Raw genomic sequence first — 57392 nt, forward strand, 5'->3', positions numbered from 1 at the left:
GATTCCATACATCACGTTAAAGTATTTACTCATTCCAGAGTAAGATCGCAGTCGTTCCTTAGGATATGTAATGTGACCAGCCATAGATGCAGGCGATATCAATTTATAGGATCTCATCGCCATTCCAATCCCAGTCAATTTGGGAAATATCACGGGAGACTTTGTATAAATACCATCCGAGCAAAGCGATAATACAAAGGATTATAAAGGTAAAAAGCATATCATCCCCTTAGAGCTTTCATGTGACGTAACTACAGGGCTTACCATGGCAATTGAGTGCCATCGTAGACAAAAAATGAACCTGAATGTTTAAGTTTTAAATTGTCGATGACATTAAGCATGCCTTTAACACTCTCTTCTACTGTTACCTTGCCTTCCTTGCCACCCATATCGGTTTTTACCCAACCTGGATGAATTGCCATGGTCTTCACTCCCGCTTCGGATAATTCACAGGCTAGAGATTTAATTATTTGGTTGAGGGCCGCTTTTGATGCTCGATAGCTGTATCGTCCCCCTGAGCGGTTATCATCAATACTGGCCAGTATTGAGGTCATCCCGATTATGGTTTTATCTTGGCCGGCTAGAATATTATTGAGCAAGGCCTGCGTGATTAACATGGGTGCGATGGTATTGACCTTTAACACCTCTAGCCATCTTTGCTGATCCATATTGCCTAAGTTGTCACATCCTTCACCACTCACCCCAGCATTATGAATAAGTACATCAATAGGTTGCTCTTTAAACACCTCAGTTAAAGCGAGAATATCTGTTTCATGACTAACATCTAGAGCATAAGGGCGAATGGTTGAATACTGTTGTGCTAACAGGGTTAACTCATGCGCTGAATCAATATCGCGACAGCAAGCGATGACCTTGTAATGTCGCTGTGCATATTGCTTTGCAAGCTCTAATCCTAAGCCACGATTAGCTCCAGTAATAAAAACGGTTTTCATTGAGTGCCTCTTATCAGTTTCAATCTTGTCTAATACCAATCAATATAAGTTGCGAAAAGCTGGCCAATGCTGCTGCATTGACCAGCTCTAAGGGTAAGAGTCGTGTTTATTTCATTAATACATTTTTACCATTAACTTTCTGCACGCTTATCAAGACGGCCACTAAAGCGGGTCAAAGCAAGCGCTATCAGTACCACTACTGCACCTACCCAAGGTGTATGCATTAAGCCTGCTTCAGCGACAACCATCCCGCCGCCCCATGAACCAAGTGCAATACCAACGTTAAAGGCGGCAATGTTTAAACCGGAAGCAACATCCACTGCATCTGGTGTATATTTTTCAGCAAGTTTCACTACATATACTTGTAAACCTGGAACATTACCGAATGCAAATGCCCCCCAAACTAAAATCGTGGCTACCGCGGCAATAGGGTTAACGGCGGTAAAATTGAACACGATAAGCACAGCTGCAAGACCAGTAAAAATAATGCTAAGGGCTTTTATTGGGCCCATTTTATCGGCCATTTTTCCGCCCCAAATATTACCAATCGCAACTGAGACTCCATAAACCAACATAATTAAACTAATTGCATTAGCACTAAAGCCAGTTTCTTGCTGCAAAATAGGAGCAAGGAAAGTGAATGCTGTAAAAGTGCCGCCATAACCCAGAGCAGTAATCGCATAAACCAGTAATAATCTAGGTTGAGTTAATACCTTAAGCTGCGATGAAAGCTTAGCTGCAGCAGGTTGTTTTAAGTTATTTGGTACTAAGAAAGCACTACCAATTAATGCGATTAAACCTAATAGCGCAACAACTAAGAAGGTTGATTGCCAGCCAAAGGTTTGACCTATGTATGTCCCAAGCGGCACGCCTGTGACTAACGCCACGGTTAAACCAGTGAACATAATCGCAATGGCGCTGGCGGCTTTTTCTTTTGGTACCAGACCGGTAGCAATGGTTGAACCAATGGAGAAAAATACACCATGGGCTAAACCTGTCAAAATACGAGCGATAATCAGGGTGTTATATCCAGGTGCTTGCCATGCAACTAAGTTACCGACAACAAACAGTGACATGACGGTAATCAATACGTGTTTACGATTCCACTTTCCTGTTAAAGCCGTTAAAACCGGGGCGCCAATGGCAACACCAAGTGCATAAAGGCTAACCAGCAAGCCTGCTGAAGGCAGTGATATATTTAGGTCGGAAGCCATGGTCGGGAGTAGCCCCACGATCACAAACTCCGTTGTTCCAATAGCAAAGGCGCTGAGCGTCAATGCAAGAAGTGCTAAAGGCATAATATTTACCCTCTGTTGTTTGAAAATGACCAGCAATAGCCGATGTATTGGTCGCTATGCCGTCGCGTTGTTAATTGATGGGGGGCATTTTGCATTAAAGATGTTTTGTGAAAAACAGAGGTTTTTACAAATGATATTTGTTATAAATGCAATAAAGCTGATGAGCGATTGGATAAAGTTGAGGGAAATAGCATGCGAACAAAATCTGATGATTTAGCCATTTTACTAGCTGTAGTCGATACCGGAGGTTTTTCAGCGGCAGCAGAGAGCCTAGATATCCAAGTCGCGCGAGTATCCAGAGCGGTCAGTAAAGTGGAGAGTCAACTTGGGGTCACTATTCTAAACCGAACCACTAGACGTATTGAATTAACCGATGAAGGACGCCAGTTCATTGACTCTGTGCGGGTGGGATTAATGCAATTACAGCAGGCGGAAGAAGATATTATTTCCCGTGGGGAATTGCCCAAAGGCCGTTTACGTGTCGACGCGGCTAGTCCGTTTGTGTTTCATCAACTGGTGCCATTGGTGCAGTCATTTAATCAAGCCTATCCCGATATTGAGCTAGAAATAACCTCCAATGAAGGCATTGTGGATTTACTAGAAAAGAAAACCGATTTAGCAATTCGGATTGGTACGTTGAGCGATTCTACGCTACATGCTCGGTCGCTGGGTCGAAGCCCCTTGTATATTGTGGCTTCACCAGAATATATCTCAAAACGCGGGCTCCCCACTAAAAGCAGCGATCTTGCTCAGCATAATCTCATTGGATTTGTCGCCCCCAAAATTTTGAATGACTGGCCTTTAAAAGGTTTTACCCAACTAGACGCTTTGATGTCATCAAGTAATGGCGAAACCATTCGACAAATTGTGTTGGCAGGAAATGGCATTGCATGTCTATCAGGGTTTATGGTGAATAAAGATATTGTCGAAGGACGTTTAATTTCGCTGTTGGAGAGCGAAAAAATCAGTCATCCAAGAAGAGAACAAGTCAACGCTGTGTATTATAAGACTTCTTCTGTGGCCAAGCGGATCTCCGCTTTTATTGATTTTATTAAGCCAAAGCTAACCCTGTAACCCGCTTAAACAAGCTGATTATTACAATTTCTACAAATATCATTTGCCTTTATTGCTATAAATGATTGGTGACTCATTTGCTAGTATGCCCCTATCAAATGAAGAGGGCTCAACTATGTCACTATCACTATTTAAACCATTCACATTGGGTGGACTCACACTCAAAAACCGCATTGTCATGCCACCGATGACGCGTTCAAGAGCCAGTCAGCCTGGTGATGTCGCAAATGACATGATGGCAACCTATTACGCTCAGCGTGCCAGTGCAGGATTGATTGTGTCTGAAGGTACGCAAATTTCAGCGACGGCAAAAGGCTATGCATGGACCCCAGGTATTTACACACCTGAGCAGATTGCTGGTTGGCGTAAAGTGACAGACGCTGTGCATGCCAAACAAGGTGCTATTTTCGCGCAGCTTTGGCATGTGGGAAGAGTCACTCACCCAGATAACATCGGTGGTGAGCAACCGATTTCTTCCTCCGCATTAAAAGCGGAAAACGTCAAAGTATTCGTTGATAATGGCAGTGATGAACCTGGTTTTGTTGACGTCGTTCAGCCTAGAGCGATGACAAAAGCCGATATTCAGCAAGTGATTGAAGATTACCGTCAAGCCGCATTGAATGCCATTGAGGCAGGCTTTGATGGCATTGAACTGCATGCCGCTAATGGTTATTTAATTAACCAATTTATTGATTCAGAGGCGAATGATCGCACTGATGAGTACGGTGGATGTCTTGAAAACCGTCTTCGTTTTCTTGATGAAGTTGTTACTGCAATGGTCGATGCCATTGGCGCTGATCGCGTTGGTGTGCGCTTGGCACCTTTAACAACCCTCAATGGTACTGTTGATGCTAACCCTATTGAGACTTATACCGCTGCCGCAGCGTTACTCAATAAACATCATATCGTGTACCTACATATTGCTGAAGTCGATTGGGATGATGCACCAGATACACCCGTCTCATTCAAACGTGCAATGCGCAATGCTTTTCAAGGCGTGCTGATCTACGCAGGTCGTTATAATGCGGAAAAAGCAAAGCAAGCTATTGATGACGGACTGGCTGATATGATCGGCTTTGGTCGACCTTTTGTGGCGAATCCCGATCTTCCTGAACGTCTACTTCACGGCTACCCATTGGCAGAGCACGATCCAAACACCTTGTTTGGTGGTGGTGAGAAAGGTCTGATTGATTATCCAACGTATAAAGCTTAAGGGGGTAAGTATGTTTAAGGTATTTAAAGGTCACGGACTTGAGACTAGAAACCGTATCGCGATGGCGCCGATGACTCGTTCACGCACGTCTCAACCTGGTGATGTACCAAACGAGATGATGGCAACCTACTACCGTCAGCGTGCCAGTGCTGGACTCATTGTATCAGAGGGCACCCCGATCTCAGCGGCTGCACGAGGTTATTCGATGACTCCGGGCATTTATACCCCAGAGCACATCGAAGGCTGGAAAAAAACCACCCAAGCTGTGCATCAAGAAGGCGGGAAAATATTTACTCAACTTTGGCATGTGGGGCGACGCAGTCATTCTGATATTTCAGGTACTAAGCCGTTAGCCCCATCAGCGATTAAAATCCCAGATCAAGTATTTGGCCCACTAGCTGAAGGTGGCTTTGGGATGATTGAAACTGAAACGCCACGGGAGATGACGCTGCAAGACATTAAGAGCACGATTGCGGATTTTGTACAAGCGGGCAAAAACGCCATTGAAGCTGGTTTTGATGGCGTGGAAATTCATGCTGCGCATGGTTACTTGTTTGATACCTTTTTACGCTTAGAAAGCAACCAAAGAAGTGATCAATATGGTGGCAGCCAAGAGAATCGTATGCGCTTTCTGTTTGATACCTTACAAGCACTTACTGACGAAATTGGTGGGGAAAGAGTTGCGGTTCGTCTGTCTCCTCATATCGGAGAGGGTTTTGCTGGGGATGATGTTGAAATTGTTCCGCTAACGTTAGCATTGCTGGAAAAACTACAACCGATGAACCTTGCGTATGTGCATTTTTCAGAAAACATATCACGCTATGTAGAGGTACCTGAAGAGTTTCGCCAACAAGTTCGTCGAATATACTCAAACCCAATTATGATAGCGGGTAAGTTGACTAAGGAGTCAGCGCAACAGTTACTCGACAAGCAGTATGCTGATTTCGTTGCCTTTGGTACCCCTTTTGTAACGAACCCTGATTTAGTCGCCCGTTTGGCCAATGATAACCCACTGGCCGAGTTTGATGCTGACGCAAGACTCACCTTGTATGGTGGTGGCGAAGAAGGCTATATCGACTATCCAACCTATCAGGCCTAATACACCAGGCACCAAGGACAATTCTTTGGTGCCTTACCTTTTCATTAAGCGAGCGAAATAGAAATGGAACCTTATCGAATTTGGCAATATCAAACAGAGACACACAGTATCATTTTAGGTAACGCTAAAATACCAGCTTTAGATGACAATGAAATCTTAGTACAAAACAAAGCGATTGGTATAAACCCTGTCGATTGGAAATTTATTAAAGCCAATCCTCTAAATTGGCCGAATGGTCATGTTCCCGGTGTTGATGGTGCAGGCGTCATCGTACACGTAGGCTCTAAAGTTGACACCAGTCTCATTGGGCGTCGAGTGGCGTATCATGGCTCACTAAATCACCATGGCAGCTATGCTGAATATACCGTTTTGAATGCTGAGCGGGTGATGACGCTGCCTGAGAGTCTATCGTTTGAACTTGCTGCTGCACTGCCTTGTCCGATGCTTACTGCGTGGCAAGCATTTGAAAAAATTCCATTCACCCGACAAAGAGAAGTGCTTGTCGTTGGTTTTGGCGCGGTGAATAATTTGTTATCCCAGATCCTTCTCAGTGCGGGTTATATCGTTGATGTTGTCTCAGCGAGTCTGAGCGAAGAGCGAGCCAAAAGGTTAGGTATTCGCCAAGTTTATCGAGAACAATCTCAAATCGACATGCAATACTTCGCCATTTTTGATGCGGTGAGTGGCGAAAATGCCGCCCATTTAGTGCCACTGTTAAGAGCGAATGGACATATTGTCTGCATTCAAAATCGTATTGCTAAACCCATTGACCCGCCATTTACTCGCACTATTTCTTACCACGAAATAGCCCTTGGTGCGTTACATGATTTTGGTGATAAACAAGATTGGCATGCATTAATGCAAAATGGTGAAGCGTTACTTGAGCGTATTGAAAATGGGAGTGTTGAAGTTAGTATTCCTGTCACTTTTAAATTCGAGCAGATGCTTGATGCGTTGAAACACAGTGAAACCACAAAACGAAAAACCGTGATTACATTGAGTTAGACTGCGCAATTTATCCTTTTGCTGGGAGTCACATAGCGCTTACTTCCTACACTTTGCTTGGATAGTTGTTCTAATTGCTGATATTGAGTAAGACTCATCTTTGCAACGTCGTTTAAAATTGTGGTCTAAATAATTTTGACCACACTCTTACTAGCAGATGCGATACTAATAGCAATCCAACCAACGAAGAATTCGTGATTGCTCAACAGTCGGTAGAACTACTGTAATTTACTTTAAAAACAGATGGTTAAAAGCGAGCTTAGTGCTCGCTTTTTTTGTGCTCATATGTTGGATAGACCATCGCTAAGTGGCCTTATAGCGAGATAGTCAAAACTCATTCTATTGATTTCGGCAAATCATTTTGTAGCTTCAAACTAGTGATGTTAGGGCTGGCTTGTGATGCCCCAAAAACGCCTAGAATTGAACTTGCAAGGTTTCAGATACAAAAAGTAATAGATGCGACGATCTAGCCCCATCGCCCTCAATGAAATTAAGACTATTGCTTGAATGTAGTGCGCCACTGAATCGGCGATACATGAAAAGCCGATTTAAAGTGCTTTCTGAATACACTGTCAGAGCCAAAACCCGCTTGCTCTGCAACTTGAGGTATCGATAGTTTCGTGGTTTCTAATAGACGTTGGCTAAGCACCAAACGTCGGTTTTGCAGCCATTCACCAAATGTACAGCCATAGGTGGATTTAAACTGGCGTGTGAAGGTACGTTTACTCATCGCACAGCGCTCAGCGACTTCATCTAGTGAGTGACACTGATTAAGGCTCTGCTCCACCAGCTCAATCACAAGGCTAATACTTGTCTCTGTAAGAGGTTTTATGTTGACTGGTGCTGGTATGTATTGCTGCTGTCCACCAGTACGAGATGGCGCAGTCACCATCTTACGTGCGAGATCATTCGCAAGCTCACTACCACACAAACGGCGCACTATATGTAGACAACAATCGAGTGAAGCAGCTACTCCAGCAGAGGTAATGATAGTCTCATGTTCAACAAATAGAGGGTTTGGGTCAAAATCCACCTTAGGAAATTGCTGCTGAAATTGTTCGGAAAACGCCCAATGGCTTGTGGCACGTTTTCCATCGAGAACGCCAGCACATGCAAGTACATAAGACCCGAGGCAGAGTCCTACTAGTAGCTTACCTTTCCCATGATGCTCTATTAGCGCCTCTATAAGTCGCTCACTTGGCTCTGGCAGGTCATTTGGCCAGCTTGGAACAATCACAATATCCGCCTCTTTAATAGCGCTCAAATCTCTATCGATCACCACACCAAATCCAGAGCTTGTTTCAAACTGCAAGCTGTTTTCGCAACAGATCCTCAAGTCAAACCGAACCGGCTGACCGAAAAAGATATCTTGAAACACCAGACAAGGCACAGAGAGATGAAAAGCACTGATGCCTTCAAAGGCTACCATCGTAATTTTAATTAGCTCGGTTGATTTGTTCACAAGTGTCTCGATTTGCGCGAATGTTGACTTTCAAGACAGTATCACAAGAAACTAGAAAGAAGCATACTAAATCTCATAGAGAACATGGCTTGTTAGTGAGTTTAGAGAGGCATTATGAAGATCCACCACCTACGTAGCGCAACATTTATTATTGAATCTGGCGAAAAATTTATCCTTATTGATCCTATGTTGGGGAAAAAAGGCTCTATGCCTCCGTTTTCAGTCATTAAGGCTAAGGCCGCGAAAAATCCAACCGTTGAGATGCCAAGTAATGCCGATGAGCTACTAAACAAGGTTACTCATACCTTCATTACTCACAGTCAAACACTTGGTATCAAGGCATTACAACATGGAGATCACCTAGATCCGGCAGGTGAGACGTTTTTAACAAGTCGTAATATCCCAGTTGCGACACCAGCCAAAGATAAGGCTTACCTAGAAAAATATGACTTAACGGTAAATTGGGGAATTGAAGACTGGCAAACTATCGACTTTCTAGACGGAAAGCTCACCGCGGTTCCGGCTTTGCACGGCCATGGATGGATTCACAAGGTAATGGCTAATGGTGTTGGATTTTTCTTGGAGCTCCCCAATGAGCCTTCTATTTACATTAGCGGTGATACAGTTCTAACCGATGATGTAAAACGAGCGTTGACTGAGTTGAAACCTGATATCACAGTAGTCGCGGCAGGTCGTGCTCGTATGGATGTTGGTCAACCGTTATTGATGTCTATTGATGAGGTCATGGAGTTTATTCGCCTTTCCCCTAATAAGGTGGTTGCGAACCATATGGAGGCACTCAATCACTGTGCAGTGACTCGACCAATTCTTAAAGAAGCAATTGATAAAAACGGTTTGTCAGATAAAGTCCTTATTCCTGCTGATGGTGAGACCTTGGAGTTTTAGATACCTGAACTAATCCGGTGACTCCTGATTTAAGTAAATAGTCTAAATGATTTCTGTCCAAAAGCTTTTCGGATTGAATTTTTACCCGTGGCACTTTCTAACTCGAAAGTGCCCCGTTATCTTTTAGTTAAATCTATCAACAGAATAAACCAAGCCACGTGATAACCTAGTTTTTCTAATCTGAATTATGTCAGCAGCCACCGTCCAATATTTGAATCGTTTTACTTAGAACTCAAAATCTTCCCACAATTTTCGAACTGAGCTATTAGGGTCATTGACCTGTTTCGATTTAACATCAAATTGCATTGTTGGTCGTTCCGCTAAGTTGTATGGAGACCAATCAGCTTTGCTTGTCTTGATGAATGTAAGCCATTGGCTATGCATGGTGTTAATAAGTTCAATCGGAGGTTGTGAGCCGACAAATCTTTTTGCTTGTTCATTGTCAGTGGTATTAAATACAAAAGGCACGTCAACAAAGTGTGCGGCTCCTAAATGACCATCAAATGCAGGTGACATCCAAGAAAAGTTATAATGCCAAACTTTGTTGTCGTTTTTAGTTAACTGTTGAGCAATGTGAAGTGCTGGCATTTTAAACGTAAAATCAGATTGGATGTCGGCAAAAGTGTCTCCAATAGTTTTTCCATTGTCTTTTGTTGAATACACATCAGCAGGGTGGCCTTCCAGTGACAAGTCAGACAATAGTAGCGACTTCGTTTTTTCGGTCGTATTGTTTACGGCATCACTTGGTACAAGGTACAGTCGTGACTCTTGATCGGTGCTACCAACGATGACCGGAATAGAAGGAGAAGCTTTAGTGAGATCTTTCATTGGAGACTCGACAATGATATCGCCATCAACAACGGGCAAAAATGCGGTGCCTCCCCATGATATCATTCCCCATTTGTTGCGATCTTGTATCGTATAACCCATATCAATAACGTTCTTGACTAATTCAGGAAATGGAATGGTCGATAAGCCTTTAACGGTGGCTGGAATATTCAGTTTTTTGGTATAGCTTTGTGTGATTTGCTGAGCTTCTTTCTGAGTTAAAAATGCCATTGGAGGACTTTGCATAATAGCTTTCTGGAATAGGCCTTCTGCTTTTTCGGTACCCAATAAAATGGCAACACTTTCTGCCCCAGCAGATTGACCTGCAACAGTAACTTGGCTAGGGTCTCCACCAAAATCTTCGATGTTATTTTGTACCCACTCAAGAGCCATGATCTGATCAAGAATGCCGCGATTATCCGGTGCGCCCTCAAGGTGCATAAAACCATCAACGCCTACACGATAATTGATCGTTACAACAATCACGTCATTCTGAGCAAAGCTTGTTCCGTCGTAGGCTAACTCTGCCGCATCTTCTCGGATGAATGCGCCGCCAGGGATCCACACCATGACTGGCAGTTTTTTATTTGATGCCTTGTTGTTGGTAGCTACGGCGTTCATAGGTGTCCAAATGTTCAGAGTTAGATCATCGGGAGCCCCCACCAAGGTGGTGTTTTTATCTCGGCTAGGCTGTGGGACAGGTTGACCTGCTTTTGTTGCATCTAATACTCCGCTCCAAGTTTCGTATGCTTGCGGTGCTCGAAATCGGCGATCTGCCGTAAAAGGGTTTTTCGCATATGGGACGTCATAAAATGTGGCTACGCCATCATGGTTGTTTCCCATAAGTTTACCAGACTTAATGATTGCTACCGTTGAGTTTTCAGCATTTTGAGTGTGGGCAAATAGTGTATTACTTTGAATTAAACCTGCACTGAGGCATGCGACTAGTAGCATTGTTTTTTTCATTTCATTCGGCTCGGTATTGGAATAGAAGGTCAGTATAAAACCTAGTTTGAAGTTGATATATATGCTATACGTCAATAGATTGTTGCATAAATCGAACTATTGAGGGTGTATGGATAGAATTGTTTCAATGGAAGTTTTCGTTTCTACTGTCGATCTAGGAAGCCTGACGGCAGCATCTGAGGCTTTAGGAATGTCACGATCCATGGCGACTAGGCATATAACCGCGTTGGAAAAGTCTTTAGGTGTATGTTTACTATATCGCTCAACAAGAAGCTTAGGTATCACTAACGCCGGTCGTGATTTATTGCCTTTCTGCCAGAATATTTTAGAGCAGAATACCCAACTATATAGCTTAGCCCAAGAGCAGCACTCTCAACCTAAAGGAAGAATTTCACTGGTTACTAGCATTTCGTTTGGTCAGGGTTATCTTGCCCAAGCTATTGAACAATTCATGCTTAAGTACCCTGACATAGAAGTCGATCTCACGCTGTCGAATCAGTCACTGGATTTGATAAAACATGGGGTTGATATGGCAATCGAGTTGAGTAATGACCTGCCCGAATCTTTAATTGGAAAGAAATTGGCTGATTGTCCATCGGTGGTTTGCGCTTCCCCTCAGTATCTAGCAGAACATGGGGCTCCTTTATCTCCCGAAGATTTACTCGATCACAATTGCTTGATCCACAAACGAATAGGCAATGATTGGCTGTTTGTTTCTAAAGCCGGTTCTAAATCTGCTCAGCCTATTAATGTAACGGTCACAAGTAACTACTCTGTAAATGATAGTTCCATACTTCTTAATGCAGCGATTAATGGCAAAGGTATAGCGTGTTTACCTCTGCCTTTTATTGCAATCGACATACAAGCAGGGACTTTGACTATCTTGTTGAAAGACTTTGAAGTCAATCCAATTGGCATATGGGCTCTGTATCCTTCAAGGCAATATCAACCCAAACTACATCGACACTTGTTGGACTTTTTGCAAGAAGATTTATCAATTAAGCATGATCATATGCGAAATATTGATTCATGAAGCTATGTTGGTAATGAAACCAAGCAATAATGTATCCTACCTAATCGGTTAGTTACTTCTAAAGTTTTCGTAATATCAACATGTAATGAATGAGTTAATTTGGACTGCTGCATAATTGCTGCCCGTAGAGTTGCGATACTAGAAGTTATGTGAAAGTTCAGCGTGTCTGATGGTTCGTAACTCAGAATTGTCCAAATCCCATTTAGACGCCCAATAATTAAAAAAGGGATTGGTATTTCTACCAATCCCCTCCAAACTCTCTTTCTACTTACAAGCTCTCAATTGCCTTTTGAACCGCAGGGCCAATCTGGCGCTTACGTGAAGTGACACCTTCCAAAGTCAGCATGTCACTTGTTGGTTCAGCGTTGAAAGCCGATTTGATGACTTGATAGTCGCTTTCATCCACCCACAATAAGTTCGCTTCTTTGTTCTTGGTATCTGTGATTGAAAAGAACAGATGGTCTAGCCCGTTCTCTTTTTTGTAAGTCTTCATTGCTGCTAGAAGATCGTCTTTACGGTCAATCAGTTGTTGAGCCATTAGTGTTTCAGCAACACCGATACCCACCTGTTTGCCACCGTACTTAAAGTTTTTGTAATCCAGCGTCAGAATGGTTTCAGATGAAAGGTGGCTAAGATCTGACTTAGCAACCAACATCTGTTGACCGAAGTCTTCGATATCTGAAATGCCTGCAACCTTCGCCAGCTTCTCTGCGTATTCACGATCATGATCTGTTGTAGTTGTTGATTGGAATACCACTGTGTCAGAAAGAATCGCACCCAAGCCAACACAAGCGAGGTGTTTAGGTAATGTCACATCGAGCTTTTCAGCATTGTCAGCCAGTATAGTTGCAGCTGAACCCCAACCTCGGATATCCATCTCGACAATCTGCGGGGTGTTAATTGGAGAGCCACCAATCGCATGATGATCGACCACTGCCACAATGGATGCTTGATCAATAGTTGGTGCTAATTGAGTCACTTGGTTGAAGTCAACCAGCCCCACTCGGTATGAAGAGTAATCTGTCTCTACACGTGGAGATTCTGCATTACAGTAGTTCAAGATAAACGTCGATTCAGGATTAATCGGCTCAGGCACTGTCGCCGTACCACCATAAATATGAGCCGCGAGCATCGCAGACATTACCGTGTCGCTGTCTGGGCTTAGGTGCCCTGTCCATACGAGATCTTCACTGTTTTCATTGGCAGATTGTTGCAAGCTAAAGCAAAACTTGCTGAACTGAAAGACATAATTACGGCTGCAACGACAGGGGTTAGCTTCACGGGTATTTCCTTATTTAAATGCGATATAGAAGCCCATAAGCTAAACACCAAAAATTTCAGAACCGTGTAACTAATATTTCAGTTTTACTTCAGTAAGTAACTAAATGTAATTGCCCTTAGGCTTTCACTGTTAATCACACCAAAGCTCAACTTGGATTAGTTCAGCTTTTCATTATTTCACAATGAATTTCAATGAACCCTAATAATAAGAAAGCTAAGACACTGATTTATTGACCACATAACATCATCAACCCACATATTAGAAATAAGATAATCTTATTAAAAATGGATTATCGAAAGGCACGAAAAAGGCTACAAAGCAGCCTTATTGAGTAAGCATAAATGAGCTATTGATTCACCGATATCGAGGTTCTGTTCCTCCCCTTTCCCACTACTGGTAAGGGATCGGAGATGTAAACCAAGGGGAGGTTAGGAGGGGATTCTAGTGTTTGTATCGAAAGGTATTACTATCATCAACAATCTCGATTTTAACAGGCACGGTGCCTTGTTTAACGTTACCGATTTTTGCAAATGCCTTGTGCGACAGGTCGATCACTCGGCCTTTTACATAAGGGCCTCGATCATTAATTTTCACATCAACAGACTTGTTATTGTCTGTATTGGTCACTCTCACGATAGTGCCGAATGGCAAGGTTTTATGAGCCGCAGTATTCGCATTCATATTATACGTCTCACCGCTTGCTGTGAGCCTTCCATGGAACTTATCGCCATACCAAGAAGCCACTCCCACAAGCGCATGTGAATTGGCATAGCCCTTTGTTTTTGAAGTATCGACGGCCGCATGTGACGAGCATCCGGCAAGCAAAGTAATAAGAAAAGCGGCAAAGATAAGGTTTAGTTTTTTCATGCTATTTCAGTAGATCTTCTTCATGTAATGTTTATCTATTTTCATTGTAGTGCGGTTCAGCAGTATTGAACTGAGTATTGTGAGTTCTCAGCGAGGGCTATCACCAGTGTGATTGCGCAATGTTTTCATGAAGCACGCTCGCTTCAGTCATATTCATGAAAGGTTTTATCTTCAAAACGTCAACTTTAACAATGTCTTAAAGCTGTTGCTTTATTAACCGCACCATATGATGGAGCACTTAAAAAGCACACAAACAAAAAAAGGATTGGTATCTCTACCAATCCTCTTTAGGGGATGTTTCGGTTTTTCTACCTTATGACAAGTAGATAACGCGATTACTCGTAGTCAGTCGCGTACGTGTCTTCGTATGTGTGCGAGTAGAATTCGAACAGGTTGCCAAACGGGTCTTCTAGGTAAACCATTTGTGCTTGTTTTAGTTCGTCTTCTGGGTGGTAACGCATGATGTCCATACGAACCTTACCGCCAAACTCTTCAACACGCTTAATCGCTGAATGAAACTGCTCTTTTGGAAGTTGCAGACAGAAGTGGAAGATACCTAAGCGAGAGAAATCAACTTCGTGACGCTCTTGACGCTCTTTCATTTCGAACAGCTCAACACCGATGCCATCAGATGTTACTAGGTGAGCAATGTTGAAACCTTTAAAGCCTTCACCAAATACTGCAATACACATGCGGCCGATTGCTGATTCGCGCTCTTCCATCACTTTAGTGTTGTTCATTACGATTCTTAGACCTAGCGCTTTTGTGTAAAACTCGACTGCTTTGTCCATGTCGCCAACCATGATGCCTACGTGATTCATTTTCATAACTTTCTCCAAATTCTCTTTAATTCTGTATTTTTCGAAGACTCGCTTCGGTGTTTCGTTTCGATGGAGAGAGTATATGGAGATACGACGATTAACTGAAATTATCATAATTTATATTAATGATAATTTTATGTTATCTACCAAGTTAAGTGAGATGCCAACACGTCACACAATAAGTTAAAGTTGAGAGCCACATATGTCATGTGGCTCTAGTTAAACATCCTTAGTTCAGCACGAAGAAGCCCGTTACGCTTTACTGGTCTGTACGACGTTCGAAATCTGCTTGGCTTTTGTTTCAGGCACCAAAGACATCAACCCGGTAATAACAAGAGCAGCAACACCCGACATCGTGACTGGCGAGCCAAATATGCTTTGCACTAGCGTGGGGGCTTCTTTCAATAAATCCGGTACCAGCATTACCCCCAGCCCTAAACCTAATGAGATGGCAATCGTCATAATTCTGCGGCGATCCAGTTTTTCATTGGCGATGATTTTGATGCCCGCCGCAGCAACCGTACCGAACATCACTAATGTCGCCCCGCCCAATACTGGCTTTGGAATCGTCATTAAAACCGCACCTAAGATGGGAAATAACCCTAACAGAAAAAGAATCGCGGCAATGAAGTAGCCGATGTAGCGACTCGCGATCCCCGTAAAATGGATCACACCGTTGTTCTGGCTGAAAGTCGTGTTCGGAAAAGTATTGAATACCGCGGCGATAAGTGAGTTCACGCCGTCACCCAGCACGCCAGCCTTGAGTCGATTGAGGTATTTAGGCCCTTTAACCGGCTGCCCTGAAAACATGCTGTTGGCGGTAAGGTCGCCCGTCGTTTCAATAACGGTAATCAAGTAAATAAAAGCGATAGGCAGGAAGGCTTGCCAATCAAAAGCGAAGCCATATTTAAATGGGACAGGAATACTCAATAGCGGTTGAGAAGCAAAAGAAACCATAGACGCTTTACCCATCAAAATGGCAACGCCCCAGCCAACTACCAACCCAACTAAAATCGACGACAGCCTAACCATATTATTGTTACTCAGGTTAAGCACGACTATGGTTCCGAGGACGATGGCACCCAACATCAGATTGCTTCCAGAGCCAAAATCTTCGGCACCAACGCCACCAGCAATATCTGTGACGCCAACTTTAATCAAAGAGATGCCAATTGTGGTGATAACGATTCCGGTTACAACTGGGGTGATCACCACTTTCAACTTTTCGATAAAACGCGATAGGACAATTTCTACAAACGCACCGAAGAAACAAACGCCAAAAATGGTGGCGAGCATTTCATCCGGCCCACCGCCATTCGCTTTAACAAGGAAGCCCGCACCTAATACAGATCCCAAGAACGCAAAGCTGGTTCCTTGGACACAGATCATCCCTGCGCCAACTGGCCCTATTTTTCTCGCTTGAATAAAGGTACCGACCCCAGACACCATGAGTGCCATGCTGATCAGATAAGGAATGTGCTCACCCAACCCAAGCACACCGCCAATAATGAGTGTGGGCGTGATAATACCAACGAAACTGGCTAATACATGCTGCAACGCTGCGTAACTGGCAGCTCTGACTGATGGTCGATCGTCTAATCCGTAGATCAATTCACTGTTCTGTTCCATGTGACTTCCTTTATGTATTTTTTATTGTATACAATTTACATAAAGACAATAGAGCAACATATATGCCAATGGTTTAACATCATACTTATCAATCAGTTAAGTTTCATCTTTAGCCAGTGCTGCACTATAGAGCAACACTGTCGGCTTGTTTTAGTGCAACGAAGAGCACAAAGCACTCCTTTGACCAGGTTTATCCGTAACCTTCCACTCAATATCGCAGACACAAAAAAAGGATTGGTATCTCTACCAATCCTCTTTAGGGGGTGTTTCGGTTTTCTACCTTATGACAGGTAGATAACACTATTACTCGTAGTCAGTCACGTAAGTGTCTTCGTATGTGTGCGAGTAGAATTCGAACAGGTTGCCAAACGGGTCTTCTAGGTAAACCATTTGTGCTTGTTTTAGTTCGTCTTCTGGGTGGTAACGCATGATGTCCATACGGACCTTACCGCCAAACTCTTCAACGCGCTTGATAGCTGAATGAAACTGCTCTTTTGGAAGCTGTAGACAGAAGTGGAAAATGCCTAGGCGAGAGAAGTCTACTTCGTGGCGCTCTTGGCGATCTTTCATTTCGAACAGCTCAACACCGATACCATCAGATGTTACTAAGTGTGCAATGTTGAAGCCTTTAAAGCCTTCGCCAAATACTGCGATACACATACGGCCGATTGCTGATTCGCGCTCTTCCATAACCTTAGTGTTGTTCATTACGATTCTTAGACCCAGAGCCTTAGTGTAAAACTCTACTGCTTGGTCCATGTCGCCTACCATGATGCCTACGTGATTCATTTTCATAACTTGCTCCAAATTCGTTTTTAATTCTGTGCTTTCCGAAGATTAGCTTCGGTGTTTCGTTTCGATGGAGAGAGTATATGGAGATACGACGATTAACTGAAATTATCATAAATTATATTAATGATAATTTTTTGTTATTTACAATTTGGTATAACAACTCAACTCGCGTAAAGAAACCGTACTTCCCCTTACCTAAATAGAGAGCAACCTAAAAAGCATAGCTACTCAAATTGGGGGGGCTGATGTTTGATGGCTTTTGTTAATAGTTTTTGTTGATAGCTTTTACCGATAGTCCTTTCCTTTCAAAGATAGGATTCGCCTATTGAATCTATAGAAATGTCCGATTTCACTAATTTTCGGTGGCAATGCAATATATCTACATCGACGCGGGATAGCGTTAAACACTACAAATTAGAAAGAGAGTCAAATCATGATCAACACAGAAATCAAACCATTCAACGCAACAGCATTCAAAAACGGCGAATTCGTAGAAATCACTGAGCAAGACGTTAAAGGCAAGTGGGCTGTATTCTTCTTCTACCCAGCAGACTTCACATTTGTATGTCCAACTGAGCTAGTTGACCTACAAGACAAATACGCAGAGCTACAATCTCGCGGCGTAGAAGTTTACTCAGTATCAACTGACACTCACTTCTCTCACAAAGCATGGCACGATACTTCTGACAAAATCGGCACTATCGAATACTTCATGGTAGGTGACCAAACAGGCAACATCACAAATAACTTCAACGTTATGCGTGAAGGTCAAGGCCTAGCAGACCGTGCTACGTTCCTAATCGACCCAGAAGGCGTTATCCAAGCAATGGAAATTACTGCTGAAGGTATCGGCCGTGACGCAGAAGACCTACTACGCAAGGTTAAAGCAGCACAATACGTAGCCGCTAACCCAGGTGAAGTTTGCCCAGCTAAATGGAAAGAAGGCGAAGAGACTCTAGCACCATCTCTAGACCTAGTAGGTAAGATTTAATCTAAGCTTAGCTAACAAGAATAGCTAAAAAGAACAAATAAAATGGTTCTACAGGCGCGCTTCGGCCCCCCTCCTAAAGGGCAGTCGCGCGCCACCCTTTCAAAACATCAACACCACAATATTTTCCGACTTGCGCCCCCTTTTTATTTTCCTTTTTCAGCAAGAAGGTATTGGTCAATACCAAGACACAGAATTTAAGAGCAGGCACGATTATGTTAGATCAAGCAATGAAGCAGCAGCTAAAAGCATACCTAGAAAACCTAAAAACCAATGTTCAGTTAGTGCTGAGCCTTGATGACAGCGATACCGCAAACAAACTTCAAGACCTAGCGAATGATATCGCCTCTCTCACAGATAAAATTGAAGTAACTCGCGATGATAGCGCAAACACTCGCAGCCCTATCATGCAGGTCGTGAACCAAGAGAAAGGCACTGCGATCGGTTTCGCGGGTTTACCAATGGGTCACGAGTTTACATCCCTTGTACTGGCACTGCTTCACAGTGGTGGTCACCCAATCAAGCTTGAAGCTGACGTAATCGAACAAATTAAAGAATTAGATCAAGAGCTGAATGTAGAAATCTTCATCTCACTATCGTGCCAAAACTGTCCAGAAGTAGTTCAGGCATTCAACATGATGTCGGCGATTAACCCTCTGGTTAAGACAACGATGATCGATGGCGCGGCATTCCAAGAAGAAGTGAAGTCTCGCGACATCATGGCGGTACCAAGCGTGTTTATTAACGGTGAGCTATTTGGTCAAGGCCGTATGTCATTGGCAGAAATCCTTAACAAAGTTGACTCAGGCGCAGCAGAAAAGAAAGCGGCAAACCTAAATCAACAAGCACCATTTGATGTATTAGTTGTCGGTGGTGGCCCTGCTGGTTCTTCAGCAGCAATTTATGCAGCACGTAAAGGTATACGTACTGGCGTGGTTGCAGACCGATTCGGTGGCCAAGTCATGGATACAATGGCGATTGAGAACTTTATCTCAGTGAAAGCAACCACCGGCCCTAAGCTAGTGGCTAGCCTAGAAGAGCACGTAAAAGAGTACGGTGTTGAAGTAATGACTGAGCAGCGCGCTGCCAACATCATTGCTGCAGAAGACACGGAAGATGGCTACATCCACGTTGAGCTAGAGAGCGGCGCAACACTGCGAGCTCGCACTGTCATCACAAGTACGGGTGCACGCTGGCGTGAAATGAACGTTCCAGGCGAGCAAGAGTACCGCAACAAAGGCGTTGCTTACTGCCCACACTGTGACGGCCCACTGTTCAAAGGTAAGAAAACAGCGGTTATCGGTGGCGGTAACTCAGGTATTGAAGCCGCTATTGACCTAGCAGGTATCGTGGAACACGTAACCGTACTTGAATTTGCAGACACGCTACGCGCTGACCAAGTACTTATCGACAAAGCGAACGCAACGCCAAACATCGAAATCATTAAGATGGCTCAAACGACACAAGTGTTGGGTGATGGCAACCGCGTAACCGGTCTGGAATACAAAGACCGCAACACCGATGAGCTGAAACAGATTGAACTCGCGGGTATCTTTGTTCAAATCGGCCTAATGCCAAACAGCGAATGGTTGAAGGGAACGAAGGTAGAACTATCACCACGCGGTGAGATTGAGATTAACGCTCATGGTGCAACATCAATGAAAGGTGTATTTGCAGCGGGTGACGTAACAACCGTACCTTACAAACAGATCATCATCGCGATGGGTGAAGGTGCCAAAGCAAGTTTAGGTGCATTTGACCACCTAATCCGTAACTCAGCTCCAGTTAAAGAGGCTGAAACCGCTTAATCTTAAAACTTAAAAGCTTCTAGGCATAAAAGCTTTTAACTCAAGTTCCTTAAATATTTGTTAACTTAATTCTTTACTGTTAACGACTTAGTCGACATTAAGACACCACTCCTATGGATTTAGGAGTGGTTTTTTTCTTTCTGAACTATGCCGGTTGATAAAGCATGAAAGCAACAACAAGCGCGAGACTTCCACCCAAGCAACGGTTCACAAACATCATCTGTTTTGGTGATTGAAGCAATTTTTTAAGCATGGTGCCGCAATACGCCCACACCAACATGCACGGTACACCCGTGATCACCATACCCGCGATAATGGTCACCACTTGAATCAGGTAGTCCGCGTTCGGGGTGATGAACTGTGAAAACACAGTTAATGAAGCAATCCAACCTTTAGGGTTTAACACCTGCACCAGCACGCCTGACATAAAGCCCGAGCGATTGTCGGTGGTGCTTTCTTCGATTTGCATATTCGCAATCGACCACGCCATGAACAGCAAATAGGCCGCACCCACGTATTTCAAAATGTTGTATAGCTCTGGGTAAAGGGTAAATAGGCTCACCAAACCGACACTGGAACCCGCCAGTACGATGATGATGCCAACAGCGTTTCCAGAGATAAAAGGTAAAGTCGCAGCAAACCCATAACGACTTGAAATCCCAAGTAATGCGATATTGCCTGCCCCAGGTGTAATTGCAATTGATGTTGAAAATAGCAAGAACGCCAGCATTAATTGAGAGCTCATTTCCTCTCACTCCTAATAAGTAAAGTATTTATAGGGAGAGAGTTTACAGATTCGACTAGGAATTAAATTGCTATATAGGCTAATATTAACCCAAATTTGAGCAATACTTTTCCAAAATAGCCATGAAACAGAAAGAATCCACCAAAGAAGTGTTAGATGACACAGATATCGCCATCTTAGGACATATCCAACAAGACGGGCGCATGAGTAACAGTAAACTCGCAGAGAAGGTCAACCTCAGCGAAACCCCATGCTGGCGTCGTTGGAAACGCATGGAGGAAACTGGCTATATCGATGGTTACGCCGCTAAGCTGAATCGTAAGAAATTAGGCTTTCATGTGGCTGGTTTTACTCTTGTGACCTTGGGTAACCATGAAGTTGAAAACACAGAACCATTCGAAGAATTTGTCGCGGTAACCGATTGGATTCCTATGTGTCACTGCATTGCAGGCGGCGCCGATTACATGGTGCAAGTGTTGGCGAAAGATTTGGAAGAGTACTTTGAGCGTATTAGCTCGATCAGAAGAGTCAAAGGCGTGAGTGCGATTCAGTCGAACATCTCAGTAAAAGAGTTGAAAAACAGCTATCAGCTTCCTCTTGAGGACTAGTTCACTTCTTCTGATAGCCTTTTTCTTTTAGCAAAACAAAAGCCCAACACCCTAGGTTTCTAAAACTTAGGGGCTGAGCTTTGTTTATTTAGGTTCTGGAAGTGAGTGTACGCTAATTCCCCACACCACCGGTCTTCTCTGCCGGAGAGTCAGGCGTCACTGGAGGCCACTCTTCGAAGGTTGCTAAGTGTTGTTGAATAGCAGCTTGAGCAGGGCCAAATGCCCACATTTTTTGTCCCATCCACTTCAAGTACATGCCCGATTCTTCGGCCGCTCGCTCATACGGGTCACGGCGCAAGTTAAACAGTAATGGGGCGTTTAGCTCTTCTTTAGGACCACTCCAACCGTGATTTTGCACGATGAAGTGCGCCTTCCAATCTCCTACTCGAACCGCTTGTAGCTTATCTCGTTCGTAGTAGTAAATCTCTTTACGATTCGACTCACCTTTTTCCGTCAACATATCGACTTGGTTATAACCATCGAGGTGTGCTTTAAAGCCATCGTGACCTTTTAGCAGTTTTTCTTTTAGATCCGTTGGACCACTAGCCGCAGCGACAAGAGTGGGTAACCAATCCATACCATCAAAGATGCCATTGCCTACAGTACCCGCTGGGATTTTACCCGGCCAGCTAACCAATGCAGGGGCTCTTACGCCACCTTCCCAAGTTGTGCCTTTCTCACCGTGATAAGGTGTCATACCGCCATCTGGCCAAGTCATGATCTCTGGGCCGTTATCGGCAGTGAAAATGATGATGGTGTTGTCAGCAATACCGAGTTCTTCCATCTTCGCCATCATCTCACCGACGTGATCATCAAGATCTTTCATGACCACTTCTTGGAGTCCCCAACCGTTTTGACCGAGCATCGCTTCGTATTCAGGTGACAGGTGCGTCCAAACGTGACCGCGTGATGGACAGTACCAAATAGGTGTGAGATGGATAACGCAGATCAATAAGGATTGGAAGTTTCACGCAACCATTGATGCAGGGCTTGGTAGTGACACCAACTTTACCTCATCTCTGTTAACTGGCGTGCGATACCAGATAAACAGTTGGTCTGACTTAAATGTTGCCTACAAATCGACCTGGGTTGATTACGAAAACAAGGGGACCTTTGAATACGATACCGCATCGCAAGGGTTCCTGATTGGTTGGGCTGCTCATTTCTAGTCAAACAATAAGAGGTAAGCCTGATATCGTTAGGCTTACCTGACAATGTCAATCTTTCAAGAGTTAATGCCGGTTTTAACTAACGAACAAGCAAAACTACCCATCAACGACCTAGTTATTCACAGTGTTTGGAACTACGCACTCTTTCTTCATGATAGTTAAGCCAGCTTCGAGAGTTTCTGTCCAAGCTTGTTCAACGCTTTCATCATAGTGAGGATCGTATTTTTTAACCGTATTAAGTAACGAATTAAACCACTCGTTGAGCTCAATTTCGGAAATATCTAGCCCTAAATCTTTATGTCGCTTCCCAAGCTTTTTTACCGAGTTTCGTACGCTCGGCAGACCCGCAGAGTTATAGATAAGAATGATCGAGGCTTTAAGCATCTTGGTTTGTTGCTCTAACCCTATATTTTCAAAACGTTCTGAAAATCTTGGATTATGCTCGCAAAAATCCGCCAAAAACGTTTCGAGAAATTCTTGGTCAATCCGGCAGCGCTCAAAACTTTCATAAAACAGTTCGTTCGGTTTCATCTAGCCAGTCCTTTGCAAAATTTTGAGTTATCGGGAAGCTAACAAGTCCAGAGCCGCAACTTAGCCAACTCCGAACCATCAATATGATCTAAGTATACGCCACTGTGGCATAAAATGAACGATGGCATAACGTAAACTACGGCATAAAGTGCGTTGCACAAATCTTGTTTCCATCAGGATCTCGCAAATAAGCCATGTACAAGCGACGCTCGTCAGAACCTCTCGCTCCGGGGCCATTTTCAATGCTGGTACCGCCATTTTCGACGCCAACTCGATGCCACTCATCTACAACTTCAGGAGAAGACGCAAGAAAACCCACCGTCATACCGTTGCCGTGAGTCGCAGGCTGACCATCAATCGGCTTCGTTAAGCCCAACACACCCGTTTGGCTAACGTAAACACAGCGCCCTTTGGGATCAACAGAGCCTTCGCTATAACCAAGCACTTTCATGATTGGGTCATAAAAAGCCTTCGCGCGTTCAATATCATCGGTACCGAGAAAAACATGGCTGAACATAACTAACCTCTTCTTTTATTGAAAGAACCATCTAAACTAGACCTATAATTCGTGTTTGTCTAGGCACGCTATTCGGTCACAACTGTTGCTTAACCCATTGAGCAAACACCTGAAACTTAGTTCGCTGTTCCATGCCTTTCGGGAACTCAGTTAGTCTGTTCAACAATTCGTTGTGCGCCCTGCCCTTGGTCATGCAAGATATCATCAGGATTTAGCAAGTTGCACTTTTGCATACTCAAGCATCCGCAACCGATACAGCCGGTTAAGTTCTCTTGTAGCGATTTAATCTGCGCCATTTTACTGTCGAGTTGCCCCTGCCACTTCTTAGCAACGCGCTCCCAATCTCGCTTAGTCGCGGTATGGTTCATCGGCAGTGTCGATAATTCTTCGGTGATCTCTTCCAGCGTGAAGCCTATCGACTGCGCGACTTGGATCAACGCAATTCGTCTCAACATCGCCGACTGATAACGGCGCTGATTTCCGTTAGTACGAATCGAAGCAATCAACCCCTTGGTTTCGTAAAAACGTAACGCCGAAGGAGCCACGCCACTGCGCTCAGCCAACTGGCCTATGGTGAGGTATACGATGTTTCTCATTACGACACTATCCTTGAGATCATAAATATTTAAAGCTTACTTTAACTTTAGAGTAGCGACCTATTGTTACCTTAACCAATTAATGTCCTTAAACTTTGACAACGGGCGCAATGAAAAGCAATCGTGAACATGGCTGCTTTGTTTTATTGTGGTGTTCTCGCTCTCTAAATCTGACTCATGATCGATTTCAGGCTCTCGGCCATTTCGGCATTGATGATCTCACCCGTTTCTACATTAAAGTTGTCGTAGAAACTTGGCACCGACATCGACCCCTTCACATCTGCATCAAAGTAAGGTGCCGAATTTACCGCAGACGACAACACAGAGTTTGCGCCGCCTGGGCCTGGTGATGTGGAGAGCATCACAACAGGTTTGCCTTGGTACACTTTCATGTCGATTCGTGATGTCCAATCAAACACATTCTTAAAGGCTACGGTGTATGAGCCGTTATACTCTGCAAAAGAGATGACCACAGCATCTGCTTCGCCAATCTTGCTAAAAAAGCGTTGAGCGTGTTGATGAACACCTGAATCTTGCTCTCTTTTCTCGCTGTAAATTGGCATCTCGAAATCATTAAGGTCGAGCACCTCGACTTGCGCGCCTTCGACTAAACCTGCGGTGTACGCTGCAAGTTGTTGATTAATTGATGTTGTACTGTTGGTCGCGCCAATCGCTAATACTTTCATTGTTGATCCTTGTTCATTTTTCTCACCTTTTTGCACTCATGACTTCAATTACGGAGCTCAAAATTCATAACTGAAGATTCGTAACGTCTGTTTGATAACATCAAAACCTGCACTAGGCGACAAGGTGATAGATTGTGTTTTTAGATTGGGGATGATGATAAAACCTCAAGTTAACTTGAGGTAAAGCGATATTTTCAAAATATAGGAAATAGTTTAAAAACACTTATAAAGCAGTTGATTATGAAAGGTTTAACATAGGTTGGCATTACACAGGAAAAAGTCAGCACACCCAAAATACATTGAGTGTGCTTTATCGAAGTATTATTTACTTAAAGTGATTTAATGGACAGACACCAGAGTAAGCGACACCGGATAGCTCGGCCATTTCGCGATTCCATGTTGCCAAATCGTGAGGGTTAAACTGATTCAGATGATCATGACCACAAGCTCTCGCCATCACTTGCATCAATTCAGTCGAAGCTTCGAAAAAGTTCTTCAATTGATTCGATGCCTTCTCAACATTTAACCGTTGGCGTAAATCGGCTTTTTGAGTCGCGATACCCGCTGGGCAATTATTGGTATTACACATTCGGGCGGCAACACAACCTATCGACTGCATGGCACTGTTCGAGATAGCGACACCATCAGCACCAAGCGCCATTGCTTTCACAAAGTCCATCGGTACGCGCAAACCGCCCGTGATGATCAATGTTACTCTGTCACTGACACCTTGCTTGTCTAGATAGGCTCTGGCACGAGCAAGCGCTGGAATAGTTGGCACACTGATATGGTCTCGGAACATTTCTGGCGCCGCCCCTGTACCGCCGCCACGCCCATCCAAGATGATGTAATCGGCACTGGCATCTAATGCGAACTGAATGTCTTCCTCTATATGGTTAGCACTTAGCTTAAAGCCTATTGGGATACCGCCCGTCACCTCTCTAACTCGGTCGGCGAACTTTTTGAAATCCTCGACTGTTTTAAGGTCAACAAAGGTGGGCGGAGAAATCGCTGCCGTACCCGCTTCAATGCCACGTACTTCTGCAATCTTACCTATGTTCTTCGCGCCCGGTAAGTGCCCGCCCGTTCCGGTTTTGGCACCCTGCCCGCCTTTAAAGTGGAAGGCTTGAACGTTTTTGAGCTTAGCTTCATCGTAACCAAACTGAGCACTGGCTAATTCATAAAAGTAGCGAGAGTTCGCCGCTTGCTCTTCGGGTAACATACCGCCCTCACCGGAGCAGATACCCGTCCCTGCGAGTTCGGCACCTTTCGCCAATGAGACTTTTGCTTCTTCAGATAGCGAGCCAAAACTCATATCAGACACAAACAAAGAGATGTCCAATTTGAGTGGCTTCTTCGCTTTGGGGCCAATAATCAGTTCAGTTCCAACGGGCACATTCTCCAGCAAAGGCTTGGTGGCCATTTGCGCGACCATCACTTGAATATCGTCCCAGTGAGGCAATAGATGTCTTGGAACGCCCATGGAGGTCATTGGCCCATGATGTCCAACCTTGGATAAACCATCACGCGCCAGTTGATGAATAAACTCGACGGTAGGTTCTTCTTTGGTTGCGCTCGCAGCTGGCGACAAATCTGGCGCAGCCGCTTGAATGTGAACCTCCGGGCCTTCTTGCCCAACTTGTTCCGCTGTGAACTGTTTATGTGTACCATCGCAAAAAGGGAGGTTGTTCGAATACTTACAGCGGCACAGGTAAGCGTCGCCGGTTTCCTCGGCCACGAAACTCTTTGGTTTGAAGCCCGTTCCTGCATGAGAACCATCACAAAACGGTTGGTTTTTCGATTTGCCACAGGTACAGAAGTAATACTCCTCGCCTTCGGTTAGCTCGACCTTAACGGGTTTGTTATCCGCTATTACTGGATTCTTCATAGTTCGCTCACCTTTTCTTTTTTATGATTTGATGACTGAAGCGATGACTTGCTCACAAGAGTAAAGTAAAGGTGAGATACGCGGCGAATTCAATAAATGAACCATAGAAAACAAGCTTAATGGACAGCCTCAAAACAGAAATCTTGCTGATTCAACACGAACAAAAATGGCCACCAAATCGGCAGCCATTGTGTTTTAAATCTGAGTGTCAGCTAAACGGGAAGGGTTAATCAAATAACTCGATGACTAACTTGTTGTCTTTAATCACTAGATTAGGTTCCGATGACTTGATCAATGACTCTTGAACCTTGTTGCTGTCCAATTTGTAAACCGGTGACTGAGACAAAGCAAAGCCAATCATAGAAACGGCAGGCTTAAGTAACTTCTCTATCTCAGGAGAAAGCTGCTTTCCCTTTTCCTCAAAGCGCTCTAGTCGCAGCGACTTTAGATACACCTCACCACTCTCTTTGTCGTATTCGGGAATCGCGCTGAATTCGATATCCAGATCTAGCCCCATGTTTGGCATGTTAAACACTTGAATCTTTGCATTGGTATTCGCCAGAACAGACACACGCTCGGCATCAGCTCGACCAATTTGCACCGCTAAGTCATCAACCGCCACTTGCGCATACATAACGTTTTGCACACCGACTTCTTGTTCTAACATCACCGAATCTTGCAGGTAGTTCGTCATTTCTTGTTCAGTAACGCTGTAGCTGACACAACCACCTAGAACTAGCGCAGACGCTGCTAAAATGAACTTTTTTGCTACGTTAATTATCATCAATATCAGCTCTTTATCGTTAGTGATTAGCGCGGAGTTTACTGTGTGCTCATCAATAAATAAAACAGTAAAAACACGATATTCGTGAATACCTTTAATTAATAAGCACAAATATCAGTAAGTAAAGCACCTGATTGGCCTTCCTGCTTAAGACAACGCCATTTGTTAGTTCAAATTCGTCAAATTTGTGTAGTCGAATTAATTAAACTCTTCTAAGCTTATGGGATATTTAGGGGGCTTACTGTAGGTTTCATCATGGAGTCGAAACATGAAGAGTGAGCACAATGCCATCAGCGAGAGTATCACCTGAACCTAAAATTCGTTCTGTGGTTCTGCTATGTAACTCAACATGCCTGCACCATAATCAGTGGGCGGGAGAACTGCGCCTCCATAACTGGAAAGCTCAAATTGCAGAAACGACCGAACAAGCCATTCACTTGCTCAATTCCCACAGCCACTGCTGCGCACCAATTGTCGTTTCCTGTCTAACATCATCCTCGATCGACAAGCAATGTGAGCAAATATCAACGTTGAAGGCACGCTTTCCAAGTTTAAAAGCAATCGCTATCTTCAAACAACCACCAAGCCGAAACTTATCGCTCATTAAGCAAACCTATTGGGATTATTACCACCTACCAATTGATACAGAGTGGCTTTGTCGAAATTTAGGGCATGCGTATGGCATGGTAGACACCAAACAGAACAAACCTAAGCCTGCTTCATGCCATGAATATCAATTGGTGGGGAAATCCAGCACCATCCAACAACTTAAAAAGAAAATAACTAAGATCGCTAACAACGATTTCCCAGTACTGATTCAAGGGGAAACAGGTACAGGAAAAAGCCTCTGTGCACGTTTAATACATGAGGCCTCAGCCCGCTGTCAGAAACCGTTTATCGCTGTAAATTGTGGCGCAATACCACAGTCACTGGTTCACTCCGAGTTGTTTGGCTTTGAAAAGGGCTCGTTCACGGGAGCAAACAAGCGCTACGTCGGACATGTAGAAAGAGCGAATGGTGGCACACTATTTCTCGATGAGATCGGCGACCTGGAACTGTCGCTGCAAACTTACCTGCTCCACTTTCTAGAAAATAACTTGATAGAGCGATTAGGCAGTAACAACCAACTAACTGTAGATTGCCGTGTAATTTTCGCCACCAACGTCAACATAGAACAAGCCGTCGCGGCGGGTAAATTTCGAAAGGATCTCTTTCATCGGATCAATGTACTTCCATTGGATCTAGTGCCACTCAATGATCATAAAGAAGACATTGAAGATTTGATTCGATTTGAACTAAAACACAATTACGCATCCAAAATCAAACTGCCTAGTGACACCCTTGAGCAAATGAAACAGTACCATTGGCCGGGCAATGTCAGGGAGTTATTCAACTGCATAAAAAGAGCGATTGTTCTTTCTAACTCAAGCGCCCTTTCTACTCATCACATGGGAATTCAATTGAAAGGTGCATCGCTCGCCACTGAGAGTGACACTCGACTTTCTTCAAAAAATGTCCGTCGAGTGATTCAGCAACACCATTACAATATTTCCCAATCTGCTAAAGCGTTGTCTATTTCTCGGACAACCTTGTACAAGCTGATCAAAAAACATCAGATAGTAATTTAAGTCGCCTAGTTAGTTAATTACCTAACTAAAAAAAGCAGCCTAACGAACTAGGCTGCTTTAGAGTTTAGTTGTACTCAGTTAATGAAAGTACTTATGGCTCAGGAACAGTAAATGGACAAACATCACAGGTTGCAATGTTCGATGTTTCCATAAATGCTTCTTGCAAGAACAGCGAGTCAAACGTTGCTGTCACTTGATTCGATAGCATTCCGTCTACTCCAGTTGGTAACACATTTGGCGCATAAGTTTTGCTTACTTGTGTACACACTTGACCAATCGCATCACCAAAGTTCGGTATCCACTCTCCTTCACCCGTTTTACAAGCAAACAACTCAGGATCGGCACTTAATACGCTACATATATTACCAGCACCACACGTGGTCACATCCTCAAGATCATCACAAGGTAAAGCGAAGTCGAGGTAATAACTGCTGTTGACGACTTCGGTAGGTAAGTCAGAACGGCTCAAAGAGTCATCCTTAGAATCCACCAGCGATTCAATGGCCAATGGGATATCACCGGTATTACATATTTCAACATCATAGGTTTTCTTAAGCACAACTTGACCACTATCAACCTCTAAGAAGCTATTACATACCTTAGAAATCTCAACCATTGGACTCAAGTCGATTGGCGGACAATTGTAAGCCACAGGAGCTTGAGCATTCACGATAAGGCCATCAAGATCTACTGAACCATCGATCACACCAACGGCACCATTATTTACAGACAAGTAATTACCCATGAATGAGAATGACTCACCGACACTCCACACTTCATCACCGTTACCCACGACAGGAAGCGCACCTAATATTGGTGACTCAGATAAAAAGGCCACTTGGTAATCACCATTGGTGCCTAACGAACCAGGACCGGTGTTGGTGACCGTCACGGTGTAATCGATGTTAAACATGCCATCAACCGTAAAGCTGGTTGTGTTACAAGTCGCCGCTATACTGATGCTACATAAACTGAATGAACCGACAACGAAGTCAGCCAAAGATGCATCAATCGAACGTGAAGCTCGTGACTCGACTAAGAAGCTACTGAAGCAAGGAATATCCTCAATACCAAACTCATCATTCAACAGAGCTGACAAGTTTAATCGACCTTCCACAAAGCTCTCTGTCGGAATTGACGCTGTTTCACCAGTTTTAGCTAGGTAGTCCCAACCTTGCACGTTCGGTAGCGGTATTGCCCCGATAGAATCATCATTTGAAATCGCACATATCTTATCGACACCAACAGCGCCACTGCCACATCTTGCACCCACGAAATCATTCGATTTAGGGTCACCGTCTGTTTGGAAAATTCTCGTCATATTGTCGGTGACATCGCCATTATTTAAATCCCACTGAAACACTTCTATATAGGGATTACCGCCACTCGCCTGAGGAAATGAAATCAAGACAAGAATGTCTCCATTGACATGCTGCCCAACAAAGTCGCCCTTAGTTTGTCCATCTGGTAATCCTACTTGGTCTTGTAAGAACCAGAAACCAATATACATATCACCATTGTTGGCATATCGGTCTGCACCAAAGTAAATCAGCAAATCGCCTTCGCTTTCAAAGGCAGCAGCATACGCATTGGTAAAGTCATCTTTTGGTTGTGGTGACGCTGTACGGAACGCCCAATCCGTAATGTCGGAATCGTCTTTTGATCCCCCCTTCCAAAAAATTTGGTCGATACCATTACGGTCTTTTTGGAAAAATTCTGCAATCCCAACCATGCTGTTGGGATCATTTACATCGTCCCAATCAATACCACTATTATCACTGGTCGCATTACCATCAAGTTCCATCACATCAACCGTAGCCCACGCCAACTGGGGGCTACTAAACAACAAAAGCACACTGAGTAAATAATTTATAACCTTCATGTTCTCTCTCCATTTGTTCATACTTTTGCTTTCAGGATGTTCTGCCCGCCCAAATTGGAGAAATCCTTTAGCAATTCGTAGGTTCGATAGAGCATATTCCAAGCCAACTTCAACTATCTGATTTGGTTGATGTTTATATATTTAAGGCACACCTCTATTGGACGTTTTGTTATCATTTGTCCATAAACAAGGGATTTGACCAAATAATCAAGGACTTGAAAGGGTGAACAAAGTGTCAAAGTAAGACATCTTTAGAGCTTTGATTCGAGGAGAGTGATCTTTAAAAGGTACAATAGCGTAGCCATTCTAAGATTATCGAATAACAAGCGATTGAACTTAAGGGTGCCGACTTAACGGTCAACTGAAGGTTCTTTTAAGCAAGCCACAGGCGAACAAACAATGACACAACTGAAGATATTTTATGATGGCACTTGTCCATTATGTGCAAAAGAGATGGCAGCACTGACTAAGTCTGATTCCAAAGATCAGATCCAGACCGTCGATATCTACAGTGAAGCGTTTTCAAACTACCCGCAAATAGATGCCGAGGCAGCCAATACAATCTTGCATGCACTGGACGAAAACGGAAAGCTGCTGCTCGGTTTAGACGTGACTTACCAAGCGTGGAAGCTAGTAGGAAAGGGTTGGCTGTATGCCCCGTTACGTTGGGCGATTTTTAAGCCAATGGCAGATTGGTGTTATCTACGGTTTGCCAAAAATCGATATAAGATTTCGTTTTGGCTAACCGGAAAATCACGTTGCAACGGTAACAGCTGCACAAAATAGTGTTGAGTTAAGACATGCCGCTGGCGACTTTGTAGTAAACGATGCCAAATAGGGCTGCGAACACCAATACCGTAACGGCCACTTTCAACCAAATAAATTTCATGCTTTGTCCTTTTAATTCTGTTTACTGTTCCACGCGACAAGTTAGCACAACAAAACATACGGTTGTGTAATGATTGATAGAACTTTGTAGTCATACCAATCACAGTAGGTAAGTGTCAAGAAATAGCGCAGGAAAAAAGCTTGAGAACAAGGCGGATTTTTTAGATAAGTAGTTATTCTACAATCAAAAAATCTAACGACTTTATCGAGATTTTTAACAAGCTAGGGTGAACAGTTATTTACTACGATTGGTATCAACCCTGATTCCCAGAGAGAACCTTTATGTCGGCAAAAGAGAGAAACCTTCCCACACATCGAATTTCTAGATTCAGTAAGTTCGCTTCGTTGGCAACAAGAGTCGCGGGTAACGTGCTAACGGAAGGCACCAAACAAATTGCACAAGGCAACAGGCCCAAAGCAAAAGACTTACTGTTAACGCCACAAAACATTGCTCGCCTGACCGATCAACTCGCACACCTGCGCGGTGCGGCTATGAAGTTAGGACAGATGCTATCAATGGATGCGGGTGATGTCTTAGAACCAGAGTTAGCCGACATTCTCTCTCGCCTGCGCTCCGATGCCGATCCACTGCCAACAAAACAGCTCAATCAAGTGTTAGAAAGCTCGCTCGGGAACCATTGGAAAACCGAATTCCTGTCCTTCAATTTTAAACCGATCGCCAGTGCATCTATCGGACAAGTTCACCAAGCCTATAGTGATGCTGGGGACAAACTCGCAGTCAAAGTCCAATACCCCGGCATTAGAAAAAGTATCGACAGTGATGTAGATAACGTGGGCACGCTGCTCAATATTGTTGGCTTGATACCAAAGTCGGTCGACTACAAAGGCTTGTTAGAAGAGGCAAAGAAACAGCTCCACGATGAAGCAGACTATGCTCGCGAGGCTGACTACGCGACTCGTTACCATGACGTATTAAAAGAACATTCGCACTTCGTCGTACCTAAGATTCATCCGCAAGTCTCTTCAGAATCCGTGCTCGCCATGGACTTCATTGAGGGCGTCTCAATAGAACAGATAGAAAGTTACGACCAAAGCACCCGTGACTTTGTGATGCACAGCCTGCTTGAGCTCCTATTCAGAGAGTTGTTCGACTTTAAGATGGTGCAAACCGACCCTAATTTCGCCAACTACCTTTATGTTGAAAACACCCGACAAATCGGCTTGTTAGATTTTGGAGCAACCCGTGAATACAGTGACCGCTTTAGCGAGGGTTATCGCTTAGCTTTTTCCTCTGTCATTAACAAAGATGAGCAAGGGCTCAATCAAGCGTTAGAGCAGATTGGATTCTTTAGCGAGACAATTCTCCCTGAACAACGCCAAGCGATTCTAAGCCTAGTGAAGATGGCTTGTGAGCCGATGTTGGTAGACGAAGACTACGACTTCAAAGCAAGTGGTTTGGCACAACGTCTTCGCGAAGCTGGCACCATTCTGAGCATGGAACAAGAGTATTGGCATACGCCGCCCGCCGATGCGCTGTTCCTGCACCGAAAAATTGGTGGCATGTATCTATTAGCGGCTCGCCTTGGTGCAAAAGTGAATATCAGTCGCTTGGTCGCTCCATATCTTATCTCAGAGAGCAAAAGCACAACTAAAAGCGCGAGTTAATGAGACAGTAAATAATACGCAAAGTGATCATTTCATCGTGCTCAAGAGTAATAACCATTACGCCAACTAAAATGAGCCAACCCTATGAAATGTTCACTACTTTGCTCAACCGCACTGATTACAAGCCTCACGAGTTCCATCTCCTTTGCAGCGAGCTGTCCCGAAATACTTAATGGCAAACAGCGCTTGTTAAACTCAACCGAAGAAATCGCCTTGTGCGATGAGTTTCAAGGCAAAACTCTATTGGTGGTAAATACAGCGAGCCAATGTGGCTTCACTCCGCAGTTTGAGCAACTCGAGCAACTTCATCAAACCTACAAAGATCAAGACTTCACCGTTATCGGTTTCCCAAGTAATGATTTTCGCCAAGACAAAGGAAGTGAAAAGAAGACGGCAAAGGTCTGTTACCTCGACTACGGCGTGACCTTCCCTATGATGGCGCGAGCTTCACTGTCTGGTAGCAACGCCAACCCCGTGTTTACAGAGATACAACAGCAAGCGGGCGTAACGCCTAAATGGAACTTTTACAAATTCTTGATCAGTAAAGAAGGTAAAGTCGTCGCCACCTTCCCTAGCTCCACATCTCCAGTGAGTGCCACGCTCAAAAACGCGATTGAGCAGCAGTTATGAAGGCGGATTACATGGCAACAACTCAAACCCGTAACACCATGGCCAAACTGGGGTACATGGGGTTAATTCCGTTTTTATTCGGTCTTCTCCTTTCGCTCACCGACAGCCAATTTATGGGGATAAGCGGTGAAACGCTGTTCATCACCTACAGCGTGGCAATTTTGAGTTTTCTTTCAGGGATCTTGTGGGCAAATGGCATCGAGAACTTTGAAAGCCAATCAAGCAACAAAGCGCTGCTGCTAAGTAATGCGATAGTGCTCGTCGCATGGTTGGCAGTGTTGCTTGGAGAGCAAAAAGAGTTCCTCACTACCCTAATTCTCATCATTGGCTACATTGCGGTTTGGCGAGCTGAAAGGTCAATGAGAGAAGAGAACCAGAGCCAAGGCCCAGATGGCTACTTTGATATGAGAACTCGGCTCACCTCTAGCGTGGTATTGATGCACGGTATCGTGATGCTAACTTAAGCATGCGATGCCTATATCTAAACAGATACATGAAGCGGGAACTAGATGATGAGCTGCATGACCAGACGAGGCTCATCGTCGCCGAAATAATTACTCTCTTCTTTGATGGTCACAAAACCCATCGACAAATACAGCTCACAAGCCGAACTGTTACTTGGATCAACGGTAAGTAGAAGCTTGGAATCTTGTGGCAAGGTTTCTATCGCCAGTTGCATCAATGAACGGCCAATCCCCATACCTCGGTAAGCAGTATCAACAGCCAGTGACAACACCCAATACTCTTGTTGTTTATCAGTTGGTGTCATTAACACATAGCCCGCTACCTGCGAATCCTGTTTCGCCACCAACAAGCCCTTCCCCCAGCAATCAAATGCCTGACGAAAGAAAAACAACGGATAGGCGTGATCGCCAAACAAAGCATGTTCAAGCTGGTAGATATCAGCCAGTTCCTGTTTTTCCGCACAAACAACATTCATAGATAGACCTCATTTAAACCGAACCTCAAGTTTAAACATGCAAACTCAAAGGTGCTATTAACAATATATCAACAGCCTAAAGGCTTACGAACTACCTTAACGAAGATGCCACTTAACTAACGCCTGAGGAGTAGATTAGGTTACTTATGTTTTACTGTCGAATAACCAACAAATTTGCGCCAGATAACGCAAGAAAAACCGAGCACGCTTTGTTGAAACGTTTTGCCATTTGTGGCTTAGAGAACCAGTTTCTGAGGTATAAGCCAAATGCCGCGTAGATCGATATCGCGAGCATTTCTAACACTAGAAAGGTGCTACCTAAAACAAAGAATTGAGTATTTACGTTCGCTGAAACATCGACAAATTGAGGAAGGAATGCAGTGAAAATGAGTATCGCTTTTGGATTGCCAGCAGCGAGTGCAAATTCTTGTTTAAACAGACCAAACCAATTCTTATTTCGTTCGATATCCACGACCGGACTGGCGTGTGAGCGCCATAGGTTGAACGCGATCCACAACAGATACATCGCGCCAAATAGTTTGATCAGGAAAAACAGCGTTTCAGAAGTATAAAGCACAACCGCTAAGCCAGATGCAGCCAAAGCAATCATGCCAGAAAAAGCGAGGATTCTTCCTAGGCCTGCGACAAAGGCGGCCTGAAATCCGTAACAACGGGCGTTGTTCATTGATAACAAATTGTTTGGGCCCGGAGTCATGTTGAGCGCAAAACAAGCGGGGATGAATAGCATTAACTTCCAGATTTCCATTTTTCGTCCTTGTTAAAAACTTCGTAAATATTTAATCAATGAACGAATGCAGAAAGCTCTGTATTTACCGCTTCACATGCCGCCATTTTAATTAACCATTACTCGACAATATAATGCTCTTCGTCTGGTTCAATCAAATTCTCTGCAATACCAATTTCGCCCGCGATGAAAATCGCACTCGCTATCGTTTCTAATGTTTTATTCGGCTCTCTATCCGGTACTTCGCCCAATTCAGGAACTGGCTGCGATCGCGAGATTGAATTACAAACGACACTTTCACAAACGATATTGTGTTGCTCCTGTTGGGAAACTTCAGGCGGCTTGAAATCCGGTGAATTGAAGTCGGGAGCAGTAATACCCTCACTTGAAAACTCAGAGGCGCTGTATGAGGCAGCTGAAAACAGAGAAAGGAGCAGCATCCACTTATTCATATATCTTTCCATCGTTAATATTCACTGAATTTATAAATACTATCTAATCAGAAGTATTATGAACAGTGTTTTATTGTCAGGAATTATGATATCTAAGAATGCCGATTAGAAAGCCCAGAGCTTGGATGACATGAATTCAACTCACATGTGAATGCTTGCCTAACGTAAACTTATCAAGCAGCGCCTGTGGAACTGGGATAACAGAGTATCGAATGAAGGCCACTAACGTCACTATCGCCACAAAACTGCCTAAAACAAAATCATGAACATCAACCAGCACCAAGCCAAGAACTCGATCACTAATGATGGCAAGTATGGCGATACTCAGCGCTGTCATCCATTTACGATGCTCGTAAGGCAAGTACTCCATTTTTTGGCTCACGATATAGAGCAGTGACAGTCTCACGGCATAAGTGCCACAAAGCACCACCACAACGCCCCACACTCCATAAATCGGTGTCACAACAAAATAACCAATCGCAGCTAGAATCGCACACCCGCCTTGTATCCACATTTGCGATTGGCTTGAGTGACCGCTGAAACAGCCAAGGTTAAGGTAATCCCCAGCGTTCTTAATCACACCAATCGCCAAGAGTGCCACGACAATCGTGCCTGCATATTGATAACTGCTTGGCAAAATCAAAGTAATAAAACCAGGTACAGTAAGGATCATCAAACAACCGAATACAATGGCCAGATTAACACCGACTAGCGCTCTGTCCGCACACTCTTTCTTACCATCAGGTTGTTGCAACATGGCCACACGGTTTGGAAACCACCAAAGCGCGTAAGGCTGCAACAACAGACCAAGAATCAACGCGAACTTTCCGCTAACCGCATAAATCGCGAGTTCTTCGACACCGACGAAGCTTGCCATTACCCAGCGGTCGAGCCCCATGATCATATACATTGATGCACCGCCAACCAGAACGGGCAGTCCGAATTTTAAGATCTTCGCCGAGTATTTGAAGCAACCAAAAGATCCCATCTCTTGCCATTGATAACGCACTAAACAAACCATTAGCAACACACTGGATACCGCAGCTGAAATCAACACGCCATCTATACCGTATCCAGCCTCAAGCAAAACAAAAGTCATGATGGCTTGAACACCGGCTTTCAACACATTGAGCATGCAAAAACGTTTCGCCATCGCGTTCATACGCATCAGCGTTAGCGGGATAGAAATCGCCCCATCGAGCATGGTAGGAATAAGCAGAAGCAGTATCTGGTAAGGCTGGAATTCAACTGGCAACATTAAGATTAACAACGGCATACTGAGGGCAATCAAGGCGCCCCCAAGCACGCACACCAGCACGCTCAATGTGAAGCAGTTCGAGACGAGCTTTTGCTTTTCATCACCTTCGGCGACACCCACATAACGATACATGGCATCGACAATACCGAAGCTGAACAATATCGTCCCAATGTCTGCCAGCAAGACAATGGCTTCTAAGGAACCATACTCTGCCAACGTCATATTGTGCGTAATGTACGGGATCATCACCAATGAAATCCCTTTCATCATTAATATACCGATGGCGTAGTAAGCCGACTGCTTTAAAGAACCCATAGTCGTCACCTTTTCCTTACCAAGCTGGCTTTAGGAAACTTTTACAGTCTCCAATTAGGTGTCGCAATGTGCGTTTTTGAGGTGACATGACCAAAGAACGGAAACTGTAGGCAATAGCCTGTCTATTCTGTTGTAAACCTCGATAATAGTCAGCATAACCTTCCAGTATTCTCGCCTTTGCGATTTTGAAGCTAGAAGTGGGTAGATTCCATCGTTGACTGTCATTTTGGTAATGTTGAAGAATAGTCTCTATAGACTGCAAATTTCTCAATTTAAGACTTTCAGTTTGGGTAACAGAGCTCGCTCTCATCAAGTAGCCAACCTGCACCGAGTTCAACACACCGATCTGATGGTTTTCACTCATTCGAAGCCACAGTTCCCAATCTTCACCGTACTTGATGTCTGCATTAAAGCTGTCTGTTTGAGAAAACACATCCGCTTTCACCATGACCGTTGATGTTCCAATCACATTGTTTTCAATGATGAACTCCAACGGGTTCTCGATATTGATGAACAGCTCATCTTGATCTTGAAACTGCGACCAGTAACTAAAGCAGTCGACTATTACTTGGTAATCTTCAGTAAGATGCTCGTAGTTAGTAAAGCTCATCGCAAGTTCTGGGTATCGTTGATGAAATTCGAGTTGGCGCTCAATTTTTTCTGGAAACCAGAAGTCGTCCGCGTCTAAAAAAGCGATGTATTCACCTGTCGCCTTTTCAATCCCTAGGTTTCTCGCTTGAGGCGCACCAACACCCAATGTGGACAACGTAATAATGCGTTCATCGTCTATAGAAGCAAGATACGTCGACGTTCCATCGTTACTGTTATCGTCAATGACAATCAGCTCAACATCTTGATGAGTCTGCTTTAGTACACTACCAATCGCTTTCGGCAGGTAATCCAAACAATTGTAGGTAGGAATAACAACACTTACTTTAGCCATAATGACGCCCTCAGATTTATACGTTATATGGCTGACGTTGCATGTTCTATGCCGAGAGTGTCTTACTACAAAATCACCTCTATATCAGTCACCTACGCGTCCATTCTCAAAATGACGACCAAACACAGATGTTCAAAAAAACTGCAACTCCAATTTGATTATCAATTTGAGAAAACGAGCCACCTCTTAAGGGGTAACCTTCGAAAAGCAATCAGAAAGCCCTCCAAAGCTACGATTCGATCTTGGTTCGTATCTTGCTTTATTGGTTATTACCTTGGCTTGATAGCTTTAGTCATATGGATTTGAGGAGTAAGGAATGAAGAAAGTAGCATTTGTGGCGCCAACCTACCCAGTACTCAGTGAGACCTTCATTCAAACAGAAGTCGACTCTGTGAAAGCGTGTGGGCACGATGTTTGTGTAATGACGTTCAAAATTGAAAACAGCGAAAAACAGTTCGACTACGACATTGTCGAAATAGGTAAAAATGTTCGGATGGGTAAAGTCGCCAGCATTAACTGGATAGGGTTCATCAAGGCTGTCTCATTTATTTCTAAGCAAACCAGTATGCCCAAAAAGTCACTGTTCGCTTATGGTTTTAAATTAGCGCTACAACTTGCGGAAAGCGACGTCGAACACGTTCATGCGCATTTTTGTCAGCACACTACAGCACACGCCATCGTCGCGGCAAAACTGCTGAATATCACCTGCTCGTTCGTTGCTCATGGTCATGATGTTTATGAGTTCGCTTATGACATTGAACATAAAATTTCATCGAGTGATTTTGTGGTTGCAGTGTGTAAAGACATGCTTGCTGACTTCAACACCATGGCGAAAGGAAACATTAAACTCTTGCATTGCGGAGTTAATACCAAACAATTCCAACTCAACCCAAAAATCGAAACGAAGCAACTTCGCTTTGTTTTCCTTGGCCGATTAGTGGAGCAAAAAGGTATCCACCATCTTATTGATGCATTGGCGCCGATTGCCGAACCTCTCGACATTCATCTCGATATCGTCGGTACTGGCGATTTAGAGCAACAGTTAAAATTGCAGGTCAAAGAAAATGGGCTCACTCGAAACGTGACCTTTCTTGGCGCTAAGCCTCATGAATGGGTGAAAGAGAAACTATCGAATTATGACAGCCTAATCGCGCCCTTCTGTTTTTCCGAAACCGGGTGTGTGGATACAGGACCACTGGTTTTAAAAGAAGCGATGGCCGTAGGAACGCCAGTTATTACCACCAACATCATGGGATGCAAAGAGATCGTCTCACCAGAGACAGGTTTTGTGGTTGGCGAAAAGAATGTGGAAGAATTAAGAGAAGCGATTGAGCGTTTCGCGCAACTAAGCAGCAACGATAAAGCATCGATGGGGTTAAAGGCACGTGAGAGAGTGAAAGACAGTTTTAATTCGATCAAACAAGCTCAGCAATTATCTCGTTGGATAGAGAACCCAGCTCAATAAGGATTAACTCAGGCAGTAAGCATCGCAAGGGCTGCTGCGTCTCACAAGAACGACTATGCACCATAAAAAAACGGAGCACCACAAAAACAAAAGAGCGCTACATTGATTTGAAATGTAACGCTCGTCTAGCACTACCTAATGATGGCGACTTATGCTTTCAGTGACTTTCAGTAGCTTTTCATTAAGAAGCCTAACTAGCCTGCTCGCAGTGCCAAAATAGACTCAATATCTTCGATGTCACGATATTGAGCGAGTTGTTGCTCTTTCGATGAAATAGCCACAATCGACATTCTATCGGCCAGTTCGTTACCTTCAATACCAACGTGACCGTTCACATGGTAGATGGTAATTTTTGAAGCCAGTTCTTGGTAGAGCGCATACGCAGGCTTAATAATATCGAGGTTTTTGATCTCGCCGCCCGACTTAGTCCAGCCCTTTTTCTCCCAACCCGTTGCCCACTTAGTAATACAATCAATTGAGTACTTAGAATCACAATAGATCGCAACAGACAGACCCGCGTTTAACTTCTCTTTTGCGAGAATAAACGCTTGCTTAAGCCCATGTAGCTCAGCGGTATTATTGGTACCAACAGGTTGATACAAGCCATACCACAATTCGGTTAATTGGTTGTTTTGGTATACCGCTAAACCCGTCCCCGCTTCACCAGGGTTTGGTTCACAAGCACCATCGGTAAAGATCTTGATATCAAAAGGCATATCAGTGATTTGCTGCTCCGAAAGAGGCGGCACCTTAGCTTTCGTCGCCTTACCCGCAGAGCTTGGCTTTGTCGCTGTAGAACCTGACGCAGACGACGTTTTACCACCAAAAGCAGACTCAGCCTCGCCTAGTGTTGGAAACGATTTATATCTCGCACCAGCAAAGCCATCGACTTGGGATTTACACTCATTCCACGTGGTAAAAATACCCGGTGTACGACCTTTCCAAACCACATAATATTTCTTAGCCAAACTAACTCCTTACCAGAACCTAAATACACAAACAGTGAATCAGTACATTAGATGCCACCACGCTATACGTTGCAAGGTCTATCACTCTAAAACAGGTCTAAAAAAGCTGCGTTCATAACTCACGATGCAATCAACTTCGTCTGCAAATTCAAACGCTTTAATGCACTCAGCATCGCTCAACGACTTAACCCGATATTCTTCGTAGGCAGCCAAACTTTCAAAGGTAAACAGCGCCATGGCAATATTGTTCGCCCCTTCCGACGGTAAGAAATAACCATTGTGTTGACCTCCGAATTTAGCGACCAGAGGAATCCACATTTTTGCGTATGCCTCAAACTCATTTACCTTTTTAGGATCAATCACATATCGAACATAACAAGTAATCATATTTATACAGCCCTTAAAGAATAGGAGAAACACAAAGCCTAAGTTGACGTTGAAGTTGAAGCTCACGAGAAAAGGTAATCAACCGCGACAAGGTTATAGAACAAAAACACCGCCATGCTAACGCCGATCGTTAGTAGCACATTGCCTGTTTTCCAAATCAATAAGCCAGTCACCACCGCGCCTATCAAGTATGGGTTTTCAAGGCTTGGCCAAAATGTTTGTTCAGGAGCAAATACAATTGGCCCCCAAATCGCAGTCAGCACCGCTGGGCTTGAATAGCGCAATAGGCGCCTTGCGGTTTGATTGAGTCGAAGCGGGATTGCAGGCTCAAGAAACAGATACCGACTAAAGAAAACAATCGCAGTCATGAGTAATATCGTTAACCAAATCATCTCTATTTCCCCTCCACGATTGTCTTGTTACCGTTGTTTCGCTCTTGGAACGACTCGCTGAAAAAGCCCGCTAACATACCTGCAATCGCTGCAATCATTAGTCCGCCCTCAATATTGTTAACCGACATGGCAACCGAAGTGACCAGTGAAACCACCACACACACCACGACGGGTAGAGTTCGGATTAATGGGAACACCAAAGCGATAAAGGTTGCTGCGACCACGAAATCGAGCCCAATTTCATTGAGTGAAGGAATTTGGCTTCCCGCGACAATGCCAACGAAGCTCGCAATATTCCAAACGAGATAAAAACCGCCGCCTACACCCGCAGCATACCAGCGATTAAATTCATTCTGAGACTGCCCACTACAAATCGCGAACAGCTCGTCGGTGAGCCAAAAACCGAGTAATAGACGCCAACGCGCAGGAAGATGGCTGATTTTGTCACGCATCGATACGCTATACAGAAAGTGTCTTGAGGTGATGAACAGTGTGGTCAACAACATAGTGCCTAAACCAATACCCGCTTTGAACATACCCGCAGCGACAAGTTGCGCTGAGCCAGCAAACAAAATAGCCGACATCGCTTGCGCTTGAAGTTGATTCAATCCGGCATCTATCGCATATGAACCGGCTAGAATTCCCCAAGGGATCACCGCAATGCTCAAGGGCATTCCCGCTAAAACGCCCTTCCATAACTGTGTTCGTCTATCCATTGTTTCACTATCCATATAGTTCTTTTCTCTTTTCACATTAGCTATTCAATGTAAGAGGAGTTGAGTCGGTTCGATTGTACAAACTTGCTCGATTTCGCGAACCAATTAAGGTGTCCGATTTAGAGCATTTTAATGTATTGCCCCGGCGTGTAGCCATTGGCCTTTTTGAAGTGTCGATGAAAATGGCTTTGGTCGTGAAAGCCAGACTCTTGCGCGGTGTCTGAAATGGTATGTCCTTGTTTCAATAACTTACGCGAAAGCCTTAACCGAGATTGGATTTGATACGCATGTGGCGGAAGACCAAACTCTTTTTGAAAAGAACGCACTAAGTGAAACGGACTCAATGCCGCTAACTTAGACAGCTCCTCTAGGGACACATCGGCTTGTGGAAAATCATCTAAGAACTCTTTCACCAAGACAAGCTGGCGCTGAGTTTTTCCGTCGAGTTGAGGGTTAAGCGGCGATTTTCCGTGTCGGCTAATCAGTTTAACCAACATCCCGTACATCAAGGTCTCTCTTAACAAGCGATTGTCAGATTCATCAATCGTGTTAAAGACTAATCTCAATTGATTGGCGAGTTCAGGATCTTCAACAACCGCTCTTGGGAAGTAAGGCGCCCCGTAATTGGGTAGGTTTAGCTCTTGAGTGATCTTGGCAAGTTGATCTGGGAGTGGATACATGGCTCGATACGCCCAACCGCCTTCAGTGGCAGAGTGACCGCTATGGACTTCGTCGGCATTGACCAGAATAATCGCATTTTGTGGCGCAATATGATGTCCGCCCGTTCGATAGAAACGCTGAGCGCCCTGCTCGATGACTCCCAGCGTATAGCCCTCGTGGCTGTGGCGCGAGAAGTTCTGCTTTTCGTATTCAGCATTAAGAATTTCAAGGCCGCCGAGCTCTTCGGTTATCTTATATTCGGCCTTCTCTTTAGAGCGTTTCTTGTTCTCCATAACAATTCCCAAGCCTGTTGATTATCGAGCGACTTATCAGTCTACTCTATAGTCTCTTTCAGCTTTTGTACAAAATTGCGCTTTTGTTTGTTAATACCGTTTTTGTCGTTGGCTTAATAACGTTTTCTAACTGGGAGGAAAGTCTTGGTCTATAACTAGTTGGCAAAAAATTGACAATAATCTAATCATACACGCCAATACTGTCTTCAAATCATCGGCAATAGACCTGATACACCATGAAAAATACGCTAATCCTTTTCTTTTTCCTGAGCCTAACAGGATGTACTCATAACCAATCAAAAGCACTGAGCATGAACTCCTCGTCGGTTAACACATACCCACAATCGATGTCGAACCTGCAACTGTGCGACACCTTGTATTACGGGCGCTCAAGTAACCAGACACTCGCAGCAATTGGCAGTGAATTCAATCGAAGAGGGTTATCCAAGAGTTGGTGTGACACCGAAACCAACAAGCTTTATCTAACAAAGACAATTGATTGGGTTGCTGACCAAGTAGAAGACAAAGAAGATTCAGAGGAAGAAGCGTCGGCAGTGGTGTTGCCAGCGAATTAGAACGGGTTAGCAATGTTGTTTGCTTATTAGCCGAGCTACCTAGTCAGGACTAGCCGAACTTACTTTATTGTTCAGGCACATCATTGATATGTTGTGACACACGAACTAGCTTACTGGTTTTAAAACCCATGCTCTGCGCCCGTTCAATCAGCGAGTCTAAGTCTTGTTTGGTGAACTCTGCAGTGCGATACAAGATCTGTAAGGTATTTTTGGTAGGACCCACCAACAAAGCCTGAGTGTAATCTTCATTCAAGAAAATTACCTTTCTCTGCTTCTCATAAGGGCTATTCGCTTCGACTGAAAACCACGCTTCGGTTTGAGAGCCCTTAAATGTTGCGGCTTGTTCTTTGGTCTTCCACTCATTCTTTTTCGCGTTGTAGCCTCGAGTTGTCAGCTTAAGATTACCGTCAGATTCAAATAAAAAGCTAAACGACAAAGAACCGAGCTTTGATTGCAATGGATGCGGGATAAAACAAGCGGAATACCATGTACCAGCGAAGCGTTCGGCATCAAAGTCAGAGGCGGGGATTTTAGACGTAGGTTTACTGCCACGAAACGTAAACAACAGCTTAATCATTAGCATCGCTAATATTTTGTATGTCATGTCACTTACTCTTTATTCGATTGTTATTAGACCCACACCTTCGATCGCATAATCAGTCGACGAATTGGTCTGTTTTTACAAGCTTAGCCAACAAGGTCTGTAACTGCTTGGATTCGTCTTCACTCAACGCACTCTGAAACTGCTCGCTGATACTATCGACCATAGGCTCACAATATTCGGCAAGCTTCTTGCCCTCTTCCGTTAAAGAAAGAAGTTTTACCTTTTTGTTCGTTTCACTCTTGCTGGCCTCAATAAGGTTCAGCTTAATCGCGTTATCAACCAAACGCTTGGTCACAGAGCGATTTCGAAGCAAGTAATTGGTTAACTCTTGCTGAGTGATTTTGCCATGCTTATCTAACACTCGAAGCGCACCAAACATCTCTAGAGAAATGCCCGAAGTGGTGCCCATCTCAGCGGTGACTTGAGCTCGAAACTGTTTGTAAGCAAAGCCCATTAAGAACATAGGATTGCTGTCGAGTGCATCAATTCCGGTGATGGATAATGCTGGTTGATTTTCCATATATAATTCCTTGGCAGACCACTAATAATACCAACACGATGGACATTAACTCTGCACGAAAGTAGGTATCTTGCAAACCAAGATCGGTTGCTGAAACATAGAGTTGCAATGGTAGCATAGTTCCTAACATCGCTTCAGTATGCATACCTCGCACGCCACCACGACTGCCGCTGATCCAAATTGCTATCATGGTCACCAAGCTTGTTAGTCCAATGATATACACCCAATTATAGGAGTGTTGCCCCGCTAACAAGGTTACGAAGACCAACGCCAATGCACAACCACCAACGTGGGCTTGTAAACAGTTTTTCACCACCATTTGATAGTTCATGCGTTCACTTTGCGCAGCCGCAATAATCACAGGCATCATACAGAACGTCGCGGCAATCAAATCGACCATCATCAAAAATGCTAAACCAACTCCAAGCATGACCACATATATCACTCGCTGCTGGTACGTCACAGGAACACTTTGCATTGGCAGCGGCGACATCGCTTTGGGCGGCTTTAAGAACAGCATCACAAATCTCACCACAACCATGGTCGTCACCATGCTCACTGCTATATCGCGAACCCAGTCCGTCATCGGCATTGGGCCATGTTGTGCAAACACAATCACCAAAAACCAATTGAGCAATGGGATGTAGATTTTCCCAAGTTTGGCAGGCGTGTCGGCCCACCTTCTTGCTAAATCAAATACCCATAAACTGATCCCCCAAACCACTGCCGGGTGTGAGGCAAATAACTGATCGACAAGCAGAGCCACACAAGCGACACCCAAGATAGGGAGAAACGCTTTGAGCATACCTCTCACTGAGTAGTCGTTAATCTTGGTCGCCGCCATTACCGGATAAAGAGCGAGGTACGCCGCAACACCTAGCTGTAGCCAAAGTTGAGCCAACATACCCAAAGACACGATAGCGCTGATCCAAGCTACTTCAGACCAGTTAATCGGGCCTCGAACTTCGTTATTCATAATCTGCCTCTTAGGTCGTAAATCGTTATTTCGTCAGTGGGTAGTCAGTTAGTCGATGATTGAAGAGCACAGTTAAACTAGGTAACGAATGCGAGCTAGCACTTCCATCCATGCACTTCCGATCACATCCCAAAACGTCGCTTCAGGCACCACCATCACGCTCACTTTAGAGCCTGAGAACAATGAGTGATCAAGTGACGGCAACGTTACTTGTGTACGCACTTTTTGTTGGTCTCGAATCCAGCGATCATCATTCACGACTTTCGCGAGGCCGCTGTTGTCGCTGCTCGCATCATAGATAGCCAGTTCACGACCTTGAATATTTCCCTCAAACACCTCACCAGGCATTGCATCAAACACCAAACGAACGGTTGTTCCCGCAGTCAGATTTGCACTGCCCTTTTCGTTGAAGTCTGCGTTAATCCAAGCATGCTGGCGATCAACCAAAAACAAAACGGGGCTGCCAGCGCCAACATAGGTTCCTGAGTTAAGGTTGAGATTGCTGATTACGCCATCAACAGGCGCGACGATTGTCGTTTTGTCCAAATCCAATTGCGCCAGTTCAACGCGAGTTCGAGCAACAGCCAAAGCACCGTTGTCGCTGCTTTTCTCAAGCTCAGCTTTTATCTGCTCAATATCGGCTTGCGCAGCTTCGACGGCTTGCTGTCTTACAATCGTGTCCGATCGGCTATCGTCTAGCGTTTCTTGGCTAACAAGTTTTCTCGAAATCAATTGCTGGTTACGCTTCAATTTTCTCTCGGCATTCAGAGCTTCGTGTTGGCGCTGACGTAACGTCGCTTCCGCGCCATGCAAGTGCTGCTTGTTTGCTTCATAGCTTTGCTCTGCTTCAACCAAAGCCGCTTCAGCCTGAGTTAACGCCAATTCAAAACGAGTTGGATCTAAGCGAACTAGCAGTTCCCCTTTTTTTACATCCTGACCATTCTTAACAGCCAACTCCACCACTGGCGCCGACACTTCTGCAGCAATACGGCTGGTTGGAATGTGCAATTGAGCTTGAGTTGTGAACGGCGCAAGGTTGTCACTTGCCACCAAGAAAAGAGCAAACAAGGCACTGGTGCCAAGTGTTAGATAGAGCATCCATTGATACGCTTTATTAGCCATAATGTTTCACCTGCAACAAAATAATGCGCTCATTGTATTGATTTTTGTTTCAGATGCAACATAAATCAAAGGTGAGTATCTTAAAGATCTTGCGAGAAGTACAGCAAGCTACTGTTTATGAAAGATATAAATAGAAATTTAGATAAGAAAAAGTCGTGTAGTTAGTTTGGGAAGCAAGAGTTCCAGAAGTTATCTAATGCCTTTGCTCACAATGATATGCATTAACATTGATACTCTTTAACATTTGATTAACCAACTTATCCATTAAAACTATAAGGAAATAAAAATGAAGTGGATATTTGTTGTATTCGTCAGTGTTTTCTCAGTATTTACTTACGCAAAAGATTGGAAGCAAATCCGATTTACGGTGGAAGGAGCATACCCACCATTCAGCTGGACAACGCAAGATGGTGAATTAGAGGGGTTTGAAGTCGATTTAGCCAACGCCTTGTGTGTCGAATTAGAAGTAAAATGTATCATCTCAAAAACTGACTGGGACGGGATTATCCCTTCGCTTTTAAGCCGTAAAAACGATGCAATTATAGCGGCTATGACAATTACCGAAGAACGTGAAAAGAAAGTTAACTTCACGATGCCTTACGCTAAAGTTCCCACTCGTTTTGTCATGGAAAAAGGGCGTGAAATCAATATGGATGACGGCAGCTTAAATGAACTAACAATTGGAGTTCAGCGCGCTACCATTGGTGACAAATACCTTTCCGAGATCTACCCAAATGTAGATATCAAGCGTTATGGATCATTCGACGAAGCCTTTACCGATTTACTCAACGGGCGCCTAGATAGCGTGTTTGGTGGTTCTATGGGACTCAATACGGGCTTTCTTGAAACGGAGCAAGGTAAGGACTACCACTTTACGGGTCCTAAATTTACAGAAGAAAAATGGTTCGGGCGTGGTATTGGTGTCGCGGTACGAAAACAAGATAATGAACTCAAAGATCTTATTGATGACGGTATCCAGCGCTTGATCGACAATGGTCAGCATCAAAAAATCGCAAGTAAGTATTTTTCATACAGCATTTACGAATAGTTTGGTATGCAGTGTGGACTAAACTAATTGCGAACTGTGTTCACTTTAGAAAGCATCAGATAGCAAAAAGCCGCTCATAAAGAGCGGCTTTTTTAAGGGGTGGGAACCCAGCCACATCCCGGCACACAAGTCACTCGCTGCGGCTGCTCCCTTCCAGGCCTGACCGAGTTCACGAGCTATTGTTGCGGGAGGACCAGGCCCCCATAGATTCGTTTTCTAAGAGGCTTGCCTCAAAGAGTGATTGGATTATTAAGCATCACAGCAACCATTGCAAGCCCTTCCACCCTATTTTTGAACAATTGCGGTCTAAGTGCTTATCCTTTATTCAAACCACTAGAAAATCGCAGGTAAATTCACCATTTACCTGCATTTGGAAGGGTTGGATTGCTGGAGTACTAAATATCGATATCTTCGTTATCTTCTGTGCGAATGATGTAGTCTGTCATCCACGCGGTGCCTAATAGACACAACCATACTACAAAGACTGGACTAGGTACTTCGATACTTGGGGTAATCACCAAAGCCGCAAAACCAACCGTTGGCAGTGTCCAACACAGTAGTTTATTCCAGCGGAAGGTTTTCAAGCGCGTCAGCGTTTCCATCGATGCCATGATGCCCGTTACACACAAGGCAACCAAAGCGGCATAAGGTAAATCGGCTATCCATAATGGAAGTATTAAGCCTAATGACCACCAGCTGTGTCGGCTAGCAGGCTTAAGATGATTTGCCGCCCACCAAATCACGATGATTGATAAGGTTTGAAGTGTGGTAACCCACGGGACGCCTTCAAGCTTGCCTGCTGATTGTGTCACCATGATCCCGACCTGCAAAGTAGTCACAATCAAGCCGGAAATAATCACGACCGACAAACTACTGCGTCTTGAGAAGACCACCATCAATAGCGGGAATAGTACCCACGCACTGACAGACAGCGTGATGGGCTGCAAAGGAAGGGTTAGACCATAAGTGGTCATGGAAACAAGCAAAGCTAATCCTGCTATGCCCCCCTGCGGTAAAATCCATAAAGCAGGAATTACCATTGCAAGCACCGGGATATCTCCCTCACTTAAACTGATTGCTCTCGCGCAAACAACCGCTAATAATGTGGTGATCAAGAACTGAAACGTTGTAAATACCATAGCCCTCTCCTTCTACCGATCCGTGGTACCATACCAATCGTAGTAATTAACTGGTCACCCTAGCTTGTTAAAAAACTCGATAACCTCGTTAGATTTTTTGATTGTAGAATAACTACTTATCAAAACTTCTTATCAAAAAGAGCGGCCTTGCTCTCAAGCTTTTTCCCTGCGCTATTTTTGAACACTTATTTACTGTGATTGGTATTTATGAACTAGGAACATTTAGTATGGACCAATTTTTGAGCCAAATCTTTGCTGTGATTCACCAAATTCCATATGGGAAAGTAACAACTTATGGAGACATAGCACGTTTTTCAGGATTTCCGGGCTATGCGCGCCATGTTGGTAAAGCGCTGGGTAACCTGCCAGAAGGTAGCAAACTGCCTTGGTATCGAGTGATAAACAGCAAGGGTGAAATCTCTTTAAAGGGTGATTCGTTCGACCGACAAAAGCAGCATTTGGTTAAAGAAGGGATTGAGGTGAGTGATGCAGGAAAGATCAAACTCAGAATATACAAATGGCAGCCCTAGAGCTGCCACTAATCGCTGATTCAACTGGCTAAGTTAAGCCAATCAAGATGCCTTAACAGTGGCATCGACTTCTGATTAACGAACACCAACCAAACGTAGGTCTGCTTGCTGTGTATTTTCTACATCAGTAATTACTGACTTAATCGTGTCAGTAGTGAAACGCAGTTTGCCGTCAACATGAATCGATGCGCGCATGTTGTAACGGTGGTTAGCTTTAATTTTGTCGTTGTCGTAGCTCAGCTCGAATGCGAACGGTACTTGCTTACCGTCTGTGGTGAACTCTTGAGTTGCGATAACCGTCGATGGTGCATCAGCCAGTGAGATATCTTCTAGCGTAACGGTAACCACTGCATTCTCTGGCAATGCAATTCTTTCACGGTAGCTTACTGTTCCTGAAATCACTTGAGTGTTCTCTGCAACCACTTCCTGAGAAGCGCTCGTTTCTGATGTTGCTTGGCAACCAACAAGTAGGCCAAACGATACTAAAGACGTAATAAGAATTAGAGCCTTTTTCATATTCAATTTCTCTCAACATGTTTGCCGGACTCGGCAAATCTACTCACCAATTATAAGAGAGCTTTCATATTCTGTCTTGAAACCCTATGATTTATTGACAGATATCTGACTAAGCTAAATGATTAACACCATAATCTGACACCCATTTTACGAAGAGGAATGCTGGCGATGAGTCAACCTTTACAAGAATTACTAAGTTTACTTCAGCTAGAAAAACTGGAAGAAGGTTTATTCCGTGGGCAAAGTGAGAACCTAGGCCTACCACAGGTATACGGCGGTCAGGTATTGGGACAAGCGCTTTCTGCTGCTCGTTATACCGTTCAAGACGACCGTAGTGTTCACTCGTTCCACAGTTATTTTCTGTTTCCCGGCGATCCTGAAAAGCCAATCATTTACGATGTTGAGAACCTACGAGATGGACGCAGCTTTAGCACACGCCGTGTAAAAGCGATTCAAAATGGCCGCCCTATTTTCTATCTCACTGCTTCTTATCATGGCGATGCGCCAGGGTTTGAGCACCAGATTTCAATGCCTGATATTCCGGGACCAGAGAACTTTGCCTCAGAAACTGAATTAGCGAGCCACATTGCGGAATTCTTACCAGAGAAACTGCGCAAAACCTTCTGTGGCGAAAAGCCGATTGAGATGCGTCCGGTGACGGTGGTAAACCCACTGAAACCTAAGAAGACGGAAGCGAAACAATACCTTTGGGTAAGAGCGAATGGCGCGATGCCAGACAACCACTTGATCCACCAATACCTGCTTGCCTACGCATCGGATTGGGGATTCTTAGTGACGGCGCTTCACCCACATGAAGTCTCTATCATGACGCCAAATTTTCAAGTGGCGACGATTGACCACTCAATCTGGTTCCACCGCCCATTCAAAATGGACGAATGGCTGCTTTATGCGATTGAAAGCCCAACGGCAGCGAACACTCGCGGCCTAGTGCGCGGCGAGATCTTCAACCAGAAAGGTGAGCTGGTAGCGACAGCAGTACAAGAAGGTGTGATGCGTTTTACTAAATAGCACTCAAATAAATAGCGGATAAACGCTTCTTACAAGCCCCAAATACGCACAAACAAAAAGAGGCTAGGTTTAATACCTAGCCTCTTTCTTTAATGACGCTTAAGAAAACTCGTCACGCAAAAATCAATAAAACCTACTCAACTTCTAACGTTGGCTCAAACTCGCCTTGAACTCGCGTTTTAATGCCATCACCTGCGTCTCGTAGAAGGTTAAATGGCGATAACACTACGCCTTTCACCGCGCCCTCAGCGGCTCCCTGAGCTAGTTCCTTACTCTTATCAGCTAACAAATTAGCTTGTGCCAAAATACCTGGGACTTCCGCTCGTAGCATTTCAGATTCCGTGACGATGACAGGAATAGTCTGTTCGCGGTAAGACTTACTTTCAGCGAGCATTGGTGGCATTACGTCTACGCGGTATCTCTTTAATTCAGTTAATGTTGGTGGAATAACATCGGTTCTTACCTGCTCGACTTCCGTTCGAACATTTTTCACTTCATCTAATATCGCAGGGATTTTGTTGTCGACCGAGGCTACGGTTTGATTCACATCATCGATCGTCTTTCTAACTTCTTCGACAGTGTTTAACACCTGAGGAGCAAGATCGCTGACATGTTCTGCAAGCGCTAATAGCTCTTCTACTTTGAGCCCTTTGGTGAGGCCCGATATGTCTTCGATAACTTGCGGGTAAGTATCAACGATTTCACCGACTTTATTAGTCAATGAGTAGATGGTGTAACCCAAGTAAAAAATGGCGACCGCCAGTACCAGCTGGATAGCGGTAGATACTTTTGCAAAAATGAATAATCCTTTTCTTTATCGCAGAGACGAGATCTAAACTGAGAAGATAGTTAAACTAAAGCGATAGTTAATCTATTACTAGGCGCAGCTTAAAGCGGCAATGCTGTCGTGTACTTCAATGGTTCCATCGCAAACGTCGAGGTCACATTAGAGATACCATCAATGCTATTCACCAAGCGCTTATAGAAATCATCAAAGCACTTCATGTCTTTAACCTGAACCTTCATCATATAATCATATTCGCCAGCCATGCGATAGAACTCCATCACTTCTGGAAATTCCGACACAGTATTCACAAAACGACCATACCACTCATGAGAATGATCACTGGTTTTCACCAATACGAACGCAGTAAAGGAAAGATCCAGTTTTTCCGGGTTCAGCAGTGCAACTCTTTTCTCAATAATGCCGTTCTCTTCGAGGCGCTTAAGCCTTTTCCAACAAGGCGTTGTAGTGAGATTGACCGCTTCAGAAATATCGTTCAATGACAGGGTGCTGTCTTCTTGCAGTAACCCTAATATTTTTTTATCTACGGCATCTATCACACTTTCACCAAATCGCATTTAAAGAGAATAATTTTCTACAATTTAAGCAAAACAAAGCAAATATGGCAAAGTTTTTCTCTCCGATTATAGATAAATTAGAACCATACCAATTACAAAGAATTCCTACACTCGATCAGGAGAACGTTTATGTGCACTGACCATCAATGGATTAACAACGCGATTCGTAAAATTGAAGCGGACTACCAACGCTCAGCGGATACGCACCTTATCAAGCTCGATCTACCAAGTATCGAAGGCATTGATGTTTACCTTAAAGATGAAAGCACACACCCTACAGGCTCTTTAAAGCACCGTTTAGCGCGTTCTCTCTTCTTATACGCTATCTGTAACGGTTGGGTTGGCCCAGAAACCACGATCATTGAATCTTCATCGGGCAGTACTGCGGTATCTGAAGCGTACTTTGCTCGCCTACTAGGTCTTCCGTTTATCGCAGTGATGCCAAAGTGCACAGCGAAGAAGAAAATTGAGCAGATTGAATTCTACGGAGGCCAAGCGCATCTTGTTGACCGCTCAGATGAAATTTATGATGAGTCTCGCCGTTTAGCAGAAGAGCTGAATGGTCATTACATGGACCAATTTACTTACGCTGAGCGCGCAACCGACTGGCGTGGTAACAACAACATCGCGAACTCGATTTTCAATCAAATGCAGATGGAAGATCACCCAGTTCCAGCTTGGGTAGTAATGAGCCCAGGTACTGGCGGTACTTCAGCGACGATTGGCCGTTTCATTCGCTACCAACAACATGAAACTAAGCTTTGTGTTGTGGACCCTGAGAACTCTGTATTCCACGAATACTTCCAAACAGGCAATGCGAACGTGAAAGGTAGTACATTCAGCAAGATTGAAGGCATTGGTCGCCCACGAGCAGAACCAAGCTTCATTCCTGGTGTGGTTGACGAAATGCGTAAAATCCCAGACGCAGCAAGTATCGCAACGACACATTGGTTATCTGACATTCTTGGTCGCAAGGTCGGCGCATCAACCGGGACTAACATGTACGGTGTGCTTCAATTAGCCAGTGAAATGAAAGCACGTGGAGAAAAAGGTTCTATCGTGACTTTACTGTGTGACAGTGGTGAGCGTTACCTAGACACTTACTTCAATGACGAGTGGGTAAATCTGAATATCGGAGACCTACAACCTTATGCAGCGAAGCTAGAAGCTTTCTCTCAAACGAGTGAGTTGGCTTAAGGTCATATAAGCCGGTAGTTAGAAATAAAAAAGAGCCCTTGATGGGCCCTTTTTGTTTATTCATTCTATTAGTCAGCCACTAACGAGAACAAATTACTCTGGCTTCTGCTTCGCTTCAAATGCCGCAAGTTGTTCAGGCGTCGCTTTTGGTTGATGGTTTTGTTTCCACTCATCGTAAGTCATGCCGTATACACGCTCACGAGCGTCATCGATATCCAAGTCTAAGCCTTGTTGCTCTGCTTCCGCTTTGTACCATTTACTGAAACAGTTTCGGCAGAAGCCAGCCAAGATCATCAGATCGATGTTCTGCACATCTTTATTGTTATCTAGGTGTGCTAGCAGGCGACGAAAGGTTGCTGCATCCAGCTTATCTTGTTCTTCTTGAGAAAGATCTTTGTATTTAAATTCAGCCACTTTACTTTCCTTTATTCGATTTATTGTATTAATTCGTTGAGCTCTGTTTGTTATACAAAAAAAGCCTGCAATTCGCTAGGAGCAAACGCAGGCTTTTCAATATTGTTACACTATTCCGTGTTCATTAATCGTGCGTGTTCATTAACCGTGAGAGGTTCTTCCCACGTTGTCATGGCTAAGCTCTTTATTAAGTTCCGCTTCCACGTGACCCGGAGAGCGTGTTGATCCTGAAATCAGTCGGTACATCGCAGGGATAACGAACAGAGTTACCAATGTCGCGAAGCCCATACCGAAGAAGATAACCGTACCCACAGCCACTCGGCTTTCATAGCCTGCGCCCGTTGAAGTAATCAATGGAATAGCACCTGCTAGTGTGGTAAACGCCGTCATCATGATTGGACGTAAGCGTCGAGCAGAAGCATCAATGATCGCCTTTTCAAACTCAATACCACGGTCACGAAGTTGGTTAGCAAACTCTACGATCAAGATACCGTTTTTGGTTACCATACCGATCAACATGATCATACCAATCTGGCTGTAGACGTTGAGCCCTTGACTCATCAGCACCAAGCCTAAGAAGCCACCGAAGATACCCATAGGTACGGTGAACATCACCACCAGCGGGTTAATGAAGCTTTCAAACTGCGCGGCCAGTACCAAGTATGCGACCAGCATCGCTAGCGCAAACACCACTAGGATACTTGATTGGTTCTCTTTAAAGTCTTTTGACTCGCCAGAGTAGCTCACTGAAATATCACCCGGTAGCTGTTCAATCGCTTGTTCATCAAGGAAATCGAGCGCGTCACCCAGCGTGTAACCTTCCATTAGGTTCGCTTTAATGGTCACCGATTTCTGCTTGTTGTAGTGCGACAAACGAATCGATGAAGCCACTTCTTCAATGTGCGTCAGCGTATCAAGTGTAACCAGCTCACCAGACTGAGTTCGCATGTAGATTTGGCTTAGATCGTTGGCGTTGTTGAAGCTGTTTTCATCACCACGCAGATACACGTCGTACTCTTCACCACGGTCAACGAAGGTCGTTTCACTGCGGCCGCCAAGCATGATTTCTAACGTATCTGAAATGTCTGAAACGCTAACACCTAGCTCTGCTGCACGCTGCTTATCTACGGTTACCAATAGCTCTGGTGTTTTCTCAGAGTAATCGATGTCCGCGCCTTCCATCATTGGAGAATCTTCAGCCGCTTGCTTTAAGAGCTCTGCCCACTTCTGAAGTTCAGAGTAATCAGAACCGCCAAGTACGAATTGAACAGGCTCACTTGAACCACCTTTGAAGCCCGGCATGAACGGGAATACACGCACATCTGGAATGCCGTTCAACGATTTACGAACTTCGTTCAACGCTTCTTGTGCGGTAACGTCACGCTCATCCCAGTCTTCTAGGATCATGATTACGAAGCCCGTTTGGTCACCCGCATTACCACCAAACGCTGGTGATTGAATACTGAATGACTTCAAGAAGCCCTGACCAAGCAATGGCATTAAGCGTTCTTCAACAATGTCCATGTTGGCAGACATGCGGTTGTAACTGGTTGCATCTGCGCCACGAACAAACGCAAAGATAACACCACGGTCTTCTTGTGGAGTAAGCTGGGCTGGCACTTGTTGCATCAAACCATAGCTACCACCCAAACATGCGATAATGATGATAGGAGCAGCCCAACGCCAATTTAACGCGCGGCGTAATACCGAGCGGTATCCAGACTCTAATTTACCAAATACACGTTCAACAAACAGGTTAAAGCGGTTTGGCTTCACGTTCGCTTTAAGGATCTTACTGCCTAGCACTGGCGTTAATGTTAATGCCACGAGCGACGAGAAGATCACCGACATCGCAAGCAATACAGAAAACTCGGTAAACAATAGGCCAACCATGCCGTCCATGAACGAGATTGGTAGGAATACCATTACCAATACAAGCGTTGTTGCGATTACCGCGAAGCCTACTTCACGAGTACCTTTATAGGCAGCAAGCAGCGGTGACTCACCACGTTCGATATGGTGGAAAATGTTCTCAACCACCACGATCGCATCATCGACCACCAAACCAATCGACAGGATAAGTGCCATCAGGGTAATCAGGTTGATGGAGAAACCGAAGTAGTACGCGGCAATAAACGACGAGATCAGAGATACAGGTACGGTTACCGCTGGAATAAGTGTTGCACGTGCTTGACCAATAAAGATGTAAAGCACAAGGATAACCAAGCCACCCGTGATAAAGAGTGTGCTGTATACCTCTGAGATTGAACGGTCAATAAAGACTGTTGAGTCATAATCGACAGCTAAACGAGTACCGTCTGGCAAGAACTTTTGAATTGCTTCGACTTCTTTATGGACTAAGTCAGCCACCTCAAGTGGGTTCGCATCTGACTGAGGCACGATACCCATGCTTACGTTAACAACGCCGTCACTCTTAAAGGTCGAGTTCTCGTTTTCTGCGCCAATGTAAACATCCGCTACGTCTTTCAAGTAGATAGGTGTGTTATCAGAGGCACGTTTAACGACTAGATATTCGAAATCTTCCGCTTCAGTGTAAGAACGAGCAGTACGAACCGACATCACAATCGCATCGTTACGTACTTCACCACCTGGGCTTTCAATGT

At 44.3% G+C, this 57392-nt stretch carries 56 protein-coding genes, 1 other RNA gene and 3 pseudogenes (1 of these 60 running past the window's edge); 21 read left to right on the plus strand and 39 right to left on the minus strand.

What is annotated here, in order from left to right; genetic code table 11:
- Positions 1-260: 260 nt before the first annotated feature.
- Both AB4493_RS07375 and AB4493_RS07380 read right to left on the minus strand, forming a co-directional pair.
- A complete protein-coding gene (locus AB4493_RS07375; RefSeq protein ID WP_102519779.1) occupies positions 261-953 on the minus strand; it encodes an SDR family oxidoreductase in 693 nt (230 codons plus the stop codon).
- Positions 954-1084: 131 nt separating this feature from the next.
- Positions 1085-2251, minus strand: a complete 1167-nt coding sequence (locus AB4493_RS07380) for an MFS transporter (protein WP_029235440.1) — start codon at positions 2249-2251, stop codon at positions 1085-1087.
- 192 nt (positions 2252-2443) lie between these two features.
- On the opposite strand from AB4493_RS07380, the gene AB4493_RS07385 reads away from it, so the two are divergent.
- The 4 genes from AB4493_RS07385 (at position 2444) to AB4493_RS07400 (ending at position 6642) form a co-directional block, all read left to right on the plus strand.
- Entirely contained in the window at positions 2444-3325 is an 882-nt protein-coding gene (locus AB4493_RS07385; RefSeq protein WP_102519778.1) for a LysR substrate-binding domain-containing protein, read from the plus strand.
- A gap of 115 nt (positions 3326-3440) precedes the next feature.
- The gene (locus tag AB4493_RS07390; protein ID WP_102476391.1) at positions 3441-4538 is read left to right on the plus strand and encodes an alkene reductase; all 1098 of its coding nucleotides are present in this window, start codon (positions 3441-3443) and stop codon (positions 4536-4538) included.
- A 10-nt stretch (positions 4539-4548) separates the two neighbouring features.
- Positions 4549-5637 carry an alkene reductase gene (locus tag AB4493_RS07395; protein WP_372154735.1) on the plus strand — a complete coding sequence of 363 codons (1089 nt, stop codon included), beginning with the start codon at positions 4549-4551 and terminating at the stop codon, positions 5635-5637.
- 63 nt (positions 5638-5700) lie between these two features.
- Positions 5701-6642: a zinc-binding dehydrogenase gene (locus tag AB4493_RS07400; RefSeq protein ID WP_372154736.1), complete on the plus strand. Its 942-nt coding sequence runs from the start codon at positions 5701-5703 to the stop codon at positions 6640-6642.
- A 496-nt stretch (positions 6643-7138) separates the two neighbouring features.
- Here AB4493_RS07400 and AB4493_RS07405 read toward each other — a convergent pair whose 3' ends face one another.
- Positions 7139-8104 (minus strand): GlxA family transcriptional regulator, encoded by a 966-nt coding sequence (locus AB4493_RS07405; RefSeq protein ID WP_120459721.1) that lies wholly within the window; start codon positions 8102-8104, stop codon positions 7139-7141.
- Positions 8105-8218: 114 nt separating this feature from the next.
- Here AB4493_RS07405 and AB4493_RS07410 point away from each other — a divergent pair, with 114 nt between their 5' ends.
- Positions 8219-9010, plus strand: a complete 792-nt coding sequence (locus AB4493_RS07410; protein WP_372154737.1) for an MBL fold metallo-hydrolase — start codon at positions 8219-8221, stop codon at positions 9008-9010.
- Positions 9011-9235: 225 nt separating this feature from the next.
- Here AB4493_RS07410 and AB4493_RS07415 read toward each other — a convergent pair whose 3' ends face one another.
- Entirely contained in the window at positions 9236-10792 is a 1557-nt protein-coding gene (locus tag AB4493_RS07415) for a carboxylesterase/lipase family protein (RefSeq protein ID WP_372154738.1), read from the minus strand.
- A 121-nt stretch (positions 10793-10913) separates the two neighbouring features.
- Here AB4493_RS07415 and AB4493_RS07420 point away from each other — a divergent pair, with 121 nt between their 5' ends.
- The gene (locus AB4493_RS07420) at positions 10914-11837 is read left to right on the plus strand and encodes a LysR family transcriptional regulator (protein WP_017062677.1); all 924 of its coding nucleotides are present in this window, start codon (positions 10914-10916) and stop codon (positions 11835-11837) included.
- Positions 11838-12105: 268 nt separating this feature from the next.
- Here AB4493_RS07420 and AB4493_RS07425 read toward each other — a convergent pair.
- The 5 genes and pseudogenes from AB4493_RS07425 to AB4493_RS07445 form a co-directional block, all read right to left on the minus strand.
- Positions 12106-13118, minus strand: a pseudogene (locus AB4493_RS07425) (manganese-dependent inorganic pyrophosphatase).
- Between the two features lie 442 nt (positions 13119-13560).
- Positions 13561-13986: a septal ring lytic transglycosylase RlpA family protein gene (locus AB4493_RS07430; protein ID WP_065584903.1), complete on the minus strand. Its 426-nt coding sequence runs from the start codon at positions 13984-13986 to the stop codon at positions 13561-13563.
- A 335-nt stretch (positions 13987-14321) separates the two neighbouring features.
- A complete protein-coding gene (locus AB4493_RS07435; RefSeq protein ID WP_029224669.1) occupies positions 14322-14813 on the minus strand; it encodes a VOC family protein in 492 nt (163 codons plus the stop codon).
- A gap of 246 nt (positions 14814-15059) precedes the next feature.
- The gene (locus tag AB4493_RS07440) at positions 15060-16436 is read right to left on the minus strand and encodes a uracil-xanthine permease family protein (protein ID WP_372154739.1); all 1377 of its coding nucleotides are present in this window, start codon (positions 16434-16436) and stop codon (positions 15060-15062) included.
- A 303-nt stretch (positions 16437-16739) separates the two neighbouring features.
- On the minus strand, positions 16740-17231 hold the full coding sequence (locus AB4493_RS07445; RefSeq protein WP_372154740.1) for a VOC family protein: 492 nt from the start codon (positions 17229-17231) through the stop codon (positions 16740-16742).
- A 430-nt stretch (positions 17232-17661) separates the two neighbouring features.
- On the opposite strand from AB4493_RS07445, the gene ahpC reads away from it, so the two are divergent.
- A complete protein-coding gene (gene ahpC / locus AB4493_RS07450) occupies positions 17662-18219 on the plus strand; it encodes an alkyl hydroperoxide reductase subunit C (RefSeq protein WP_016798107.1) in 558 nt (185 codons plus the stop codon).
- A gap of 212 nt (positions 18220-18431) precedes the next feature.
- Positions 18432-20024 (plus strand): alkyl hydroperoxide reductase subunit F, encoded by a 1593-nt coding sequence (gene ahpF, locus AB4493_RS07455; protein WP_372154741.1) that lies wholly within the window; start codon positions 18432-18434, stop codon positions 20022-20024.
- Between the two features lie 145 nt (positions 20025-20169).
- Here ahpF and AB4493_RS07460 read toward each other — a convergent pair whose 3' ends face one another.
- Positions 20170-20769: a LysE family translocator gene (locus tag AB4493_RS07460; RefSeq protein ID WP_102277316.1), complete on the minus strand. Its 600-nt coding sequence runs from the start codon at positions 20767-20769 to the stop codon at positions 20170-20172.
- A gap of 122 nt (positions 20770-20891) precedes the next feature.
- On the opposite strand from AB4493_RS07460, the gene AB4493_RS07465 reads away from it, so the two are divergent.
- On the plus strand, positions 20892-21377 hold the full coding sequence (locus AB4493_RS07465) for an Lrp/AsnC family transcriptional regulator (protein WP_019825927.1): 486 nt from the start codon (positions 20892-20894) through the stop codon (positions 21375-21377).
- A gap of 112 nt (positions 21378-21489) precedes the next feature.
- On the opposite strand, the pseudogene AB4493_RS07470 reads toward AB4493_RS07465, so the two are convergent.
- Positions 21490-22299: pseudogene (locus AB4493_RS07470) on the minus strand (sulfatase-like hydrolase/transferase); the annotation flags it as partial.
- Here AB4493_RS07470 and AB4493_RS07475 point away from each other — a divergent pair.
- Positions 22295-22546, plus strand: a pseudogene (locus tag AB4493_RS07475) (DUF481 domain-containing protein); the annotation flags it as partial. The pseudogenes AB4493_RS07470 and AB4493_RS07475 sit on opposite strands and share 5 nt — an antisense overlap.
- Positions 22547-22657: 111 nt before the next feature.
- Here the strand turns inward: AB4493_RS07475 and AB4493_RS07480 are convergent.
- The 6 genes from AB4493_RS07480 to AB4493_RS07505 all read right to left on the minus strand — a co-directional run bounded on the left by AB4493_RS07480 (position 22658) and on the right by AB4493_RS07505 (position 27548).
- Positions 22658-23077: a globin gene (locus AB4493_RS07480; RefSeq protein ID WP_017071826.1), complete on the minus strand. Its 420-nt coding sequence runs from the start codon at positions 23075-23077 to the stop codon at positions 22658-22660.
- 136 nt (positions 23078-23213) lie between these two features.
- Complete coding sequence (locus AB4493_RS07485; RefSeq protein ID WP_017062185.1) at positions 23214-23594, minus strand: VOC family protein; 381 nt, start codon at positions 23592-23594, stop codon at positions 23214-23216.
- A gap of 146 nt (positions 23595-23740) precedes the next feature.
- Positions 23741-24190, minus strand: a complete 450-nt coding sequence (soxR, locus tag AB4493_RS07490) for a redox-sensitive transcriptional activator SoxR (RefSeq protein WP_017062186.1) — start codon at positions 24188-24190, stop codon at positions 23741-23743.
- 164 nt (positions 24191-24354) lie between these two features.
- Positions 24355-24876, minus strand: coding sequence for an NADPH-dependent FMN reductase (locus tag AB4493_RS07495; protein WP_229648047.1), 522 nt, complete (start codon positions 24874-24876; stop codon positions 24355-24357).
- 325 nt (positions 24877-25201) lie between these two features.
- Positions 25202-26764 (minus strand): glutamate synthase-related protein, encoded by a 1563-nt coding sequence (locus AB4493_RS07500; RefSeq protein ID WP_372154742.1) that lies wholly within the window; start codon positions 26762-26764, stop codon positions 25202-25204.
- 226 nt (positions 26765-26990) lie between these two features.
- On the minus strand, positions 26991-27548 hold the full coding sequence (locus AB4493_RS07505; protein ID WP_372122026.1) for a DUF1439 domain-containing protein: 558 nt from the start codon (positions 27546-27548) through the stop codon (positions 26991-26993).
- Positions 27549-27832: 284 nt separating this feature from the next.
- Between AB4493_RS07505 and AB4493_RS07510 the strand changes: the two genes are divergently transcribed.
- Positions 27833-29176 (plus strand): sigma-54-dependent Fis family transcriptional regulator, encoded by a 1344-nt coding sequence (locus AB4493_RS07510; protein ID WP_136974205.1) that lies wholly within the window; start codon positions 27833-27835, stop codon positions 29174-29176.
- 91 nt (positions 29177-29267) lie between these two features.
- On the opposite strand, the gene AB4493_RS07515 is transcribed toward AB4493_RS07510, so the two are convergent.
- The gene (locus AB4493_RS07515) at positions 29268-31058 is read right to left on the minus strand and encodes a hypothetical protein (RefSeq protein ID WP_136974206.1); all 1791 of its coding nucleotides are present in this window, start codon (positions 31056-31058) and stop codon (positions 29268-29270) included.
- A 399-nt stretch (positions 31059-31457) separates the two neighbouring features.
- On the opposite strand from AB4493_RS07515, the gene AB4493_RS07520 reads away from it, so the two are divergent.
- From AB4493_RS07520 to AB4493_RS07535, 4 genes are all read left to right on the plus strand, one after another.
- Positions 31458-31844 (plus strand): thiol-disulfide oxidoreductase DCC family protein, encoded by a 387-nt coding sequence (locus tag AB4493_RS07520; RefSeq protein ID WP_136974207.1) that lies wholly within the window; start codon positions 31458-31460, stop codon positions 31842-31844.
- A gap of 384 nt (positions 31845-32228) precedes the next feature.
- Positions 32229-33572 (plus strand): ABC1 kinase family protein, encoded by a 1344-nt coding sequence (locus AB4493_RS07525; protein ID WP_372154743.1) that lies wholly within the window; start codon positions 32229-32231, stop codon positions 33570-33572.
- Between the two features lie 84 nt (positions 33573-33656).
- Entirely contained in the window at positions 33657-34202 is a 546-nt protein-coding gene (locus AB4493_RS07530) for a glutathione peroxidase (RefSeq protein ID WP_372154744.1), read from the plus strand.
- Positions 34199-34666, plus strand: coding sequence for a DUF3429 domain-containing protein (locus tag AB4493_RS07535; protein ID WP_372154745.1), 468 nt, complete (start codon positions 34199-34201; stop codon positions 34664-34666). The genes AB4493_RS07530 and AB4493_RS07535 overlap by 4 nt, the downstream gene beginning before the upstream one ends.
- Before the next feature lie 41 nt (positions 34667-34707).
- Here the strand turns inward: AB4493_RS07535 and AB4493_RS07540 are convergent, their stop codons facing one another.
- From AB4493_RS07540 to AB4493_RS07560, 5 genes are all read right to left on the minus strand, one after another.
- Positions 34708-35142 carry a GNAT family N-acetyltransferase gene (locus tag AB4493_RS07540; protein WP_372154746.1) on the minus strand — a complete coding sequence of 145 codons (435 nt, stop codon included), beginning with the start codon at positions 35140-35142 and terminating at the stop codon, positions 34708-34710.
- A gap of 151 nt (positions 35143-35293) precedes the next feature.
- Entirely contained in the window at positions 35294-35908 is a 615-nt protein-coding gene (locus tag AB4493_RS07545; protein ID WP_017070275.1) for a LysE family translocator, read from the minus strand.
- 98 nt (positions 35909-36006) lie between these two features.
- Positions 36007-36339 carry a hypothetical protein gene (locus AB4493_RS07550; protein ID WP_017062216.1) on the minus strand — a complete coding sequence of 111 codons (333 nt, stop codon included), beginning with the start codon at positions 36337-36339 and terminating at the stop codon, positions 36007-36009.
- Between the two features lie 136 nt (positions 36340-36475).
- Positions 36476-37912, minus strand: coding sequence for a lipopolysaccharide biosynthesis protein (locus tag AB4493_RS07555; RefSeq protein ID WP_372154748.1), 1437 nt, complete (start codon positions 37910-37912; stop codon positions 36476-36478).
- 16 nt (positions 37913-37928) lie between these two features.
- On the minus strand, positions 37929-38855 hold the full coding sequence (locus AB4493_RS07560) for a glycosyltransferase family 2 protein (RefSeq protein WP_372154749.1): 927 nt from the start codon (positions 38853-38855) through the stop codon (positions 37929-37931).
- A gap of 316 nt (positions 38856-39171) precedes the next feature.
- Between AB4493_RS07560 and AB4493_RS07565 the strand changes: the two genes are divergently transcribed.
- Positions 39172-40320 carry a glycosyltransferase family 4 protein gene (locus tag AB4493_RS07565; RefSeq protein ID WP_372154750.1) on the plus strand — a complete coding sequence of 383 codons (1149 nt, stop codon included), beginning with the start codon at positions 39172-39174 and terminating at the stop codon, positions 40318-40320.
- A 194-nt stretch (positions 40321-40514) separates the two neighbouring features.
- On the opposite strand, the gene AB4493_RS07570 is transcribed toward AB4493_RS07565, so the two are convergent.
- The 5 genes from AB4493_RS07570 to AB4493_RS07590 form a co-directional block, all read right to left on the minus strand.
- The gene (locus tag AB4493_RS07570) at positions 40515-41288 is read right to left on the minus strand and encodes a viroplasmin family protein (RefSeq protein WP_372154752.1); all 774 of its coding nucleotides are present in this window, start codon (positions 41286-41288) and stop codon (positions 40515-40517) included.
- Between the two features lie 81 nt (positions 41289-41369).
- The gene (locus AB4493_RS07575) at positions 41370-41675 is read right to left on the minus strand and encodes an NIPSNAP family protein (RefSeq protein WP_017062221.1); all 306 of its coding nucleotides are present in this window, start codon (positions 41673-41675) and stop codon (positions 41370-41372) included.
- Positions 41676-41737: 62 nt separating this feature from the next.
- Entirely contained in the window at positions 41738-42067 is a 330-nt protein-coding gene (locus AB4493_RS07580; protein ID WP_050644634.1) for an AzlD domain-containing protein, read from the minus strand.
- A 2-nt stretch (positions 42068-42069) separates the two neighbouring features.
- Positions 42070-42798, minus strand: coding sequence for an AzlC family ABC transporter permease (locus AB4493_RS07585; protein ID WP_372154753.1), 729 nt, complete (start codon positions 42796-42798; stop codon positions 42070-42072).
- 104 nt (positions 42799-42902) lie between these two features.
- Positions 42903-43736, minus strand: coding sequence for an AraC family transcriptional regulator (locus tag AB4493_RS07590; protein ID WP_137001298.1), 834 nt, complete (start codon positions 43734-43736; stop codon positions 42903-42905).
- A gap of 236 nt (positions 43737-43972) precedes the next feature.
- Here AB4493_RS07590 and AB4493_RS07595 point away from each other — a divergent pair, with 236 nt between their 5' ends.
- Complete coding sequence (locus tag AB4493_RS07595; RefSeq protein ID WP_017084570.1) at positions 43973-44311, plus strand: hypothetical protein; 339 nt, start codon at positions 43973-43975, stop codon at positions 44309-44311.
- A gap of 64 nt (positions 44312-44375) precedes the next feature.
- Here AB4493_RS07595 and AB4493_RS07600 read toward each other — a convergent pair whose 3' ends face one another.
- From AB4493_RS07600 to AB4493_RS07615, 4 genes are all read right to left on the minus strand, one after another.
- Positions 44376-44915, minus strand: coding sequence for a lipocalin family protein (locus tag AB4493_RS07600; protein WP_017062226.1), 540 nt, complete (start codon positions 44913-44915; stop codon positions 44376-44378).
- Between the two features lie 52 nt (positions 44916-44967).
- Entirely contained in the window at positions 44968-45435 is a 468-nt protein-coding gene (locus tag AB4493_RS07605; RefSeq protein WP_017062227.1) for a MarR family winged helix-turn-helix transcriptional regulator, read from the minus strand.
- Complete coding sequence (locus AB4493_RS07610; RefSeq protein WP_017070267.1) at positions 45398-46411, minus strand: DUF2955 domain-containing protein; 1014 nt, start codon at positions 46409-46411, stop codon at positions 45398-45400. Before AB4493_RS07610 ends, AB4493_RS07605 begins: the two co-directional genes overlap by 38 nt.
- A gap of 72 nt (positions 46412-46483) precedes the next feature.
- Positions 46484-47533 carry an HlyD family secretion protein gene (locus tag AB4493_RS07615; RefSeq protein ID WP_017062229.1) on the minus strand — a complete coding sequence of 350 codons (1050 nt, stop codon included), beginning with the start codon at positions 47531-47533 and terminating at the stop codon, positions 46484-46486.
- 286 nt (positions 47534-47819) lie between these two features.
- Between AB4493_RS07615 and AB4493_RS07620 the strand changes: the two genes are divergently transcribed.
- Positions 47820-48581: a transporter substrate-binding domain-containing protein gene (locus AB4493_RS07620; RefSeq protein WP_017070266.1), complete on the plus strand. Its 762-nt coding sequence runs from the start codon at positions 47820-47822 to the stop codon at positions 48579-48581.
- 102 nt (positions 48582-48683) lie between these two features.
- On the opposite strand, the gene ffs is transcribed toward AB4493_RS07620, so the two are convergent.
- Both ffs and AB4493_RS07630 read right to left on the minus strand, forming a co-directional pair.
- Positions 48684-48780, minus strand: an RNA gene (gene ffs / locus AB4493_RS07625) — signal recognition particle sRNA small type.
- 196 nt (positions 48781-48976) lie between these two features.
- Positions 48977-49720: a hypothetical protein gene (locus AB4493_RS07630; protein WP_017064066.1), complete on the minus strand. Its 744-nt coding sequence runs from the start codon at positions 49718-49720 to the stop codon at positions 48977-48979.
- A 227-nt stretch (positions 49721-49947) separates the two neighbouring features.
- Here AB4493_RS07630 and AB4493_RS07635 point away from each other — a divergent pair, with 227 nt between their 5' ends.
- Positions 49948-50250: an MGMT family protein gene (locus tag AB4493_RS07635; protein ID WP_048609271.1), complete on the plus strand. Its 303-nt coding sequence runs from the start codon at positions 49948-49950 to the stop codon at positions 50248-50250.
- A 75-nt stretch (positions 50251-50325) separates the two neighbouring features.
- Here AB4493_RS07635 and AB4493_RS07640 read toward each other — a convergent pair whose 3' ends face one another.
- Complete coding sequence (locus AB4493_RS07640; RefSeq protein WP_102319976.1) at positions 50326-50766, minus strand: YbaY family lipoprotein; 441 nt, start codon at positions 50764-50766, stop codon at positions 50326-50328.
- 168 nt (positions 50767-50934) lie between these two features.
- Here AB4493_RS07640 and tesB point away from each other — a divergent pair, with 168 nt between their 5' ends.
- A complete protein-coding gene (gene tesB, locus AB4493_RS07645) occupies positions 50935-51795 on the plus strand; it encodes an acyl-CoA thioesterase II (protein ID WP_029235187.1) in 861 nt (286 codons plus the stop codon).
- Positions 51796-51928: 133 nt separating this feature from the next.
- Here the strand turns inward: tesB and AB4493_RS07650 are convergent, their stop codons facing one another.
- Together AB4493_RS07650 and AB4493_RS07655 are read right to left on the minus strand one after the other, a co-directional pair.
- A complete protein-coding gene (locus tag AB4493_RS07650; RefSeq protein WP_017070264.1) occupies positions 51929-52594 on the minus strand; it encodes a hypothetical protein in 666 nt (221 codons plus the stop codon).
- A gap of 89 nt (positions 52595-52683) precedes the next feature.
- Positions 52684-53157, minus strand: a complete 474-nt coding sequence (locus AB4493_RS07655) for an Lrp/AsnC family transcriptional regulator (protein ID WP_017062025.1) — start codon at positions 53155-53157, stop codon at positions 52684-52686.
- Between the two features lie 129 nt (positions 53158-53286).
- Here AB4493_RS07655 and AB4493_RS07660 point away from each other — a divergent pair, with 129 nt between their 5' ends.
- A complete protein-coding gene (locus AB4493_RS07660; protein WP_017062024.1) occupies positions 53287-54354 on the plus strand; it encodes a PLP-dependent cysteine synthase family protein in 1068 nt (355 codons plus the stop codon).
- 93 nt (positions 54355-54447) lie between these two features.
- Here AB4493_RS07660 and AB4493_RS07665 read toward each other — a convergent pair whose 3' ends face one another.
- Both AB4493_RS07665 and vexH read right to left on the minus strand, forming a co-directional pair.
- On the minus strand, positions 54448-54768 hold the full coding sequence (locus tag AB4493_RS07665) for a DUF1244 domain-containing protein (protein ID WP_004736423.1): 321 nt from the start codon (positions 54766-54768) through the stop codon (positions 54448-54450).
- Positions 54769-54909: 141 nt separating this feature from the next.
- Positions 54910-57392 carry the 3' portion of a vibriobactin export RND transporter permease subunit VexH gene (vexH, locus tag AB4493_RS07670; RefSeq protein ID WP_372154755.1) on the minus strand. The gene runs 631 nt beyond the window's last position, so 2483 of the gene's 3114 nt are visible here — the last part of the coding sequence; its start codon lies beyond the right edge, outside the window; its stop codon occupies positions 54910-54912.

The sequence above is a fragment of the Vibrio sp. 10N.222.55.A1 genome, from assembly GCF_041473835.1.
Taxonomy (GTDB): domain Bacteria; phylum Pseudomonadota; class Gammaproteobacteria; order Enterobacterales; family Vibrionaceae; genus Vibrio; species Vibrio crassostreae_C.

What these genes read in the sequence shown, in the direction of transcription:
- AB4493_RS07375 (WP_102519779.1), bottom strand. Translation starts at nt 953, where the DNA reads ATGAAAACCGTTTTTATTACTGGAGCTAATCGTGGCTTAGGATTAGAG.
- AB4493_RS07380 (WP_029235440.1), bottom strand. Translation starts at nt 2,251, where the DNA reads ATGCCTTTAGCACTTCTTGCATTGACGCTCAGCGCCTTTGCTATTGGA.
- AB4493_RS07385 (WP_102519778.1), top strand. Translation starts at nt 2,444, where the DNA reads ATGCGAACAAAATCTGATGATTTAGCCATTTTACTAGCTGTAGTCGAT.
- AB4493_RS07390 (WP_102476391.1), top strand. Translation starts at nt 3,441, where the DNA reads ATGTCACTATCACTATTTAAACCATTCACATTGGGTGGACTCACACTC.
- AB4493_RS07395 (WP_372154735.1), top strand. Translation starts at nt 4,549, where the DNA reads ATGTTTAAGGTATTTAAAGGTCACGGACTTGAGACTAGAAACCGTATC.
- AB4493_RS07400 (WP_372154736.1), top strand. Translation starts at nt 5,701, where the DNA reads ATGGAACCTTATCGAATTTGGCAATATCAAACAGAGACACACAGTATC.
- AB4493_RS07410 (WP_372154737.1), top strand. Translation starts at nt 8,219, where the DNA reads ATGAAGATCCACCACCTACGTAGCGCAACATTTATTATTGAATCTGGC.
- AB4493_RS07415 (WP_372154738.1), bottom strand. Translation starts at nt 10,792, where the DNA reads ATGCTACTAGTCGCATGCCTCAGTGCAGGTTTAATTCAAAGTAATACA.
- AB4493_RS07420 (WP_017062677.1), top strand. Translation starts at nt 10,914, where the DNA reads ATGGATAGAATTGTTTCAATGGAAGTTTTCGTTTCTACTGTCGATCTA.
- AB4493_RS07430 (WP_065584903.1), bottom strand. Translation starts at nt 13,986, where the DNA reads ATGAAAAAACTAAACCTTATCTTTGCCGCTTTTCTTATTACTTTGCTT.
- AB4493_RS07435 (WP_029224669.1), bottom strand. Translation starts at nt 14,813, where the DNA reads ATGAAAATGAATCACGTAGGCATCATGGTTGGCGACATGGACAAAGCA.
- AB4493_RS07440 (WP_372154739.1), bottom strand. Translation starts at nt 16,436, where the DNA reads ATGGAACAGAACAGTGAATTGATCTACGGATTAGACGATCGACCATCA.
- AB4493_RS07445 (WP_372154740.1), bottom strand. Translation starts at nt 17,231, where the DNA reads ATGAAAATGAATCACGTAGGCATCATGGTAGGCGACATGGACCAAGCA.
- ahpC (WP_016798107.1), top strand. Translation starts at nt 17,662, where the DNA reads ATGATCAACACAGAAATCAAACCATTCAACGCAACAGCATTCAAAAAC.
- ahpF (WP_372154741.1), top strand. Translation starts at nt 18,432, where the DNA reads ATGTTAGATCAAGCAATGAAGCAGCAGCTAAAAGCATACCTAGAAAAC.
- AB4493_RS07460 (WP_102277316.1), bottom strand. Translation starts at nt 20,769, where the DNA reads ATGAGCTCTCAATTAATGCTGGCGTTCTTGCTATTTTCAACATCAATT.
- AB4493_RS07465 (WP_019825927.1), top strand. Translation starts at nt 20,892, where the DNA reads ATGAAACAGAAAGAATCCACCAAAGAAGTGTTAGATGACACAGATATC.
- AB4493_RS07480 (WP_017071826.1), bottom strand. Translation starts at nt 23,077, where the DNA reads ATGAAACCGAACGAACTGTTTTATGAAAGTTTTGAGCGCTGCCGGATT.
- AB4493_RS07485 (WP_017062185.1), bottom strand. Translation starts at nt 23,594, where the DNA reads ATGTTCAGCCATGTTTTTCTCGGTACCGATGATATTGAACGCGCGAAG.
- soxR (WP_017062186.1), bottom strand. Translation starts at nt 24,190, where the DNA reads ATGAGAAACATCGTATACCTCACCATAGGCCAGTTGGCTGAGCGCAGT.
- AB4493_RS07495 (WP_229648047.1), bottom strand. Translation starts at nt 24,876, where the DNA reads ATGAAAGTATTAGCGATTGGCGCGACCAACAGTACAACATCAATTAAT.
- AB4493_RS07500 (WP_372154742.1), bottom strand. Translation starts at nt 26,764, where the DNA reads ATGAAGAATCCAGTAATAGCGGATAACAAACCCGTTAAGGTCGAGCTA.
- AB4493_RS07505 (WP_372122026.1), bottom strand. Translation starts at nt 27,548, where the DNA reads ATGATAATTAACGTAGCAAAAAAGTTCATTTTAGCAGCGTCTGCGCTA.
- AB4493_RS07510 (WP_136974205.1), top strand. Translation starts at nt 27,833, where the DNA reads ATGCCATCAGCGAGAGTATCACCTGAACCTAAAATTCGTTCTGTGGTT.
- AB4493_RS07515 (WP_136974206.1), bottom strand. Translation starts at nt 31,058, where the DNA reads ATGAAGGTTATAAATTATTTACTCAGTGTGCTTTTGTTGTTTAGTAGC.
- AB4493_RS07520 (WP_136974207.1), top strand. Translation starts at nt 31,458, where the DNA reads ATGACACAACTGAAGATATTTTATGATGGCACTTGTCCATTATGTGCA.
- AB4493_RS07525 (WP_372154743.1), top strand. Translation starts at nt 32,229, where the DNA reads ATGTCGGCAAAAGAGAGAAACCTTCCCACACATCGAATTTCTAGATTC.
- AB4493_RS07530 (WP_372154744.1), top strand. Translation starts at nt 33,657, where the DNA reads ATGAAATGTTCACTACTTTGCTCAACCGCACTGATTACAAGCCTCACG.
- AB4493_RS07535 (WP_372154745.1), top strand. Translation starts at nt 34,199, where the DNA reads ATGAAGGCGGATTACATGGCAACAACTCAAACCCGTAACACCATGGCC.
- AB4493_RS07540 (WP_372154746.1), bottom strand. Translation starts at nt 35,142, where the DNA reads ATGAATGTTGTTTGTGCGGAAAAACAGGAACTGGCTGATATCTACCAG.
- AB4493_RS07545 (WP_017070275.1), bottom strand. Translation starts at nt 35,908, where the DNA reads ATGGAAATCTGGAAGTTAATGCTATTCATCCCCGCTTGTTTTGCGCTC.
- AB4493_RS07550 (WP_017062216.1), bottom strand. Translation starts at nt 36,339, where the DNA reads ATGAATAAGTGGATGCTGCTCCTTTCTCTGTTTTCAGCTGCCTCATAC.
- AB4493_RS07555 (WP_372154748.1), bottom strand. Translation starts at nt 37,912, where the DNA reads ATGGGTTCTTTAAAGCAGTCGGCTTACTACGCCATCGGTATATTAATG.
- AB4493_RS07560 (WP_372154749.1), bottom strand. Translation starts at nt 38,855, where the DNA reads ATGGCTAAAGTAAGTGTTGTTATTCCTACCTACAATTGTTTGGATTAC.
- AB4493_RS07565 (WP_372154750.1), top strand. Translation starts at nt 39,172, where the DNA reads ATGAAGAAAGTAGCATTTGTGGCGCCAACCTACCCAGTACTCAGTGAG.
- AB4493_RS07575 (WP_017062221.1), bottom strand. Translation starts at nt 41,675, where the DNA reads ATGATTACTTGTTATGTTCGATATGTGATTGATCCTAAAAAGGTAAAT.
- AB4493_RS07580 (WP_050644634.1), bottom strand. Translation starts at nt 42,067, where the DNA reads ATGATTTGGTTAACGATATTACTCATGACTGCGATTGTTTTCTTTAGT.
- AB4493_RS07585 (WP_372154753.1), bottom strand. Translation starts at nt 42,798, where the DNA reads ATGGATAGTGAAACAATGGATAGACGAACACAGTTATGGAAGGGCGTT.
- AB4493_RS07590 (WP_137001298.1), bottom strand. Translation starts at nt 43,736, where the DNA reads ATGGAGAACAAGAAACGCTCTAAAGAGAAGGCCGAATATAAGATAACC.
- AB4493_RS07595 (WP_017084570.1), top strand. Translation starts at nt 43,973, where the DNA reads ATGAAAAATACGCTAATCCTTTTCTTTTTCCTGAGCCTAACAGGATGT.
- AB4493_RS07600 (WP_017062226.1), bottom strand. Translation starts at nt 44,915, where the DNA reads ATGACATACAAAATATTAGCGATGCTAATGATTAAGCTGTTGTTTACG.
- AB4493_RS07605 (WP_017062227.1), bottom strand. Translation starts at nt 45,435, where the DNA reads ATGGAAAATCAACCAGCATTATCCATCACCGGAATTGATGCACTCGAC.
- AB4493_RS07610 (WP_017070267.1), bottom strand. Translation starts at nt 46,411, where the DNA reads ATGAATAACGAAGTTCGAGGCCCGATTAACTGGTCTGAAGTAGCTTGG.
- AB4493_RS07615 (WP_017062229.1), bottom strand. Translation starts at nt 47,533, where the DNA reads ATGGCTAATAAAGCGTATCAATGGATGCTCTATCTAACACTTGGCACC.
- AB4493_RS07620 (WP_017070266.1), top strand. Translation starts at nt 47,820, where the DNA reads ATGAAGTGGATATTTGTTGTATTCGTCAGTGTTTTCTCAGTATTTACT.
- AB4493_RS07630 (WP_017064066.1), bottom strand. Translation starts at nt 49,720, where the DNA reads ATGGTATTTACAACGTTTCAGTTCTTGATCACCACATTATTAGCGGTT.
- AB4493_RS07635 (WP_048609271.1), top strand. Translation starts at nt 49,948, where the DNA reads ATGGACCAATTTTTGAGCCAAATCTTTGCTGTGATTCACCAAATTCCA.
- AB4493_RS07640 (WP_102319976.1), bottom strand. Translation starts at nt 50,766, where the DNA reads ATGAAAAAGGCTCTAATTCTTATTACGTCTTTAGTATCGTTTGGCCTA.
- tesB (WP_029235187.1), top strand. Translation starts at nt 50,935, where the DNA reads ATGAGTCAACCTTTACAAGAATTACTAAGTTTACTTCAGCTAGAAAAA.
- AB4493_RS07655 (WP_017062025.1), bottom strand. Translation starts at nt 53,157, where the DNA reads ATGCGATTTGGTGAAAGTGTGATAGATGCCGTAGATAAAAAAATATTA.
- AB4493_RS07660 (WP_017062024.1), top strand. Translation starts at nt 53,287, where the DNA reads ATGTGCACTGACCATCAATGGATTAACAACGCGATTCGTAAAATTGAA.